Here is a 56,695-nt window from a genome sequence, read left to right as displayed (position 1 = left end):
GCAAACGTCGCGTTCTCCGACAAGAAACCGTAGCCCGGGTGGATCGCCTGGGCGCCCGAGCGCTGGGCGACCTCGATGATCTTCGTGATGTCGAGGTAGGTCTCCGCCGCGGTCGATCCGCCCAGCGCGTAGGCCTCGTCGGCGAGCCGCACGTGAGGGGCATCGCGGTCGGGCTCGGCGTAGACGGCGATCGACGTCAGGCCCGCGTCGGCGCAGGCACGGATGACGCGAACCGCGATCTCGCCTCGGTTAGCGATGAGGACGGAAGAGAAACGTGGCACGCGGTCACGGTATCGCGCGGCCCGCACCCGGCCACGGTCCGCGCTGGGCGCGCGAGGCAAGTTTGGCCTGCCGGGACACGCCGCCCTGCGGCCTTTGTAGGAAAGCGACAACGAACTTGGCGATTCCTTGGGTTACGGGCGCGTAGGTTGTGGTCGTTCCACAAATGGCCGATGCCGTGGTCGGCTTTTCGCGTCGCTCCGGCCCGGGCTTCAGCCCGAGCTTTGGTCGCGGCTATGCCTGGGCGCGCAGTACGTGGATCGGCACCTCGATCTCCGCGAGCAGGTGACGCAGCAGCGGCAGGGAGACGCCGACCACGCCGTGGTAGTCGCCCTCGATGCCCTCGACGTAGGGGCCGCCCAGGCCGTCAACCGTGAAGGCCCCGGCGACTTGCAAAGGCTCGCCCGTCGCCACGTAGGCGTCGATCTCGTCGTCGGTGAGGTTCGCGAAGCGGACGGTCGTCGAGGAGGTGGCGCCCAGTGAGCCGCGCGAGCCGTCCTCGCGGTCGTCGACGATCCAGTGGCCCGTGTGGAGCACGCCGATGCGGCCGCGCATGCGGCGCCAGCGTTCGCGGGCGGCGTCCGGGGTCCCCGGCTTGCCGTGAATCTCCCCATCGAGCTCGAGCATGGAATCGCAGCCCAGCACGATTGCATCCGTCTCGTACTCGCCGGCCACGTTCTCGGCCTTGGCGCGCGCCAGGGCGAGCACGGCATCGGCCGGATCCGGCGCGCCCCAGCCCTCGCGCTCGTGGAGCGCGCGGAGCTCGGCGAGCACCGCGTCCTCGTCCACGCCGCTGACGAGGACCTCCGGTTCGATGCCCGCCGAGCGCAGGGTGGCCAGGCGGGCGGGGGACTGGGAGGCGAGCACGAACGGCACGATCATGCCCGCGAGCCTAACGGCGTCGCCTCCCGGCCCGGTTCAAGACAGGTGCGCCGCCACCGTCGTCGCAAAGGACTCCGCCGTGCGGTGGGCGACCTGTCCGAACGGCGCGTTCCAGATGTCCTGGTTGAAGATCTCCACCTCGATGTCGCCGGTGTACCCCGTGGCCTCGACGGCCGCGGTGAGGGAGGCGAAGTCGATGATGCCGTCGCCCATGTAGCGCCGCCCCAACAGCACGTCGGCTGGCAGCGGGGTGGCCCAGTCACACACCTGGTAGGTCGCGATGCGGCCCTCGCGGCCGGCGCGGGAGATCTGCCCCAGCACGTCCGGGTCCCACCACACGTGGAAGGTGTCCACCGTGACGCCCACCACCGATGGGTCAAACCGCGCCGCGAGGTCGAGCGCCTGACCCAGCGTCGAGACGACGGCGCGGTCAGAGCAGTACATGGGGTGGAGCGGCTCGATCGCCAACGTGACCCCGGCATCGGCCGCGTGGGGCGCCAACTCGGCCAGCGCATCGGCCACCCTCGAGCGGGCGCCCACGATGTCGCGCGAGCCGTCGGGGAGCCCGCCGGCCACCAGCACGAGGACCGGGCGTGAGCCGTCGGCGCCCGCCGCGGCGAGCACCGCCGTCTCCTCGATCGCGCGCCTGTTGTCGTCGAGTGAGGCGGCGCGTTCGGTGCCATCGGGCATGGTGAAGAAGCCCGAGCGGCAGTGCGTCGAAACGCGCAGCCCCGAGTCCGTGATCATGCGCGCGGCGGTGTCGAGACCCACGTCCTGCACGGGCTCGCGCCACGTGCCGATGGCCTGGTATCCGGCCTCCTGGACCGCGGCGATGGCCTCCGCGAGAGTCGCCTTCTTGAGGGTCGCCTGGTTCATCGACAGGCGCGGGTGGGCGCTCATGCGGCCTCGATTCCGTTCAAGCCCAGCAGCGTGTGCCAGCGGGCGGTCGCAAGGTCGGGTCGCTCAAGCGCGCCGCACTCGTTGGCGAGTTCGACGATGCGCGACAGGTGCGGCAGCGAGCGCGCGGAGTGCAGGCCGCCCACCATCTGGAATGCCTCCTGGTGGCCGTTCAGCCACGACATGAATGCGACGCCCGTCTTGTAATAGAAGGTGGGGGCGGCGAAGATCTGCCGGCTGAGCGCCTCGGTGGGCTGAAGGATCTCGCGGTAGCGGGCCACGTCGCCCTCGCCCAGGGCCTGGATCGCGCCCGAGGCATGCGGTCCGAGCGCCGCGAAGGCGCCCAGCAGGGCGTCCGAGCTGCCCTGCTCGTCGCCCTCGATGAGCTCGCAGTAGTGGAAGTCGTCGCCCGTGAACATGCGCGCGCTCGCGGGCAGGCGGCGGCGCACGGCGATCTCGGACTGGGCGTCCAGGAGGCTCATCTTGATGCCCGACACCGTCTGCGGGTTGCCCGCGATGATGTCGACCACCGTGTCTGCCGCCACGCGCCAGTCGTCGGAGCCGAAGTACCCCGCGAGCTGCGGGTCGAACGCGGTGCCGAGCCAGTGCAGGACCACCGGCTGGCTCGCGACGGCGAGCACCTCGTCGTAGACGCGGCGGTAGTCGTCGGCGCTCTGGGCGGCGCGCGCGAGGTGACGGCTGGCCATGAGCACGGCGCCCGCGCCGGCGTCCTCTGCGTGGAACAGCTGCTCCTTGTAGGCGTCGATCACCTGCGGGAGTGTGATGACCTCGTCCTCGACGTGGTCGGTGTTGACGCCCACGACAATGCGCGCGCCGGCCGCGCTCGCCTCCGCCGCCGAGCGCGAGATGAGCTCGCGCACGGCGGCCGGGTCCAGGCCCATGTTGCGCTGGGCGGTGTCCATGGCATCGGCCACGCCCAGGCCCCACGAGAACAGATGGTGGCGATACGCGAGAGTGGCGTCCCAATCGATATCCGCCGGTTGACCAGGGGTGTTATCGGCCGATGCGCGGGGCACCACGTGCGCGGCGGCGTACGCCACGCGGGCGGTCAGGGGCCCGTGGGGCCGGGTGAGGGCGGTGGGCTCGTTGACGTCGACGGCGCTGGTCGCGCCGTCGACGGCGAGCAGGGTGAGGCTGTCGGACATGGTGCGGGTCAGCGCTCCGTGACGGCGCCGGCGGGGGTCTGTACACCCTCGGCCGTGTCGGGGACGCGCTCGGCCGAGATCTCCGGGAGATCGATGCGCGCGCCCGTGTGGTGCGACTCGAGGCCCTTTTCGGCGAGCAGCATGCCCCGGGCGCCGGCGAGGAAGTCGTAGCGGTGCTCGGTATCGGCCACCACGTGGCGGATGAACTCCTCCCACTGCGCACGGAAGCCGTTGACCGACTCTTCGGTGTCGGGCACCTCGACCCAGGTGGAGTCGAAGTCGATCTCGTTGCGCAGGTCCGGGTTCCACACGGGCTTGGGGGTGGCGTTGCGCGGCTGGATCTTGCAGCCGAACAGGCCCACCACCGCCGAGCCGTGCGTGCCGTCTACCTGGAACTCGACGAGCTCGTCGCGGTTGACGCGGGTGGTCCAGGAGGAGTTGATCTGGGCGGTGATGCCGCCGGCGAGCTCGAAGATGCCGTACGCGGCGTCGTCGGCGGTGGCGGAGTAGCGCTCGCCGGACTCGTCGACGCGCTCGGGGATCTCGGTGACGGCGCGGGCATAGACGGACTCGACGCGTCCGAAGAGGTTCTCGAGCACGTAGTTCCAGTGGGGGAACATGTCGACGACGATGCCGCCGCCGTCCTCGGCGCGGTAGTTCCACGAGGGGCGCTGCGAGGGGTGCCAGTCGCCTTCGAAGACCCAGTAGCCGAACTCGCCGCGCACGGACAGGATGCGGCCAAAGAAGCCCGAGTCGATGAGGCGGCGCAGCTTGATGAGGCCGGGTAGGTACAGCTTGTCGTGGACCACGCCGTTCTTGATGCCGGCGGCGGTGGCGAGGCGCGCGAGCTCAAGGGCCTCGTCGAAGGACTCCGCGGTGGGCTTCTCGGTGTAGATGGCCTTGCCGGCCGCGATGGCCTTCTTGATCGCGGCGGCGCGGGCCTTGGTGACGAGGAAGTCGGCGTAGATCTGCCAGCGGTCGTCCGCCAGTGCCTCGTCGAGGTTGGTGGTGTAGTGCTCGATGTCGTGCTTCTTCGCGAGCTCGGCGAGCTTGGCCTCGGAACGGCCCACGAGGAGGGGCTCTACCTGGACCTTCGAGCCGTCGGGCAGTTCCACGCCGCCCGCGTCGCGGATGGCGAGGATGGAGCGCACCAGGTGCTGGCGGTAGCCCATGCGTCCCGAGACGCCGTTCATGATGATGCCAATGGTTTGCGTGGTCACGGTGTGGTCCTCACTGTGTGGGGCGCCGGCGGCCTCGTTGCCGTCGGGCTGATATGTGATCGGTGGCGGGCGGGGCGCGCGGTGTGGCCGCGATGGCCATGCGCCCGCCTTTCCCCATTTGGAAAGCGTTTACCGCATGGTACGCAGGAATGGCGCTGCGACGCAAGTGGGCTGGTAGGCGCGACGTTGGGGGCGGGCGCTGAGTGCCGGGCGGGATGCCGCGACCGGCTCCGGGCCTGTGCATCCTGTGAGGAGGTGGGTGCGAGTTTCTGCGTCGCCACTCGCACCAGCCTCCTCAAGGGAAGCGTGGCCCTCGGCGCGGTGCGGGTGCGGGAGGGGTGCGCGGTAAACGTGCGGAGGGGGCGAGCGGTGCTGGGCTACTGCCCGCCGACCAACGACCTAACGCCCCGGCGTCGACTCGCGGATCGCGACCTCGGCCTCGAGGAGGGCGGGCGAGCCGGGCTCCTCCGCGAGAGCCAGTGCCAGCGCCTCCTCGCCCACGCGCTCGAGCGGCAGGCTTGCGGTGGTCAGGCGCGGGGTGACGTCGCGCAGGGTGGGGATGTCGTCGAAGCCGGCGACGGCGACGTCGCGTCCCGGCACCAGCCCCGCGTCGCGCGCGGCACTCATCGCTCCCACCGCCATGACGTCGTTGACGGCGAACACGAGGTCGATTCCGCCCAGATCGGAGCCGAAGGTGCCGATGAGCTGCTGCATCCCCTCGTAACCCCCGTCGCGCGTGAAGGCGGTGGAAATCACGCGAGATGCCGGGACATCCACGCCGTGGGAAGCGAGCCCCTCGCGGAAACCGGTGAGGCGGTCCTCGGAGGTCCGCAGCGGCATCACCTCGGCGCCGTCGCCGGGGCCCGCGAGGATCGCGACCTCGCGGTAGCCCATGGCGGCCAGCTCAGAACCCAGGGCTTGGGCGCCGCCGGCGTTGTCGACGTGCAGCATCCGGAACGGGGCGTCCACCGTGGAGATGAAGACCACGCGTCCACCGCCGGCCTCGTATTTGGCGAGTTCCTCGGCGAGCGCCGCCGCATGCGGGTCGCCCAGCCGGCGCGATGCCGCCAGGATGATCGCGCGGGGGCGCTGGCCGCGCAGGGCGCGCACCATCTCCACCTCGCGTGCGGTGTCACGCCTGGTCTCGGCCATGGTGACGACCAGGTGGTGGTCCTCCGCGGCGCCCACCACGCCGGCGGCGATCGACGAGAAGTACGGGTCGGCAATGTCGCCGACCAGCAGCGCGACGGTCGTGGTGGTCCCGCGCGCGACCGCCTGGGCCGAGGCGTTGGCGCTATAGCCCAGGCGCTCGGCGGCCTCGAGGACGCGTTCGCGGTTCGCGGCCTTGACGTTGCGCGTGGAGCCGTTGAGTGAGCGCGAGGCCGTCGCGAGCGACACTCCCGCCTCCCGTGCCACGTCGTGAAGCGTGACGGGGGAGGTGCGTGCGGTGTCGGTCACGAGAGGCCTTTCGACGGGTGGGCATGGCCGATGCTCCACCAAGATGAGGAAACACAAGCCCGACGCCGTCGCCATTGACGCCGCCGAACCCGTGGCTTTCCCCTAGCCTGGCACGACGGCGCGCGGATGTCATGGACGCCGCGCGGATCGCCCCCTAGGGTGGAGAGCGCTTTCCGCAACATCGATGCCGGGCGACGGACGCCCCGCAGGAAGAAGGTCGACGTTGACCGACATCGTCCTGGACGACCGCGGTGACCGCGTGGTGCTGACCCACGCCGGCCGCGATCTCGCCCACTACGTGTACCGCCCCACCGACGTGACGCTCGAGTCGCCCCGGCCCTACCTCAGCCCCATCCGTACGCTCGGGGGCGCGGTCGTCACCCTGTTTCGCCCGCACGACCACGTGTGGCACAAGGGCATCGCGTGGTCCCTGCCGGTGGTGGGAGACGAGAACTTCTGGGGCGGCCCCACCTATGTGCGCGGCGAGGGCTACGTGCAGCTGCCGAACAACGGCGAGCAGGTCCACGTGGGCTTCGCGGCGCTCGACTCGGGTCGCAAGGCCCGCATCGTCGAGACCCTCGACTGGGTCACCGAGGCCGGCGAGCTGGTCTTCACGGAGGCTCGCGCGATCGGCGCCTTGGTGCTCGACGACGACGCCTGGTTGCTGACGTTCGAGACCCAGATGCGCAACGCCACAGGGCGCTCCATTTCGATCGGCTCGCCCACCACCCGCGGGCGCGAGAACGCGGGTTACGGAGGCCTGTTCTGGCGCGGCCCGCGCTCGTTCACGGGCGGCACCATCCTGTCGCCGGCGGGCGAGGGTGGCGAGGAGATGCGCGGCACGCGCGCCCCGTGGATGGGCTTCCGCGGCCGCCACGACGAGGTCGACCGCACGTCGACCCTGCTCATGATCGACGACCCCACCAACGCCGCGCACCCGCCCGAGTGGTTCGCCCGCACCGAACAGTTCGCGTGTCTGTGTCCGGCCCCATTCTTCTCGACCGAGCGCGAGGTGGCGCCGGGGGAGACCATCCGCGAACGCTACGGCGTGGTCGTGGCCGACGGCTCTCTGACGGCCGATGCCGCGGCGGGGGTCGCGGCGTCCGTCACCTCTCGCTGGGACGCGGGGTCGTGAGCGACTTTCCCGCGGGCGCCTCGGTGAGCGCCCTCGAGGTATACACCTCGGTGGCTCCCGACGGCCTCGCCGGCGGCACCCCGCACCTGCACACGGTGGCGAGCGAGGCTTATCTGGTGGTCGCCGGGTGCGGCGAGCTCCACACGGTCGATGCGGACGGCGCCGCGAGCACGCCCCTGGCGCCCGGCGACACGGTGTGGTTCACGCCGGGCGTGGTCCACCGCGCCGTCAACCTGGGCGGACTGCACCTGCGCGTCGTGATGTCGCATGCGGGCCTGCCCGAGGCGGGCGACGCGGTGATGACCTTTCCCGACGACATCCTCGCGAACCCCGAGGCCTACGCGGCTGCCGCGACCCTTCCAGGACCCGAGGCAAGCGCAAGCGAGCGCCTCGCCGCGGCCCAACGCCGGCGTGACCTCGCGGTCGAGGGCTACGCGGCCCTCGGCCACGGCGGCCAGGCGGACCCCGCCGCCGTCGCCCTTCTCCACCGCAGGGCGGCCGCGTTGGTGAGCCACCGCATCGGCCGCTGGAAAGACACATGGGAACAGAGCCTCGCCTCCCAGGCGAGCCAGGCGGAAGCCGCCTTTGCGGCTCTCGCCGCGGGCTCGGGTGAGACGCTCGCCGCCGGCCGTGTCACCCGCCCCGCCACCGCGCCGGACTTCGGCATGTGCGGACTTCTCACCACCCTCACCCTCGAAGGAGAATCATGACCGCCACCCTGCGCGCCGCCATTGTGGGCACGGGCGCTATCGCCCACGCCCACGCTCAGGCCCTCGCGGCGCTCGACGGGGTCGAGCTCATGGGCGTGACGGACCGCGATCCGGACTCGGCGCAGCGCTTCGTCGACACCCATGGGGGAGAGAGCTTCCCGGATCTCGACGCGCTGCTGACGACGGCGACGCCCGACGTGGTCCACATCTGTACGCCGCCCGGCGTGCATGCACCCCAGGCGATCGCCGCGATGGAGGCGGGCGCGCATGTGGTGTGTGAGAAGCCCGCCGCACTGTCGCTTGCGGAGCTCGACGCGATGATCGCGGCCTCGGAACGCACCGACCGGCGTCTCGCCATCGTCTTCCAGCAGCGCACCGGCACGGCGGCCGCCCACGTCAAGGGCCTGCTGGAATCCGGCGCGCTGGGCCGTCCGCTCGTCGCCGTGTGCCAGACGCTGTGGTTCCGCGACCAGGCCTACTTCGACGTGCCGTGGCGCGGATCGTGGGCGACCGAGGGGGGAGGTCCCACCCTCGGGCACGCGATTCACCAGATCGACCTTCTCGCCTATCTGCTGGGCGAGTGGGAGTCGGTGCGGGCGGACCTGTGGCGCGTGGGACGCGAGACGGGCACCGAGGACTCGTCGACGGCGACAGTGGCGTTCGCATCGGGCGCCGTCGCCACCGTGGTGACGTCGGCGGTCTCGCCGCGTGAGGTCAGCGCGATCAGGATCGACACGGAAAAGGCGACCGTCTCGCTCGAGCACCTTTACGGCCACGGGCACGACCATTGGCGCATCACCCCTGCTCCGGGCGTGGACGAGGCGGAGGTGGGTGCGTGGGCGTTTCCGAGTGTCGAGGAGCCCAGCGGGCATGTGCCGCTACTGCGCGGTGTCTATGGCGCGCTCGTGACGGGTGAGCCGTTGCCTCCCGAGGCCTCCGAACCGGCCCGCTCCTTCGAGATTGTCACGGCGGTGTACTCGTCGGCCGCTCACGACGGTTCGCGAGTGACGCCGGCGCTGCTGCGCGCGGACGGGGCACGGATGGCGAGCCTTGAGGCGCCGGTGAACGAGCGCAGGCCGGGGCACGTGGGTGACGACGTCTGCTGACCCGGCACGAGCCGTGCGCCGAGCGCTCCCAACTCTGGGACTAAGGTCTCAGAACGGTCACGATTGAAACGTTTCCGGTTTCGGCGTTGACCGCGCACAGTCGATGGGTTACGTTACGGATAGCGCTTTCCAAAGGAGGGGGCGCATCGGCCCGTTTCGACAGGCCGCGCACCACGAGAGAACAACGAAGTTTTCGGGAGGAAATGACATGGTGAACGTTCACAAGCGCCGCCGATTCATGGCGCTCGTCGCGCTGACGGCGGCCAGCGGCATCGCGCTCAGCGCGTGCTCGTCGGATGCCGAGGGCGAGGCGGACCCCACCGGTTCCGCGACCGGCGAAGAGACCAGTGAGGGCGAGACCGCGAGTGGCGAAGACGTCACCCTCGACTTCGCCTTCTGGGGCAACGACGTCCGCGCGGACATGTACGCGCAGTCGATCGACCTGTTCGAGGAGCAGTACCCCAACATCACCGTCAACGAGACGTTCCTGGGCTACCCCGAGTTCTGGGAGAAGCGCCAGACGGAGGCGGCCGGTGGCGGCCTGCCCGACGTGATGCAGTTCGACTACTCGTACATGCGTCAGTACTCGGAGAACGGCCTGCTGCTCGACCTGGGTCCGTACCTGGGCAACGAGATCAACACTGACGGCCTCACGGAGCAGATCCTGGGCATCGGTGTGGTCGACGGCGTGACTACAGGTCTTGCCACCTCGACCAACGCGTGGGGCATGTACACCAACCCCGCCCTGCTCGAGGAGACCGGCGTCGCCGAGTTCGCGGGCGGCTCGTGGGACGACTACAAGGCATGGGTGGCCGAGGTCACCGAGGCCTCCGGCGGCGAGATCTACGGCGGCACGGACTACACCGGCCGCATCCAGAACTTCGAGGTGCAGTTGCGCGCCGAGGGCAAGAACCTCTTCAACGAGGACGGCACCCCCGGCTTCGACGAGGCCCGCCTCGCCGAGTTCTGGGAGTCGGGCGCCGAGATGCGCGGCGACGACGGCACCGGCATCTCGCAGCAGCGTCTCGAGGAGCTCTACCCGGTCTCGGGCTTCGGCTCGGCGCTGACCGCCTCCGAGCTCACCTGGGACAACTTCGGCGCCGGCTACCTTGGCGAGCTGGGCGAGTCCTACACCGAGCTGGGCCTCGTGGAGCCCCCCGTGACCGTCGAGGGCGCGAAGGACCTGTACCAGAAGCCCTCGATGCTGCACGCGATCTCGGCCAACACCGAGCACCCCGCCGAGTCGGCCATGCTGGTCGACTTCCTGATCAACTCGCCCGAGGTGGGCGCGATCTTCGGCACCAACCGCGGCCTGCCGGCCTCGGAGTCCATGCGTGAGGGCATCACGTTCGAGGGCCTCGACGCGCAGATCCTCGAGTACGAAGAGTCCATCGCCGACCGCCTGGGCGACGCCCCGCCCGTGCCGCTCGTCGGCTACGGCACGCTCGAGGAGAAGTTCCGCGTCCTCGGCACCGAGCTGGGCTTCGGCACCGTGACCGTCGAGGACGCTGTGTCGCAGTTCTTCTCCGAGATGGACGTGGTTCTGAACTCCTGATCGCATCTCCGTGGGGCCCGAGCCGTCGCTTGGGCCCCACAGGGTAGCCTCTGACGCGACGGAAGGATCAATGGTGACCAGCACCGTGAACCGTGTCGATGACGCCACGGACCAGCAGACGGGCAGCGCAACGCCGCGCGACCCCAAGGGACTCACCCGCAAGCAGCGCCACTGGCGCGAGAACATCGCCGGCTACGGCTTTCTGACCCCATGGCTCGTGGGCTTCTTTGGGCTCACGTTGGTGCCGATGCTCTACTCGCTCTACCTCAGCTTCACGCGGTACAACCTGTTCTCGCCGCCCGAGTGGATCGGCTTCGACAACTACATCCGCATGTTCACCGAGGATCCCAACTACACGCAGTCGGTGAAGATCACCCTGATCTACGTGCTCGTGGGAACCCCCATTAAGCTTGCCGCGGCGCTCGGCGTCGCGATGCTGCTGAACTACCGCGACCGCGGCGCCGGATTCTTCCGTTCGTCGTTCTACGCCCCGTCGCTGATCGGCGCCTCGGTGTCCGTCGCGATCGTGTGGCGCGCGATGTTCTCGACGGACGGCCCGGTCGACAACTCCCTGAGCTTCTTTGGCCTCGAGATCGGCGGCTGGGTCGGCAACGTCGCCCTCGTCGTGCCGATGATGATCTTGCTAGCCGTGTGGCAGTTCGGTGCCCCGATGGTCATCTTCCTCGCGGGCCTCAAGCAGGTTCCCCGCGAGCTGTACGAGGCCGCCGACATGGACGGCGCCGGTCCCGTGAAAAAGTTCCGCTCGATCACCCTGCCGATGCTCTCGTCCGTGGTGTTCTTCAACCTGCTGCTCGAGCTCATCGGAGCCTTCCAGGTGTTCTCGTCCGCCTACATCATCTCGAACGGCTCGGGTGGACCGGCCGGCATGACGAACTTCTACACCCTGTACCTGTACAAGAGGGCGTTCAGCGACGGCCAGATGGGCTACGCCTCCGCGATGGCCTGGACGCTCGTGATCGTGGTCGCGATCATCGCGTTCGTGCTGTTCCGCACGTCCAAGATGTGGGTGCACTACCAGGGAGACAACCGATGACTCAGCGTGGAGACGTCTGGGTCCGCGACGACGCGGACCAGGAGCGCGTGCCCGCGCCCCGCCCCTACTGGAACCGCAAGCGCATCACGACGGCGATCTGGTTCATCGCCATGGCGGCGCTCACCGCAATCGTGCTGTACCCGCTGGTGTGGCTGATCTTCGCCACCTTCAAGGACAACAGCGAGTTCGGACAGAACCCGGCGCTGCTGCCCGAAGACCCCACCTTCGACAACTATGCCAAGGTGATGGAGGGCATCGCGGGAGTACCGCTGTGGCGCTTCTTCGCCAACTCCGCGGTCATCGCGATCGCCGCTACCGCCGGCACGCTGATCAGCTCCTCGATGGCCGCCTACGCGTTCGCGCGCATCCGGTTCAAGGGCGTCGGGATCTTCTTCACCGCCATGATCGGCACGCTGCTCTTGCCGTTCCACGTCGTGATCATTCCCCAGTACATCCTGTTCAACAACCTGGGCATGATCGACACCTATTGGCCGCTGATCCTGCCCAAGTTCCTCGCGACAGAGGCGTTCTTCGTCTTCCTCATGGTCCAGTTCATGCGCGGCATCCCGCGCGAGATGGACGAGGCCGCGCGCGTGGACGGGGCCGGACACGTCCGCACGTTCGCGTCGATCATGCTGCCGCTCATCCAACCCGCGTTGGTGACGAGCGCGATCTTCTCCTTCATCTGGACCTGGAACGACTTCCTCGCGCCCCTGATGTATGTGACGAGCCCCGAGAAGTACCCGGTGCCCATCGCGCTGAAGCTCTACAACGACCAGACCAGCACCTCGGATTACGGTGCGACGGTCACGGCCTCGCTGCTGGGCATGGTGCCGATCCTGCTGTTCTTCCTGGTCTTCCAGCGCCTGCTCATCGCGGGCGTGGCGACCCAGGGCCTCAAGGGCTGACGAGGTCTGACATGGCGACCAGGAAGCAGCGCCGCGCCGCGGCCCGCGCGGACACCGAGGGCTTTGGCCCCACCCGCGCGGGCTGGGTGCCGCACGCCTGGCCCGGCGCCCACGGCGGCTTCACGCTGTGGGGCGAGGTGCTGCTGACGGGCATCATGGTCACCCTCGCGGCCCTGCCGCTCGTGACCGCCCCGGCCGCCGCGGCCGCGGGGGTGCGCCACCTCACGCACTATCTCCGCGGCGAGGCGTCCCCATGGGCCCATTTCTGGGCCGACGTGAAGACAGGGGCCCTGGGCGGCGCCGCGGTCGCGCTCGTCACCGCCGTCATCGCCACGGTCCTCGTGGTCGACATCGAGCTTGCCGCGACCGGGCTGCTCCCGGGCGCGACCGCCATCGCGGTCATCGGCTGGCTGGGGCTCACGGCCCTCGCGGTCGTCTTCATGGCCGCCGTGGGTCAGTGGGATCCCGAGGCGGGTTGGCGCAACGCCGTCCTGCGCGGCCTTGCCCAACTCCGAGGCGACCTGGGAGGCGCCGCCTACCTCGCGAGCACCGCGGGTTTCGTGGGCGTCGCCACGTGGGCGCTCCCCGCCCTGCTCGTCCCCGCGCTCGGGTGCGCCGCGCTCGCGGTCGTGGCCATCCCCGCTCGCCCGCGCAAGGGCGACGGCGAGTACGTCGCCTAACCACGGCATCGGCCGTCCGCAACGACCGGCCGATGCGACGGCCGGCTCCCACTGGCGTGTCGCCATGGCTTTGGGCCAGGCTGGCACCACCCCACCCGTGAAAGGACACGAGCATGCATTACGGCGGCGACTACAACCCCGAGCAATGGCCCGAGGAGGTGTGGGTCGAGGACGTCCAGCGCATGCGCGAGGCGGGCGTCACCATGGTGAGCCTGGGGATCTTCTCGTGGAGCCGCATCCAGCCGGCCGAGGGCGAATACGACCTCGAGTGGCTCGACCGCGTGATCGACCTGCTGCACGAGGGCGGCATCGCCGTCGACCTCGCCACGGCGACCGCCTCGCCGCCGCCGTGGATGCATGAGAAGTACCCGGAGATCCTTCCCGTCACCGCCGACGGTGTGACGCTCGGTCCTGGCAGCCGCCAGCACTATGCGCCCAGTTCGCCCGTGTATCGCCGCCTGGCCGCGGACCTGGTCCGCACGCTCGCGTCCCGCTATGTCGACCACCCCGCTGTGGTGATGTGGCACGTCAACAACGAGTACGGCTGCCACCTGCACGAGGACCACTCGCCCGCCGCACAAGAGGCGTTCCGCGCGTGGCTCGAGAAGCGCTACGGCTCCGTCGAGACCCTCAACGAGGCGTGGGGCACCGCGTTCTGGTCGCAGCGCTACACCGCGTTTTCCCAGGTACGCACCCCCGCGGCCGCGCCGTATAGCCACAACCCCGGCCAGCTGCTCGACTTCAAGCGCTTCACCTCGGACATGCTGCTTGAGTGCTACCTGATGGAGAAGGAGATCATCCTCGCCGCGGGCGCCACGCAGCCGATCACCACCAACTTCATGGGCCCGTTCAAGCCCGCGAACTACCCCGCGTGGGCTGAGCACATGGACGTCGTGACCGACGACGCCTACCCCGACCCCGACGAGCCCGAGTCCTTCCGCGACGCCGCCTTCCAGCGCGACCTCATCCGCTCCATGAAGCCCGAGGTGCCGTGGCTGCTCATGGAACAGGTCACCGGCGCGCTGAACTGGCGGCCCACCAATGCGCCCAAGGCGCCGCACCAGATGGCGGCCCTGTCGATGCAGTGCGTGGGCCGCGGCGCGGACGGCGTCCTGTTCTTCCAGTGGCGTCAGTCGCGCGCGGGCGCGGAGAAGTTCCACGCCGCGATGCTGCCCCACGCGGGCACCGACACTCGGATCTGGCGCGAGGTCACGTCGCTCGGGGAGCAGCTCGCGTCGCTGCCTGAGCTTCCCGCGGGGACGGCCGATGCGAGGGTCGCCCTGGTCATGGACTGGGAGAGCTGGTGGGCGGTCGAGAGTCCCGACCACCCGTCCAACGTGCTCGACTACGTCGCGGTGCTGCAGCGCTGGTACCGGGCGCTGCACCGCCGTCACGTGATGGTCGACATCGTGCCGCCCGAGCGGGTGACGGCCTCGCAGTACGACCTGGTGCTCGCCCCGGCGCTGTACCTGCTGCGTCCGACCGGAGCCGCCGCCTTGACGACCTTCGTCGCCGACGGCGGCCACCTGCTGGCCGGACCCTTCACCGACGTGGTCGACGAGCGCGACGCCTTCCTCGACGGGGGCTTCCTCACGCGCCTTGGCGAGGCTCTCGGCGTGACGATCGAGGACTTCGGGGCGCTCGCGCAGCCCGGTGGTGCGGGGCAGGCGATCGCGCCGCTCACCGGTCCCTTCGGCACGGTCACGGGCACGTTGCTCGCCGAGGAGGTGGTGCTGCGCGGCGCCGAGCCCGTCGCCGCGTTCAGCGGCGGCCGCCGCGACGGCGACCCCGCGCTGACCGAGCACGCGCATGGCGCGGGCGTGGGCTGGTACCTCGCCACGGTGCCCGACGAGGAGGGGGCCGATGCGTTGGCAGGCTGGGCGCTCGAGCGCGCAGGCGTGGCGCCGGTGCTGGCGGGCCTGCCGGCAAGCGTCGAGGTCGCCCAACGTGGGTCGGTGGTGACGGTCATCAACCACGGCGACGAGCCCGCGGTGGTGCCGGTCGTGGGCCATAGCCTGCTCACCGGCGACGACGTCACCGAGGTGGCCCTGGACACGTTCGGGTACGCGCTGGTGGACACGGGCTCGGCCGGCTAATGCGGGTCGTCGTCGCGCCGGACTCGTTCAAGGGCACGGCCGATGCCGCCACGGTCGCCGCGGCCATCGCCGACGGCTGGCGTACGGTGCGGCCCGCCGACGTGGCGCCCCTGCCCATGGCCGACGGCGGCGAGGGCACGCTCGACGCGCTCGCTGCCGCTCCGGATGCACGTCGACACCTGGTGACGGTGACAGGGCCGGACGGGCGCGAGGTCGAGGCGGCGTGGCTCGAGCTGCCCGGGCCCGACGGGCCGGTCGGCGTGGTCGAGTTGGCGTCGACCTCCGGCATCATCCTCATCGATGAGCTCGCCCCGCTCACGGCTCACACGCGTGGGTTTGGCCAGGCGATCGCGGCCGCGCTCGACGCGGGCGTGCACTCCCTGTTGCTCGCGATCGGGTCCTCGTGCTCCACCGACGGGGGAGCGGGGGCGCTCGCGGCGCTGGGCGCGAGGCTGCTCGACACCGACGGCTCGCCCGTCGCTGATGGCGGCGGGGGGCTCGCCTCGCTGCAGGCTTTGGACCTGTCGGGGCTGCGTTCGCTGCCGCCCGGGGGCGCGCGCGTGCTGTCCGACGTGACGAGCCCGCTCATCGGCCCCGCGGGGGCCGCGGCGGTGTTTGGCCCCCAGAAGGGAGCGGGCCCCGAGGACGTCGTGCGGCTGGACGCTGCGCTGGCGAACCTTGCGCGGGTGGCCGCCGAGGCGGGCCGCGACGCGGATCCCACCGCACCGGGGGCGGGCGCCGCGGGCGGAACCGGGTTTGGCCTCGCGCTGTGGGGAGCGACGCTCGGCTCGGGCGCCGCCGCCGTCGCGGATGCCGTGGGTCTCGATGCGGCGCTCGCGGGCGCCGACCTCATGGTCACCGGCGAGGGTGCCTACGACGGCCAGTCGGACGCCGGCAAGGTGGTCTCCGAGGTGCGCCGCCGCGCAGCGGCGGCCCATGTCCCGGTGGCCCTCGTCGCGGGGCGAGTGGACGCGCCCACGGATGCCTTCGCATCGGCCGTCTCCTTGACGGAGCTCGCCGGTAGCGGCGAGGCCGCGATGGCCCAAACGCTGCGCTGGGCGCGCGAGGCGGGAGCAGAGCTCGCGCGGCGGCTGCCGGCCTAGCGTCTCAGCCCCGCCAGAAACGGCAAAGGGAACCTTGTTCCTGCCCTAGAGCTCTAGAGCGGGAAAAAGGTTCCCTTTGCCGGTTGAGGCCTAGCCTGCGTGCGCCGCCTCGGTCTCCTCGAGCGTGAGGCCCGGCTCCGCCGACAGCGCCTTGTCGCCGCGCGGCAGCGTGAACAGCATCAGCACCGCGGTGGCTGCGGCGATGATCGCGGAGATCAGCATCGCGTGCTGGCTGGCATCCATGAACGCGACCTGGGCGGCGTCGAGGATCTGCGCCGCACCCGCGGCGGCGTCCCCACCCTGGGCGGCCATGGCATCGGTCACCGCCACCGCACCCGCGAGCGAGTCCTGGACGGCGACGCCGGCCTCCTCAGGCAGCTGGGAGGCCGTCTCGGAGATGCCGGACGTGTACTGGTTGGCGATGAGCGAGCCCAGCAGCGCGATGCCGAGCGAGGCGCCCAGCTCACGCGTGGTGTCGTTCATCGCCGAGCCCATGCCCGAGCGGTTGCGCGGCACCGACGACATCAGCATGTTGGTCGCGGGGGTCATGACGAGCGCCATGCCCGCGGTGACGAGCGACATCGCGATGAAGAAGTCCCAGTAGCTGGGCACGGTGGGCCACGTCGTCATGAGCAGGAAGCCGCCGGCGATGATGAGCAGGCCGGGCACCACGGTCCAGCGCGTGCCGACCTTGGCGACGAGGCGCGGCACCAGCGGGCCGAGCACCATCATGGGCAGCATGGGCGGGATCATCGCGACGGCGGTGGTGAGCTCGTCGTAGTCCATGACCAGCTGGAAGATCTGCGTCATCGAGTAGAAGGCGCCGATCATCGCGAAGAACGTCAGCGTCACCGAGATGACGGACAGCGTGAAGCGGCGGCGCTTGAACAGCGTGAGGTCCAGCATGGGGTGCTCGACCCGGTTCTCCCACCAGATGAACAGCGCGAGCGAGACGGCGCCGACGGCGGCGATCGCGACGGTGAGGGACTCCCAGCCGTGCGAGGGCGCCTCCATGATCGTGTAGACGATGCCCGCGAGCGCGAGCGTCACGAACAGGCCGCCCGTCCAGTCCACGGGGGTGGCCTTCTCGTCGACCGACTCGGGCACAATCCGCGCGGTGATCGGGATCGCGATGAGGCCGAACGCGGCCCCCAGCAGGAACGCGGCGTGCCAATCAAAAAAGTGCAGCAGCAGGCCCGTGAGCACGGAGCCGATCATCATGCCCACACCGGCGACGGCGGCCCAGATGGCGATGGCCTTGGGGCGCTCCTTGCTCGGGAACACGACGTTGACGAGCGACAGCGTGGTCGGCATGACCAGCGCGCCGCCGATGCCCATGATGGCGCGCGAGGCGATGAGCTCGCCCGCGGTGGTAGCGAAGAACGGCGCGTAGGCGGACGCGAGCACGAAGATGACGAGGCCCACCATCATGACGCGCTTGCGCCCGTAGCGGTCGGCGATGGCGGCGGCGATGAAGAGCAGTGCCGCGAAGACCAGGGTGAAGGCCTCGACGACCCAGGTGAGCTGGAGCTGCGTCATCGAGAACTCGACGGCAAGCTCGGGCAGGGCCAGGTTGAGGCTCATGTTCGCGATCATGGCGGTCATGAGGCCAAGGCAGAGGGTGGCGAGAATCGCCCAGCGGCGGCGGTACGTTGACTCCGAGATGCCCTCGGCGAGGGCCTCCTCGAGGTTCGCGTGCGTCGCGTCGGTTGACGTAGACACAGTCGTCTCCTGAGAACGGGGGTGGGGATGATCCCGTCGGCGGGATATCGGTTACGATAATTCACGTGAGGCGAACAATCAAGTTCGCTTGACGCGAATTATCGGCCGATGCGACGGCCGGGTCCCGTACCCGGACACACCCGAGGAGCACCATGACTCGCGACGACACGATTGCGGAGATCCTGCGTCTGCAGCACCGCATCATGCGCGACTCGATGCGCCATCACTCGCGCACCATGGTGGACGAGGGGCTCACCCCCGCGCAGTTTCACCTGCTGGTGTTCCTCCACGGCTCCGAGGGCGTGCCCACGGCTGAGGCCGCGGACGCACTCGGCGTGAAGGCCAACATCGCCTCAGGTGTGGTCCAGCGTGTGGTCGACCGCGGATGGGTGTGCCGCCACGCCTCGCCCGAGGACGGCCGTGTGAGGCTGCTGTCGCTGACCGAGGAGGGGATCGCCCTCGTCAACGAGGCGGTAGAAGAGGCCGAGCGTGGCTTCGTCTCGCACCTCGATGTGCTGAGCGACGAGCAGGTGGACCAACTGGCGGCGATCATGGCGACCGTCGTCGCCGCGGGCCGTTCGGGGAAATAGCTCAGCGAACTAGCGCGTGAGGTCGGCGTCGATCGACGCGCATTGCTGGGCCACGGCTCCGGGGAGCATGGCCGTGAAGAGTTCGGTGAGCTCGCCGCGCAGGTGCTCGGGGATGCGGTCCACCAACGCCTCGCGCTTGATGAGGTCGTAGGACTCGCGGGCCTGGTCCACGACGCGCGCACCCTCGTCGGTGAGCACCGCCCAGTTGGCGCGGCGGTCGTGCTCGCACGCCTTGCGTGCCACGAGGCCGTCGGCCTCGAGCTTCGAGATGGTGTGCGACAGGCGCGACAGTGACGAGTCGGCTGCGCGGGCCACCTCGGCGAGCTGCAACGTGCCGTCGGGCTGCGACTGCAGGGTTGACAGGATGGTGAACTGGAAGTGGTTCAGTCCCGTGAGAGCCCGCAGGCGCTCGTCGAGCGCGGCCGGCACGGTCGAGAGCATCGCCGAAAAGCGGCGCCACAGGAGTTCGTCCTGGGTGCTCAGCGTGCTGGGGGACTCGACCGTCATGGGGTGATGATACTCCGCTTGACGCTTCAACGAAAGTCGCAGGACCGCTATCGCGAGAGCGTCGAGGCCGTGACGGCCTGGGCCACCGCCGCGACCTCGCGGACGTGGCCGGTGAGCGTGTGGCGCGTGGGCGTGGGCGGCGGATACACGCCCTGGGCGTCGATGCCCGCATGCTCGCACAGCCACAGGGCACGCGGCTGGTGAAACTGCTGCGTCGTAACGATCACCGAGGCCTCGCCGAACACCTCGCGCGCCCGCGTGCAGGAGGATTCCGTGTCGAGGCCCTCGGGGTCCTCGACGATGGCCTCGGCGGGCACCCCAAGCGACTCGGCGAGGGCGCGCATCACCGCGGTCTCGCCGAACCCCGAGGAGTCGTCGCCGTCGCCGCTCATCAGCAGGTGCTCCACGAGGCCCGCCTGGTACAGGGAGACTCCCACCTCGACCCGGTCCCGCAGGAAGGGCGACGGGGTTCCGTCGGGCCGGACTCCTGCGCCCAGGACGAGCGCGGCGCCGGCCGGCCGGAGCGCGCCGGCGCCCGCGGCACTGACGTCCGCCTCAGGATGGACGCCGCTCGCGGTCGCGGCTGTCACTCCCACCCACGGCAGCACCACGAGGATCGGCAGGGCCACGGCAGCGGCGACCTTCCAGCGGTGGCGCGGGTTGAGGCGTGGCACGTTACGGCTCGGCTGGCCCAGGGACGGCGGTGTCCCGCACGATCTCGAGGGCGGCCTTCCACGTCGCCGGGATCTCGCGGCCGTAACCAAAGTAGGTGTGCGGCCGGTTCAGCACCGGCGGGAACGCACCCTGCACCGTGAGGCCCACGGAGCGGCACAGCCACATGGCTCGCGGCAGGTGGAACTCTTGCGAGCACACGATCACGGAACTGAGCCCCAGGTTGTCGCGCGCGTTGATCGCGGAGGCACGGGTGTCGTGCCCGTGCGGGTCGCGGTCGAGCGCGTGAGCAGGGACGCCCAGCTCCCTGGCCGTGCGCTCCATCGCCTCGGTCTCGTCGAGCCCCTCGCGATTCTCGCCCGCTCCGGTGAGGACCAGCCGCGACACGAGCCCGCGCTCGTACAGCGCCACGCCCGCCTCGACGCGCTGACGTAAAAACAAGCTCGGCCGCCCGTCTTCCCAGACCCGAGCGCCCAAGACCAGTGCGGCATCGGCCGGGCGCAGCGACGCCGAGGGTGCGGCGTGAAGCGACCCGAACGCGGTGAGTCTCGCGTACGCCTGCGGCGCGAGCAGCGCCGCGCCGAGCGCGACCGCGCTGGCCGCGCCCGCCGTGGCGACCCGTACGGGAGTGGAGGCCTCGCTCACGCCTGCCACCGCATCGGCCGCTGAAGATTCATCGCAGGGAGTGGCGCCAGGCGGTGTCGCCGCGGCCCAGGGGAAGGACGCGGTGCGAGCCGCGCAGGGTGCGGGTGCGGTCCATCCACGCGGAGGTGGGGGAGCCGGGTGCCTCGTCCTCCTCGTTGGCGGCGACGACGGCCACCATGCCCGCGACCAGGGCCGCGAGTTCCTCGGCGTCCGGGGTGCCGCGCACCACGCGCAGGCCCGCGGCCGCCTCCGAGATGTCCTCGGTGCTCACAGCGGGATGTTCCCGTGCTTCTTGGGCGGCAGCGCGGCGCGCTTGGTGCGCAGAGCCCTGAGCGCTCGCGTGATCTGCTCGCGGGTCTCGTGGGGCTCGATGACGGCGTCCACGTATCCGCGATCGGCGGCGTCGTAGGGGTTGACGATCTGGTCCTCGTACTCGGCCGTGAGGCGCGCGCGCTCGGCCTCGACGTCGCCGCCCTCGTCTGCCACCTTCGCGAGCGCGCGGCGCTGCAGGATGTTGACCGCGCCGCCTGCGCCCATGACCGCGATCTGCGCGGTGGGCCACGCGAGGTTGACGTCCGCTCCCAGCTGCTTGGAGGCCATCACGATGTACGCGCCGCCGTAGGCCTTGCGGGTGATGACCGTCACGAGCGGCACGGTGGCCTCGGCGTAGGCGTAGATGAGCTTGGCGCCGCGGCGGATGATGCCCTGGTGCTCCTGGTCCACGCCCGGGAGGAATCCCGGCACGTCGACGAAGGTGATGACGGGGATGTTGAACGCGTCGCACGTGCGCACAAAGCGCGCGGCCTTCTCGGATGCGTTGATGTCGAGGGTGCCGGCCATCGACTGCGGCTGGTTCGCCACGATGCCCACACTGTGACCCTCGATGTGGCCGAAGCCGGTGAGGACGTTGGGGGCGAACAGGGGCTGGATCTCGAAGAACTCGCCCTCGTCCAGCACCGTCTCGACGACCGTCTTCATGTCGTACGGCTGGTTCGGCGAGTCGGGCACGAGCGCGTCGAGAGCCTCGTCTTCCTCGGTGAGCGTGAGGTCCGCCTCCGCCTCCCACGTGGGGGAGTCGGTGAGGTTGTTCTGCGGCAGGTACTGGATGAGGTGCTGGACGTACTCGATCGCGTCGTCCTCGTCCTGGGCGAGGTAGTGCGCCACACCGGACTTGGCGTTGTGGGCGTGCCCACCGCCCAGCTCCTCGAACGTGACCTCTTCGCCCGTCACCGACTTGATGACGTCGGGGCCGGTGATGAACATCTGGCTGGTGCCGTCGGCCATGACGATGAAGTCCGTCAAGGCGGGGGAGTAGACGGCGCCGCCGGCGCTCGGGCCGAGGATGAGCGAGATCTGCGGGATCACGCCCGAGGCGGCCACGTTGCGACGGAACATCTCCGCGAACTGCGTCAGCGCCGCGACGCCCTCCTGGATACGCGCGCCGCCGCCGTCCGAGATACCGATCAGGGGCACGCCCGTGCGCAGCGCGAAGTCCTGGACCTTGGTGATCTTCTGGCCGTGCACCTCGCCCAGCGAGCCGCCGAAGACCGTGAAGTCCTGGCTGAACACGGCGACCTGGCGGCCGTCGATGGTCCCGTAGCCGGTGACGACGCCGTCGCCGTAGGGCCGATTCTTGTCGAGGCCGAAGTTGCGGCTGCGGTGGCGGGCGAGGGCGTCGAGCTCAACGAAGCTGCCCTCGTCGAGCAGCTGGTCGATGCGCTCGCGGGCGGTCTTCTTGCCGCGCGGGTGCTGCTTGCTCGCGGCAATCTCTTCATGGGCGGCGACGGCCTCGGTGATCTTGCCGCGCAGGTCTTCCAGCGCACCGGCGGTGGTGGCGGTCGGACGGGGTTCGGACACGGTTCTCCCTTGGGACTTGGCTGACGGATAGCCTAGCCGCGTGGATCCGCTCGCGCCCTCAGCCATCGCCGCCTCGCGCCGTCCCCTGTCGGCAGAAGCCGTAGCGGGCCTGGTGGGCCCCACCCGCCAGCTGGCGCGGCTCGAGGTCGTCGGGGCCTCGCCGTCGACGAACACGGCGCTGCTCGCGGCAGTGGCGGACGACCCCGACGCGTGGCCTGCGATGTCCGCGTACGTGGCGGATCATCAGACCGCGGGCCGGGGCCGTGCGGGCCGCTCGTGGGCGACGCCGCAGGGCGCGGCGCTCACCGTCTCTTTTCTGCTGCGGCCCTCCGTCGAGGCTGCCGCGCTGGGGTGGGCTCCGCTCGTGGTGGGGCTCGCGACCGTGCGGGCGCTGCGTGATGCGGGCGTGGGCGCTTATCTGAAGTGGCCCAATGACGTGGTGGTGGAGGCGGGCGCCAAGGACATCCCCGGCTGGGGACGGTGGCGCAAGGTCGTGGGCATCCTGTGCGAGGTGGTGCCGGGGTCGCCGGGGTCGGCGGCCGGGGTCGCGATCGTCGCGGGCATCGGCATCAACGTGTCGCAGGAGCCCGGCGAGCTGCCGGTGCCCCACGCGGCGTCGCTCGCGTCACTCGGAGCGAGTGCTCTCGATCGCGCGACGTTGATGCGCTCGCTCACGGCCCACCTGACCGATGCCGTGGCGATGTGGGAGCTCGACGACGAGTTCCCGCGGGTGCATGCGGCCGTGAGTGCGGCGTGCGCGTCGATCGGCTGGGACGTGACGGTCGACCAGCCCGGCGGTGTTGCGGTGAGCGGCCGGGTGACGGGGCTGTCCTTGTCCGGGGCATTGCTCTTGTCGACGCGCGAGGGCGAGCGAGAGGTGCTCGCGGGCGACCTGCACGTGCGCCGCGCCTAGCGCCCCCGCCGCTCGCCATGGGACACCCACCGTCGCTCTGAGCAGATCCGCGCGTCCTAGGGGTCGCCCACCGTCGTTCACACAGGCTCGATGTTCTCCGGCGCGTTGTTCCTGGGCGACCCCACGGCCTTGCGCACCGGATGCCACGCGAGATCGGGCGCCGGGGCGGCGATGACATCAAAGAGGGTGCCCTGGTCGGCGTCCCGGTCCAGCCACGCGTCGAGCGCCTCACGCGTCATCATCACCGGCTGACGGTCGTGGATGTCTTGCATGGGGCCGCGTGCGGCGGTGGTCACGATGGTGGTGGTCACGAGCCACGGCGCGTCCTCGCCCAGGGACTTGTCCTTCCAAAACTCGTACAGGCCAGCGAAGGCGAGTGGAGCATCGGCCGCCGGATGAATATAGAACGGCTGCTTGCCGTCCGCTGAGGTCTGCCACTCGAAGTAGCCGCTGGCCGGCACCACACAGCGGCGCTTGGCTAAGGCGGAACGGAAGGACGGCTTCTCTGCGATGGTTTCGGAGCGCGCGTTGATCATCCGCGCGCCCACGGACGGGTCCTTGGCCCAACTGGGCACGAGCCCCCAGTGCGCGGCCTCGAGCCTCCGGCCGGGGTCGTCGGCCTTGCCCGGCACCACGATCGCGACCTGCTGGGTGGGCGCGACGTTCCACGAGGGGTCGAACAGGCGTGGATCGTCGGCCACCGTGGCGATGGCGAAGTGGTCCATCAGTTGCTGCTCGGTGAGGAAGTTTGCGTAGCGCCCGCACATGCGGCCATCGTCCCACCGGAAGCCAGCCGATGCATCGGCCCTGCGCCATGCGCTGCGGGCAGGTACGGTGAATCGCAGGGAGGGGAAGTCCCCAGGGTGCGGTCGCCCGTGGCAGTGGTGTGGCCTCCCTCGCGGTGCGGGCCGCTGGAGTCGTCATGACCTCGGACGCCACGACCACCATCCCTCTGACCGTCAAGGGCGCCTGCCCGCACGACTGCCCCGACACCTGCGCGTGGCAGGTCACCGCCCAGGGCGGTCGCGCCACCGCGATCACGGCCTCGCGCGAGCATCCCATCACTCGCGGGACCCTGTGTGGCAAGGTCAACCACTTCCTCGACCGCGTCTACACGGACGAGCGACTGCTGTATCCCCTGCGAAGAACGGGCCCCAAGGGGTCCGGTGAGTTCGAGCGGGTCACGTGGGAGACGGCACTCAGTGAGATCTCTCAGGGGCTGCGCGAACGAGTCGAGCAGCATGGCGGCGAGACCGTACTGCCCTTCAACTACATGGGGGCCCAGGGGCTGCTGCAGGGACAGGTGTCGGGCTCCCGTTTCTTTCGCGCGCTGGGCGCCACCGAGCTCATCCGTAGCGTGTGTGCGGGCACGGGCAGCGCGGGCGTTGCCCAGGCGATCGGCACGAACACGGGAATCATGCCCGAGGAGATTCGGCACGCGCGATTCATCGTGTTGTGGGGCACCAACACCATCGTGACGAACGTCCACCTGTGGCCGCTGATCCGCGAGGCCAAGGAGCAGGGCGCCACGGTGGTCGTGATCGACCCGGCCACCACACGCACGGCCAAGGCGGCGGACTGGCACGTGCAACCCTTGCCCGGCACGGACACGGTGCTCGCGATGGCGATGATGCACGTCATCATGCGCGACGGCCTCCACGACGCCGACTACCTCGACAACCACGCCTCGGGGGTTACGGATTTTGTGGCCGCGCTCGATGACTACTCGCCGGCGCGTGCGGCGGACGTCTGCGGCGTGAGCGCCGAGGAGATCGAGCGCCTCGCCCATGCCTATGCGGCTGCGGGGCCCGCATGCATTCGGCTCTTGGTGGGCATGGAGCACCGTGCTCTTGGTGCCGAGACGTACCGGACCATCGCTTACTTGCCGGTGGTGACAGGCGCGTGGCGACACCGCGGCGGCGGGCTCCTGTACCTGACGGCCGGGCCCCATTGGGAAGCGATGAACGCCGGGCCACTGTGGGGTGACGACCTTGGCGCCGGGCCCGTGCGCACCGTCAACATGATCCAGATCGGACGCGCGCTCACGGACGCCGCCATGAGCCCACCGGTGACGGCGCTCATGGTCTACGGCGCGAACCCTGCGGTCACGATGCCGAACCAGGCGCTCACGCTCGAAGGTCTCGCTCGTGATGACCTGTTCACCGTTGTCCAGGAACAGTTCATGACGGATACTGCGCGCTACGCGGACTACGTGCTTCCCGCCACGACACAGGTCGAGCACCTCGACCTCCTGTGGTCGTGGGGGCACGACTACATCGCGCTCAACCAGCCGGCGATCGAGCCTGTGGGCGAGGCGGTCAGCACCACCGAGCTCTTGAGAAGTCTCGCGCGTGCCATGGGTATGGGGCATCCCGCGTTGTTCCTGACGGACGACGAGATGCTTGACATCGCGCTCGACAGTGACGTGCTGCGCCGCCAGAGAATTACTCGCGAGCGGCTCGAGAAGGAGGGATGGGCGCGACTGGAAACGGCGGCAGGTTCCACGCCGTTCGCGAGTGGTGGGTTTCCTACCGACGACGGCAGGTGCGCCCTGGTCGCGCCGCAGCCGCAGCATCCGCTGGACCGTACCGATCGCGATGACGCCTGGCCGCTGCACCTGATCACAGCGAAGGGCTCCCTTCACTTCCTCAATTCCAGTTATGCGCACGTGCCCTGGCACCGCCACGCGGAGAAGGACCTGACAGTAGCGATACATCCCGACGATGCGGCCTCGCGCGCCATCGTCGACGGCGCCGCCGTCGAGGTGGTGAACGAGCGCGGGTCGGTCGCGGCCCTCGCATCGCTGGGCGGAGTGCGAAGGGGCGTGGTTGCCTTGCCCTCGGGGTGGCCGCGAGACAGCGGTGGTGCGTCGGTAAACGTCCTCACGCCCGACGGGCTCAGCGACGCTGGAGGGGGCGGTGACTTCCACGACGCGTGGGTCGAGGTGCGGTCGGCGTCATAGAACCGAAGGTGCGCTCGCACGCGTGAGAGGGTGGTCGCTATGACCGCTCCGATCATCGTCAGCGCCGTGGTCCTTCGAGACGCCGGCGGGCGCGTGCTCACGGTCCGCAAGCGCGGCACGGAGCTGTTCATGTTCCCCGGCGGTAAGCACGAGCCGGGAGAGAGTGCCGCCCAGGCCGCGGTTCGCGAAACCCGCGAAGAGGTGGGCGTCGAGCTTGACCCGGCACTCCTTGAACCCCTCGGCACCTTCATCGCCGCCGCCGCGAACGAGGACGGCCACGAGGTCCACGCCGACGTGTTCACACACCCGCCTGTCGATATCGGCGACCCGCTCGCGGAGATCGAGGAGCTGCGCTGGGTCCACCTCAGCGCCCCCGATGTTCCGCTCGCGCCGTTGCTGGGGGACCACGTGTTCCCCGCTCTTGCCGGACGGTAGTACGCCGCCGGTTATCCCCAGGGAAAACGCTTCCGGTGGCAGGCTCGCGCCCGCGCGGCTACGTTCGTGAACCATGACGGCCGAGCCGGTCACTCGCATCGAGTCCGACGTGCGGCGCCGCATTAGGGAGTCCGGCATGGATCCCGCCCGCGACGTCGCCGCCGTCCGCGCGCTCGTGATGGAGGAGCTCGCCGCGTGGGACCGCCGTGCGCTTGCCGGCAGCGAGGTGCCGGTGGCCGATGCCGTGGGCACCGCCAAGGCGGTGCTCGACAATGTCGCGGGGTTGGGTCCGCTGCAGCGCTATCTCGACGATCCGGACGTCGAAGAGATCTGGCTGAACTCTCCAAGCCAGGTCTTCGTCAGCCGCCGCGGCGCCGCCGAGCTCACCACCACGGTGCTCACCCAGGGGCAGGTCGAGGACCTCGTCGAACGCATGCTCGCCACGAGCGGGCGGCGCCTGGATCTGTCCATGCAACAGTTTTGACAGTGTTGCCATTTTTGTAGGTTTCTACAATACTCAATTGCCGATTTACCAGGTGTGATACTTTTCCGTCCTCTGCCATGTCGGTATGTCGGGCTAGCGTTTTCGCATGACCTCCATGACGCCATCGCAAGCGCGAGAGTATTTCCGCGCCCTGCTCACCAATGCCGGCGAGTTGATCCAAGACGCAGACACCTTGCTTGAGCAGCGACCCGCCCGCGCTCGCGCTTTGGTTGTGCTCGCGCAGGAAGAACTCGGCAAGGCCGTCTGGGTCAAGAGCGCTTTCGCGGATGCGTGGACTGAAGGGCTGACTGAGCCACGAACGGTGGATGCCCTCAAGAGCAAAGGCACTGCGCACCTCGCCAAGTACATCGAAGGTAGCGAGTACGGGGCGGACCTCGACATCTTCTGGGGCGACTTCAGCGATATTCCAGGCCCCGATGAGGGCGAGGACTGGCGTGACTACCTCGACCGTCGCAACCGCGAGGTCGGAGAACGCGCGCGAGCGGCAAATGAGGCGAAGAAGCGTGGGCTCTACGTCGATTTCAAGGACGGCGAGACCCTGGCCCCGGACAACTTAGACACGGCGATGGTCGCAGGCGAGCTCCGTGACGTGGCCGGTGCCATCGAAATGATGCTGATCGAAGATCATGTCAGGATGAAGAACGGTGGCGGTGAGTACGACAGCACGCATGAAACACAGCGGCTTTTGCTCCCATATGCGCATCCGGAAATGTGGGCCCGATTTGTGCAGGACGCTACGCCAGACGAGTGAGGTCGAGGTGCGCCCACGGCTCCTTCGAGGGGCTGCGCTTGCCGTCGGGCATGGTCGCCCAGCCACGTAGGCCGCTGATCTGCACCTCATACGGGTTGCGCTCGTACTTCCCCAGCGTGCCCGTAGCCCGCATCACGGCGCGCTCCATCGCGGTGTAGGACGGCTCGGGGCGCCCGCCCCTGTCCTCGGCCACTTCGAGGCAGGCCCGCCAGCACACGGGGCACAGGTGTCCGTGCTCGATCACCCGCATCGACTCCGCCGCCTGGCCGTCCTGCCGTCGCGGCCCACGGCCCACCTGCCCCAGCCCCGCGCGTGTGTAGCGCACGGCTGTCCACGGCTCGGCGTCGTACGGCGCGGGGATGGAGCCCAGCCCGCACATCGCGCACCCCTCGGTCGGGCACGGGTGCTCGCGCGGCCCGCTCATGCGCATCATGTGCGCCCCGAGTGCGGCGCGGAACTGGTCGCGCAGGTCGTCGTCGGCGGGGATGTGGCTCCACGGCGTGCGGGAGCAGGTCTGCGGCTCGCGCTTGCCGCCGTGGGTCTCCTCGTCGGCCTCGGCGCTCATGACAGGCCCGTACCGGCGCGAGAACCGTGCGTGCAGGCCGATGCGTGCTAGGTCCCTCACGAGGGCCGGATGCACCCACTCCTGAGCCATGGCGCCCTTCGTCGGGTCGTACGGCACGGCGGGCACCTCCGCACCCATCATCCGCATGGCTTCGAGGGCGTGCAGGCGGCTGGTGGAGTCGGGGTCCACTGCGCTCACGGCTGCCAGGTGCGCCAGACGCCGGCAGTTCTCGCACCTGCTGAATCCCAAGAACGCGAAGCCGCTGCCGGGCAGACCGCGAGGGGCCTGGCCCTTCTCCTTGTCGAAGGCGTGGACGTTGATGCGTGGGGCCTCGGTGGGTGCCCAGTGCGCGGGCTTCACCTTGCCCCGGTTGTCGGTGCCGTTCACGAGCGTGTCCACCGCCACGGCCACGCCGCACGACTCGCAGGCGCGGTAGTGCTCGGTCGTCTCCTCCCCGTCGCCCTCGATGCCCGGCATGGGCACGAGGTCCACAGTGAGGCTGCGCTCGCGCTCCTCTTCGGCGGCGCTAAGCCGCTCCTCGGCGCTCATGATGCGGTTAATGGTCCCCACGACGGAGGCGCGGTCCTTGGGTGTCATCGCTCGTCCTTCTGCTGGTGTCCGAACGCCCCGCCCGGCGCGCTGTCGCGTCCCGAGTCGCTGGGCTGGTGGCGGTTGGGGTGGCGTCGCTCGAGTTCGCGCATCGAGGCCGCGCCGGGATGCACGAACGGCGGGCCGATCTGTCGCCTGGTTCGAGTGGAGCCGGGACCTGCCTGTGCGGCCTTCTCGCGGTCCTTGCCGCTCCACTTCGGACGGGTCGCGCTCATCGACTTTGCGGACGGGCGCGTGGTGAATCCTGCAGCCTCCATGCGGGCGTTACACACGGCGTCCACGCCGTCGCGCTGAAAGGTCCAGCACGGCTCGCCAGCGGGGGAGGGCCGGGGGCTCACGTGCGGCGCATGGCTGTGGCCGTGAGGGCACGCGGTGGCGAGCACGGTGGCCCACAGGTCTTGGTCGGGAGCCCGCTCGATCAGCAGGGCTTCTTCCTCGGTGGGCGAGCGCTTGTCGGCGTAGCCCTTCTCGCCAGGCTTGGGAGGCGTATCGCGCTGCAACTGGGCGAGGGTGGTGATGCGTGGGGCGAGGCGAGGGGGCATGGCGTGACCAATGCTCAAGCCCGGCCCGTGGTCCAGCGGCAGTGGCGAAATCTGACGCTCGCCACGTACGTCGGGGTGGGGTGGGATCACCTCTCGCCCTTAGGTCGAAGCGTACTACGTTAGCCCTCCTGAAGGGTAAAACGGACAACTGTGAAGATATGCTTAACAGTGAGGTCCGGGTGCGGTCAGGGTGCCAGCCGGTCCACCCGGTCCTCGACCCAGGATCGGCTGAGGAGGCCTCCCATGACCAGCACCCCCACCCCGAACTACGACTCGTACACGGCCACCACGCCGTTCTCGACGCACAGCGCATCCGAGCGTGCCGCCCGCCGTGAGCGCGTCCGCAAGGGCCAGGAGCAGGGCATCAGCGCCGCTCTGGCACGTGCCCGGCAGAAGGGTCCGCGCGGCTTCGCCTCAGCAGCTGCCGCTCAGCGCTGGCGTGCACGGATTGGTGGTGCGCGATGACCTCCGATAGTCCCCGGCCCTCAGCTGATCTGTCCGGCTACGTTCGCGACGGAATTACGGCGTCGGGCAATTCAGGGCCGTGGGATCCCGAGTGGCGGGCAGTGGACCGAGCCATGTGGGAAGGGCGTGGTCTCGTCGCCCCCGGCCAGCCTCTTCCGCGTGAGATGCGCACTCCTTGGTACGACCCTCGGGTGGGCTTCTAGGGTTATCCGTACATCCGTACCGTCCCCTAGAGAATCTATCCGTACGTACGGGGACCCCCCACTTCGTGGTGGGGGTCCCCACGTCGTGCCATTTGCCGTTCAAGCAGCCATCCGTTCACTCCTCGGCGGGCAGACGAACACCCTTCCTCGGCTCCTTGAGAATCACGCCAGCAGCGTGCATGGCGTCGGTCATCTTCGTGAACGTATTGGGGTGAATGTCGAGAGCGCGGCGTGCCTTTTCTATGGTCATCTGACGCCCGGGCTGGACCCTCAATACAGCCACCAGTGCGGATTCCTGATCTGGCCTCCACTCGGGCCTCAACTCGGCGTCTACGTTGCCCTCTCCGTCGTCTTGGACGGTCAGCCGAAGAGCGGGCTCCCGCCGTCGCCCCATCGTGAACGCCAGGGCCTTGGTGCCGCGTGGGACATCAATCCACGAGTGCCTGTCCTTGGTCAGTCGCAGGTGCGATCTGCCTTCTCGGGTGGGGCTGGGGGAGTAATCGAGCACGACGTTCAGGAGCACGTCCATCTCAGAACCGGCCCGTTGTGAGCCGATGGGATCGTCCGTCTCAGGAGAGCCCTTGGGGTTGTGCGAGATGAGTACGGACACCACTGACTTCCAGCGGTCGCGCATGGGCGTCAACGTGCCGTCGAGCCACAGCGTCACGCTCTGGTCGTCGTTGGTGTTGCCGCCGCCCGCACCGATGGCGCGGTCGATGGAGTCCACCACGAGCATGTCGGGTGGTCCTCCCAAGCCTCGCGCGATGCCCTTCATGGCAGCCTCGCTGACGTTCATCGGCGGGTGCTCGATGACGCGCAGGCTGTCGAGGGCCAGGCTGTCCCACGGCACGCCCGCCCACTGGCAGATGTTCCACAGCCGCTCCATGATCGCCTGGTACCCCATCTCGTAGTCGAGCACCAGCACCCGCTTGCCATCCCGCAGCAGTTGAAACGTGAGCCACAGCCACAGCCACGACTTCAAGCACTCGCGGGTGCCAAAGAGCATCGCGCGGGCTCCTGGCGGGAGAAGTCGCCGGTCGAGCCCCTCCACAAAGCCCACCACCGGCTCGGGCTTCGGCTGGAACGGGTCGTACTCCTCTCCTCCCCGCCCGTCCCAACGGTGGGCATCTCGCTCGGACATGCGCCGCGCATGGAGCACCGCCGCCTCAGCGGTGACGCCCATCTCGTCGGCGCGGGCACGAACTTGCTCTGCGTGATGACGTGCCCGCTCATCGTCGTCGGAGTCTTGGGGTCCTTCGCTGTGCATGTCATCTACATTCACGCGAGCTCCTCCTCCTCGATCACGGCCCGCTGAGCCGACAGCACGGTGGTCTCGGCTTCGGATGGCGACAAACCCGCGACACCAGCAGCTGCCACCAGCCGAGTCACAATCTCAGCGGCCTTCTCGCGTTTGCCCGGCGCCCGCCTGAGCCAGCCCCGCCAGGTGTCCTTCGATAGCCCGTAGAGCGTCGTGTTGCGCGTCGTCTCAGGAGCGTTGGCGATCTGGGCGAGTAGGACATCTCGGCGGTGAGCGTCGAAGAACGGCTCCGTGCCCCACGACCGCCGCGCCCGCTGCGAGCGCTCGCGATCACTCTCCACGTCATCCCATCGGATGCCGAGGCGGTGCATGAGGTCCAGTACTGGCCAGGTGTAGACGCTCGGCTCATCGGGCTCGATCAGCCATCGAACACGTGCGGGCGGGTCGTGCTTATAGTTCAGCGTCCCCACGGGGCGCAGAACGTCCTCGTCGGATGCCTTCGAGGAGTCCCACGCTGCGCCGCCGACCAGCCGGCCCAGCCCCACACACAGGGCGTGGTGCATGTGGGCGTCTACTTCGGCGTCCAGCCGCACGTACACATGACCGTGCGGCCCTTCAGCGGTCTTTGTGCCGGACGCGACGGCGAACGCTCCCAGCGCCCTGGTCTGCTCGAGGTCCAGCGGCCCATCGACGTCGGCATGGATGTGCCGTCGCCGGGTGGCCTGCCCCTTCCTCCGTCGGTCTGGGTGGAGGTAAGGACACACGAACACATCCGCGCTCGCTGCTTCGAGAGCCAGGCCATTGGCCACGGCCTCGTGGAACCGGTGGCCGAACTGGCGAGTCGTCGCCTGGTCGGGTCTGATGCCCCTGGGCCACTCCACCCAGCCGTCACCCGGTGACAGGGAGGCGACGCGGATCGCGCCGTCTGCCCAGTCTCCGATGATCGGTGGAGGGAAGAACTCGGCCAGCCAGCGTTCGCCGTCGTCCATGTTGAGGGTCACCGTGCACCGCCCTTCGAGCTCGCGCTGCTCAGCAGGGCCGCCACGCGGGCGACCTGTTCGGGAGTGAGGGGCGGCATGGCTGCAGCAGCCTCGGCGGGGGTCACTCGACCACCTCAGCGTCGATGGTGACGACCTTGCCCTTGGGGCCGAAGGCGGTCGTGCCGGTGCGCATCGCTCCAGAGGTGGCGTGCTCCTTGAGTGCCGCCGAAACTTCGGAGGGCCGCACGAAATAGCCGCGTCGGCCACGGACCTTGTAGGCGTTGAAGTATCCGCGGGTGATCCAGTTGCGGATGGTGCGCTCCGACACGTCGAGGTGGTCGGCCATGCCCTGCAGGGTCATGAGAGAGGCGCTGGAACGGTGGGTGTCCTGGGTGGACATGATTCTCCCTGGGTCGTCCACCGGATGTGTGCCGAAGGCCGGTGGGCCCTGGGGGAGCCTCGTTGTCCGCGCTACCTCATTTGAGGGGTCGTCCCTGTCGCGCGTTGGCCCGTCTGGATTTCTTGGCTCGGGCCATTCCTAGATTCATTTTCTCACATCTGGCCGCGCCGCACCATGGGCACCAACGGCCATGTGCGCCGATCTGCGGCACCTTCTCGCGCTACGCCTAGTCCGAACCGCAAGCGTGGCAAAAGTGGCTCACACGGCGATATGCGCGGTTTCCGTTTCGGCGCCCACCGGCGTGAGCAGCAGTCGCTCGTGCACCGGGCGGCGGGACGCGCCACGTCCCACCGGCAGGATCTCGACGCGGAGGACTGCGGCCAGGACGGCGCGCTGCACATCGATAGGGGCGTCGATGAAGGACTGGCCGGGGTCGGCTGTCGCGAGGATCGTGGACGCTGCGCCTTGCTGAAGCGCCGCCGACAGTCGGGTGTCGATGGCCGTCAGTTCAGAGGTCACCTGAGCGCTCGCCTTGGCGAGTTGAGCACCTGAGGTGACGCCGTTGGCGTAGTCGTTCTCGAAGGCCTCGAGCCGTGCGGAAAGCACCGCTCTGCGGTCGCGGTCGACGGCGATCATGGTGTCCTCGGGCTGCATGGCTGCGGCGACACGAGGGTCGCGAATTCGCTCGGCCACGACGTCGCGCACGTAGTCGTCCACGAGGCTCTGGCGCACCGTCAGGTGGGCCGACGCCTCGCAGCGGTAGTGATATTGGCGCACCTGGTTCTTGCGCGCGGCGGTGCCGCCGATGGCGGTCACGCGGACGTTGCCGCCGCAGATGCCGCACACGTAGATGCCCGAGCCGAGCCAGCGGGTCGCGGTGTTCTGCTGGTTGCGGCGGGAGGTGTCGATGAGCAGCGTGTAGCAAGCCCTCCATGTCTCCTCGTCGATGATCGCGGGCCAGGTGGCCTTGCCCACGATCTGGAGGTCGCCTCGGTCGGCTCGACCGTGTGCGAGCAGTCCGCAGTTCCTGGGCCGCACGAGCACATCGCGAAGCCGGGCATAGGTCCACTCGACCTGTTTCGAGGTCATCCGATACTTGCCTGCGGCGTCCTTGACGCGACCGCCCTTGGCGTCCTTCACGTAGGTTTCGCGCTTGGCTTGCAATCCGCGCTCGTTGAGTTCGCGTGCAATGGCTCGTAGAGAGCGGCCCGCGATGATCGACTCGGTGGCCTCGCGAACCACTGCAGCCTCGTGCTCGCGGATCGTGAGGCCGTCCTTCTCGAACCCATAGGGCCTAGGGCCTCCCCGGTACTTCCCGTCAGCCGCCATCTGGGCCTTGGCGCGCTTCATGCGCTCGCGGGCATGGTCCACCTCGTGCTGTGCGGCGGCGCCGAGCATGCGCGCCACCATGCGGCCCGAGGCCGTCGTGAGGTCGATGGTCCCCGCCGTCACCGTCTGGACCTGTAGGTCGTTGCGCTCGGCCACGGCCACGAACTCCTCGAGTTCCGTCGCCCGTCGGTGCAGGCGGTCGGTGTGCCACGCGACGATGCCGCTGACACGCTTGGCATCGACGGCGGCGAGCATCTCGCGGTACTGGGGTCGGGGAGCGCCGGAGTAGGCGCTGATGTCGTTGTCCACGTACACCGCGACGACCTCCCACCCGAGGCGTTCGGCCAGCGCGCGACAGTCGGCCTCTTGCCTCTCGACGCCCAGCCCGCCGCCAGCGCGGTCCCTAGATATGCGGCAGTAGATCGCCGCCCTGACGCTGCCCGATTCCTCGTTTCCCATGTATGTATTTTCTCATGTTTCGACCTCAGCAGCCCCTTCGTCGATGCGACGCTTCCCGGCGGCGAACGCCTCCACGTCGTCATCCCGGACGTGACCCACCGCCACTGGGCCGTCAACATTCGCAAGTTCATCGTGCGCGCGAGCCACGTCGACGACATGGTGGGTCTCGGCTCCCTCACCCGTCAGGCGGCGGCGTTCCTGTCCGCGGCGGTGGAGGCGGGGCTCAACATTGTGGTCTCGGGCGCGACGCAGGCGGGCAAGACGACCATGGTCAATGCCCTCGCTGGCGCCATCCCGCCGCGGGAACGCGTGGTGTCGTGCGAGGAGGTGTTCGAGCTGCGCCTGCCTGGGCGCGACTGGGTGGCGCTGCAATGCCGCCAACCGTCGCTCGAGGGCACGGGCGAGATTCCGCTCAGGCGCCTGGTGAAGGAGGCGCTGCGCATGCGCCCCAGCCGCATCATCGTGGGAGAGGTGCGCGAGGCCGAGGCGCTCGACATGCTCGTCGCCTTGAATGCGGGATTACCAGGCATGTCGACCATCCACGCGAACTCGGCGCGTGACGCCATCGTCAAGATGTGCACCCTACCGCTGCTCGCCGGCGAGAACGTGTCGGACCGGTTCGTGGTGCCGACTGTGGCATCGGCCCTCGACCTCGTGGTGCACCTCGACATCGACTCGCGCGGCGCGCGGCGCGTGCGCGAGATCGTCGGGGTGACGGGCCGGGTCGAGAACGGGGTCGTCGAAACCTCGGACGTGTTCCGTCACGACGGCGAGCGGCTGGTGCGTGCGGGTGGGTTCCCGCCGGGCGAGGAGCGCTTCACCCGTGCCGGTTTCCGGGTCGAGGACCTCCTGGGGATCTGACATGGGCGCACTATGGGGACTCGTCGCCGGGCTGGGAGTCTTCTTGGTGTGGTGGTCCTTCTGGGCTCCGCCGGTGGAGCCTCGCCGCGCGTCGACCTGGCACGCATCGCTGAGTGACCGGCTCGTGCAGGCCGGCGCCGGTGCCGTCACCCCCGGTGCGCTCGTGGCGACGGCCACGGGACTGGGGTTGGTGGTCGCGATGCTCATCGGAGGACTCTCTGGCTCCGCGGTCGTGGGCGTGGGGTTCGGCATTCTCGCGGCGCGCGGTCCTTTCGCCCTGGTCAATGCCCGTGCGCGCAGGCGAGCCGACGAGTCTCGCCGGCTGTGGCCCGATGTCGTCGACTCGCTGGCCTCGGGCGTGCGCGCGGGGCTGACGCTGCCCGAGGCGGTCGCCCAGGTCGGCACCCGCGGCCCCGACCCGCTGCGCGAGCCGTTCGTGCTGTTCGGTGAGGATTACCGCGCCTCGGGCCGCTTCCACGACAGCCTCGACCTCCTCAAGGCGCGGCTCGCGGATCCGGTCGCCGACCGCATCGTCGAGACCCTGCGCCTCACACGCGAGGTGGGTGGCACCGACTTGGGGCAGACTCTCAGGACGCTCGCGGATTTTCTGAGGGCCGATGCGCGGGTCAGGGGAGAGATCGAGGCTCGCCAGAGCTGGACGGTCAATGCCGCGCGGCTCGCGGCGGCAGCGCCGTGGGTGGTGCTCGCCATGCTCGCCTTTCGCGGCCAGAGCCTGGTCGCGTATAACTCGGCGGTGGGCGTGACGGTGCTGGTGGCGGGCGCCGCGGCGACGGTGGTGGCGTATCGCCTCATGATCCGGGCCGGGCGCCTGACCACGGAAGAGCGGGTGCTGCGATGATGTGGCAGGCGATAGTAGTGGGGCTGACGTTCGGCGCGGGTGTCGCGCTGATCGCCGCGTGGGCGAGGGCCCGACGGCCCAGCCTCGCGGTGCGGATCGCGCCGTATGTGCGGGCGTCCACGGCCGACGAGATCAGGCGGCGCTCCGTCACCGTCACGCCGCTTCCCACGCTCGAGCGGATCCTCGCCCCCGTCGTGCGCGACGGCGTACGGCTGCTGGAGCGCTACGGCTCGCCCACGGACCAGTTGCGGCGGAGACTGCGCCGGGCGGGCACCACGACGACCGTCGAGCAGTTCCGCGCGCAGCAGGTGATCTGGGGCATCGCGGGCCTGCTCGTGGGGCTCGCGGTGGCACTGCTGCTGGCGGCGACCCGAGGAACATCAGTGGTCTCACTCGCGGTACTCGTTGTCGTCGCTACGGCAGGCGCGATGCTCGCTCGTGATGCCTGGCTCACTCGGGCGGTGAAGGCCCGCGAGCGCCGCCTGCTCGCCGAGCTCCCTACGGTGGCCGAGATGCTCGCGCTCGCGGTGGGTGCCGGGGAGAGCGCCGTTGCAGCGTTGGACCGCGTCGCGCGCCTGACCCACGGCGCGATGTCGGAAGAGCTGACTCTAGCCCTCGGCGAGGTGCGCGCAGGTGCGCGACTGCCCGCAGCGCTCACGGCGATGGCCGAGGCCACGGAACTGCCCGCGATGACACGCTTCGCCGAGGGAATCGCGACGGCTGTCGAGAGGGGCACGCCGCTGTCCCAGGTGCTCCGAGCCCAGGCCGCCGACGTGCGCTCGCGCGGCCACGAGGCGCTGATGGAGGAGGGCGGCAAGCGCGAGATTGCGATGCTCGTGCCCGTCGTGTTCATCGTCCTTCCCGTGACCGTATTGTTCGCAGTTTTTCCGGGCTTGATGTCCATCAGGTGGGGCTTCTAACCGGACGCCGCACATCCACAGGAGAAAAGGGGAGGCACATGAAGAAGCGATGGAAGGACGCCCTCGCGGCACGCATGGTCGACATGCACGACGACCGCGGGGACGTCCCTGGATGGGTGCTGATTACCTTGATGACGGCGGGGCTTGTCGCCGTGATTTGGGCGATCGCGGAGCCCACGTTTGCCGGGCTGTTCGATGATGCGATCGACGGCGTCACGGGCGGCTGAGCTCCGCGACGACCGTGGCAGTGCGCCTGCCGAGTTCGTGATGATCGGCACCCTGGTCGTGCTGATCGCGCTCGCGCTGCTCCAGCTGGTGCTGGCGTTGCACGTGCGCAACACCTTGATCTCGAGCGCGCACGAGGGCGCTCGTCATGCCGCCGCCGCGGACCGGGAGCCGGCCGACGGCGCCCAGCGCGCGCTCGAGGTCGCCAGCCAGTCTCTGCCGGGGGTCGATGCGAGCGCCCAGGCGGCCGCGGTGCGGATCGATGGCGCCGACGGCGTGCGGGTGACGCTTACAGCTCCGATCCCCGTGGTGGGCACCTGGGGCGCCGGCAACATGACCGTGGAGGCACGGGCGATCGAGGAGGGCCAGTGAACAGGCGAGCCCATGCCGCTTCTGACGAGGGCTCGGCGCTCGTCGAGTTCCTGGGCGTCACGGTGCTCGTGATGATCCCGCTCGTCTACCTCATCATCACGCTCGCGCACCTGCAGGCGGGCATGTACGCGACCGAGGCCGCCGCGCGCACCGCGGCCCGTGCGGCCGCCACGAGCGGAGTCGACGCGCTCATCGACGGCGACGGTCGCGACCGAGCCTGGCGCGAGGCGAGCGCGCATGCGGAGGCCTCAGTCGCACTGGTGGCGGAGGACTTCGGCGTAGGAGCGCTGGACCTCACCCTCGCGTGTGAGGGCGAATGCCTCAGCCCGGGCTCGGCGATCGTCGCCGATGTGACGGGCGAGATCGGCCTCCCGGGCGTTCCGGCAGGCGTGCTCGACGTCGCGCCGCTCACGGTGACCCTCACGGCGCGCGGCGCCTCGCCGATCGATGGGACCGCGCCGTGACGAGGACGCCCGGCGGCACGACGACGTCACGCGGGACCGGCGCGCGCTGGCGCGACGACGACGGCTCGATGTCGGTGTGGGCGCTCGGCTGGATCGTGGTGATCGCGCTCGCGGCCCTCGTGGTGGCGAGCGCCACCCAGGTGCACCTCGAGCGGCTGCGCCTGGTCGCCCTCGCCGACGAGGTCGCCCTGTCCGCGGCCGATGCTGTGGACGGCGGTGCGTATTACGGCACCGGGGGAGCGGTGCTCGCCCTCGACGACGACGCCGTCCGTGTCCACGCCGCCACCCGCCTCGCGGCGGACCCCGCGCGCCCGTGGATTGGCGAGGTGGGCCTGCTCGAGGCAGGCAGCGACGACGGGCAGTCCGCCCGCATCGTCCTGGGGCGCACCGTCCATCTCCCATGGCGCATCGACGCGCTCGCCCCGTGGAGTGACGGCATTCGGATCTCTGCAACGGCCACGGCCCGGACGAGTTAGCGCAGGGCAACCGAAGGCCACGGCGAGATGAGGGCAACGGGCACCCAAGCGCCTCATCGCGGTGGCGAGACGCCATCGAAACCCCGCCACGGCATCGGCCGCCCGGAACGGGACCTTTGGCCCGCGAAAACGGACATCAGGGCTCGTACTTTCGAAGTGTGGCTCAACGGATGCACCGCGGAGACACCGCCCGCGCCGTTGGGCAGAGGGAGAAAACCGACATGACCGCCACCGACCCCCGGACCGCCGAAGACACGATCGCCTACTCCACCGAGTGGCGCGGATTCGAGCGGGGACCCTGGTCAGAGGGCATCGACGTGCGAGGCTTCCTGCAGGCGAACTACACGCCCTACGAGGGCGACGCCAGCTTCCTCGCCGGTCCCACCGAGCGCACCGCCCGCGCCTGGGACTCCATCACGGCGATGTTCCCGCAAGAGCGTGAGAAGGGCGTCTACGACGTCGACGCTCACACCCCGTCCACCATCACCTCCCACGCCCCGGGCTACATCCGCGAGGGCGAGGACGTGATCGTCGGCCTGCAGACCGACGCTCCGCTGAAGCGCGCTATCATGCCCAACGGCGGATGGCGCATGGTGGTCAAGTCCCTCGAGACCTACGGCTACCCCGTGGACCCCGAGCTCGAAACGATCTTCTCGACCTACCGCAAGACCCACAACGACGGCGTGTTCGACGTCTACCCCCCGAACGTGCGCGCCGCCCGCTCCTCCCACATCGTCACCGGCCTTCCCGACGCCTACGGCCGCGGCCGCATCATCGGCGACTACCGCCGCGTGGCCCTGTACGGCGTGGACGCCCTCATCGCCGGCAAGAAGCAAGAGCGTGCCCTGCTGGACATGGACCGTTCCACCGAGGACGTCATCCGTGACCGCGAGGAGAACTCGGAGCAGATCAAGGCGCTGAACGAGCTCAAGGCCATGGCCAAGAGTTACGGCTACGACATCTCGGGCCCCGCCAAGGACTTCCGCGAGGCCGTCCAGTGGCTCTACTTCGGCTACCTCGCCGCCGTGAAGGAGCAGAACGGCGCCGCGATGTCGCTGGGCCGCACCTCGACCTTCCTCGACGTCTACGCCCAGCGCGACCTGACCGAGGGCACGCTGACCGAGACTGACGTCCAGGAGATCGTCGACGACTTCGTCATCAAGCTGCGCATCGTCCGGTTCCTGCGCACCCCCGAGTACGACAACCTGTTCTCGGGCGACCCGACCTGGGTGACGGAGTCCATCGGCGGCATGGGCGACGACGGCCGCACCCTCGTCACCAAGACCTCGTTCCGCTTCCTCCAGACCCTGTACAACCTGGGCCCGGCCCCCGAGCCCAACCTCACGGTGTTCTGGAACGTCGCGCTGCCGCAGGGCTTCAAGGACTTCTGCGCGCAGGTGTCGATCGACACCTCGTCCATCCAGTACGAGTCGGACGACCTGATCCGCTCGCAGTGCGGTGACGACGCGGCGATCGCCTGCTGCGTGTCGGCCATGGAGGTCGGCAAGCAGATGCAGTTCTTCGGCGCTCGTGTGAACCTCGCCAAGGCGCTGCTCTACGCGATCAACGGCGGCCGCGACGAGGTCTCCGGCAAGCAGGTGTCGCCCGCGGCGGCCCCGATGGCCGGCGAGGTCCTCGACTACGACCAGGTGGTCAACGCCTTCGACAAGACCATGGACTGGCTGGCCGAGACCTACGTCGACGCGCTCAACTGCATCCACTACATGCACGACAAGTACGCGTACGAGCGCATCGAGATGGCGCTGCACGACAAGGAGATCCTGCGCACCATGGCCTGCGGCATCGCCGGCCTGTCGGTCGCGGCCGACTCCCTGTCCGCCATCAAGTTCGCCCAGGTGCGCCCCGTGCGCGACGAGACCGGCCTCATCACCGACTACGAGATCACCGGCGAGTTCCCGACCTACGGCAACGACGACGACCGTGTCGACGCCATCGCCGTCGAGCTGGTGCACCGCTTCATGGACAAGGTCCGCCAGCAGCAGACCTACCGTGGCGCGAAGCACACGCAATCGGTGCTCACCATCACCTCGAACGTCGTCTACGGCAAGGCCACCGGCAACACCCCCGACGGCCGCCGCGCCGGGGAGCCCTTCGCCCCTGGTGCCAACCCGATGAACGGCCGCGACACCCACGGCATCGTCGCCTCCGCCCTGTCGGTCGCGAAGCTGCCTTACGACGACGCCCAGGACGGCATCTCGCTCACCACCACGGTGGTGCCCGCGGGACTCGGCCGCGACAAGCCCGAGCAGGTCAAGAACCTGGTCGGCGTGCTGGACGCCTACGCCATCGAGCACGGCTTCCACATGAACGTCAACGTGCTGAACCGCGACACCCTCGAGGACGCCATGGAGCACCCCGAGAAGTACCCGCAGCTGACCATCCGCGTCTCGGGCTACGCCGTGAACTTCGTGCGGCTCACCCGCGAGCAGCAGCTCGACGTCCTGTCCCGCACGTTCCACGGTTCGCTCTAGGAGGCGACTGACATGACCGCCACCGTCCCCGCCCGGGTGGCTCAAGCTCAGGCCGCTGAGGCCACGGAGCCGCAGGCCTCGGCCGCCGAGCCCGCGGCCGTCACCGAGCCCATCACCATCGCCGGCCCGTCGCTCCCCATCGTGGGCGCGGCGGGGCCGAGCGCCGGCTCCATGCGCGACGCCGACGAGGAGATGCGCCACGGCGTGCGCCACACCAAGGGTGAAGAGGGCACTATCCACTCGTGGGAGCTCGTCACCGCGGTGGACGGCCCCGGCACCCGGCTGACGTACTTCCTGGCCGGCTGCGCCCTGCGCTGCCTGTACTGCCACAACCCCGACACCTGGATGATGCGCAACGGCACGCGCGCGACCGCCGACGAGGTCCTCACCCGCGTGCGTCGCTACTCGCACGTCCTCAAGGCCTCCGACGGCGGCCTCACCATCTCCGGCGGCGAGCCGCTGCTGCAGCCCGACTTCGTGGCCCGCATCTTTCGCGGCGCCAAGGAGATGGGCATCCACACGGCGCTCGACACGTCCGGGTTCCTGGGCGCTCGCGCCTCGAACGAGCTGCTTGCCGACACCGACCTGGTGCTGCTCGACGTGAAGTCGGGCGACCCGGCCACGTACAAGGAGGTCACGGGCCGCGCCCTCCAGCCCACGCTCGACTTCGGCCGGCGCCTGTCGGCCCAGGGTGTGAAGATCTGGGTGCGCTACGTGCTGGTGCCTGGACTGACCGACGACGCCCACAACGTGGACCTGGTCGCCGACTACCTCGCCGAGCTCGACACCGTCGAGCGCGTGGAGGTGTTGCCCTTCCACCAGATGGGCCGCGAGAAGTGGCATGCGCTCAATGAGCCCTACGCGCTCGAGGACACCCAGGCGCCGTCGCCGGCGCTCGTCGCCCGCGTGCGTCGCCAGTTCGCCGAGCGGGGGCTCACGGTCTACTGACCGCCGCCGGCCTTCCAGGCGGCCGATGCCGTGGTCGGCCCGAGCCCTCGTGCCGCCTTTCGTAGGGCTCGCGGGGCCCGTAGGCTCTGCCCATGCTCGACCTCGACACGCTGCGCTTTGTCCAGGCGTGCGTGGGCGTGCTCACGTTCGTCTTGGTGTTCTTCGGCACCTACCTACCCTCGCGCGCCCCGTATGCAGGGTGGTGGAGCCTGGTCGTGGTCGCCTCCTCCGTGAGCACCGCGTTCTATGGGCTGACGGGCACCTCGTGGGGGTGGCTGACCGATGCCGTAGGGCACGCGCTCGCGGTGCTCGCCGCTGCCTTTGCGTGGGTCGCGGCGCGGTCGCTGCGCCACCTTGCCACGCGGCCCCTCGCGGTGGCCGCCGCGCCTGTCGCGGTCCTGGTGGCCGCCGCGGTGCTGCCCCGCCACGAGGGTGTCCTCGCTGGCACGCTCGCGCTGCTGATCGGCATGGCCATCATGTTCGGCCTCGCGGCCTACCAACTGTGGACGCTCGCGACCGATCACGGGCGCGCCCCTGGTGGCGGCGCGGGGGTGGGCACCCATCACGCCGTGGTGTCGGTCGCGCTCGCGGCGAGCGCGATGGCGCTGCTGTACGCGATCCGTGCGGTCGTCTTCGTGCTGCTGGGCCCGCTCGATCCCTGGTACGTCACGTGGACCGGCCCGGCGATTACGACGATTGTTGTCACGCTCGCGATGGTGGTCGTGACCTACTCGGTCACCGAGTTGTCGCGGTTCGAAATCTCGGAGCGCTGGCGCCGGCGTGCCATGCGTGACGACCTCACCGACCTGCTGCACCGCACGCCGTTCATGGACCAGGGCCGTGCGATTCTCGCCTCGCCGGCTCGCGGCGCCGCGCCCTACGTCGTCGCCGCCGACTTCGACCATTTCAAGGAACTCAACGACGCTCACGGCCACGCCGAGGGGGACCGCGTGCTGCGCGCCTTTGGTCACGCGTGCCGGGCGCTGCTGGCGGACCGCGACCTCGCCTGCCGCCTGGGTGGTGAGGAATTCGCGCTGCTGCTGGCCGCTACGGACGCTGATGCGGTGGTGGCGCTGACGAGTGAGATCTCGGCGGCGGTACGGCGCGACTCGGGGCCCGATCAGCAGGCGGCGACCATCAGCTTTGGCATCGCGGCCGCGCACCCGGGCGAGCGTCTCGAGGACGCCATGGAGCGCGCCGATCGTGCCCTTTACGAGGCCAAAGCCGCCGGACGGGACCGCGCCGTGGTGCACGCCGACGACCTCCCCCAAGCGGGCGCGTAGGTCGGCCGACTGGCCAAGCCGGCCACGACATCGGCCGCCCGCAAGCCGGCCCGCAAGCCCGCCTGCCTAGGACAAAAGCCCTGGTAGGACGAATGTCCTACGGGACAAAGGCCTCATGTGATGTGCCTCACGCGCCCCTATCGTCGAAGTATCAGGGCGCCGCTAGGAGCCCCCGGCAAGGGAGAAATCACATGACCGCCACCCAGGAGTCTGCCGTCCAGGAGACCCCGTCCGTCGCCTCCGAGATCGACCGCCTGGTCGCCAACGGCCAGCGCGCGCTGCAGGCCTACTCGGCCTTCACCCAGGCAGACGTCGACCTCCTCGTGAAGAAGGCCTCCGTGGCGGCGCTCAGCCAGCACGGAGACCTCGCCATGCAGGCCGTCCAAGAGACCGGCCGCGGCGTCTTCGAGGACAAGGCCGTGAAGAACATCTTCGCGTGCGAGCACGTCACCCACTCGATGGGCCCCATGAAGACTGTGGGCGTCATCCACGAGGACGAGCTGCTAGGCATCACCGAGATCGCCGAGCCCGTCGGCGTGATCGCGGGCATCACCCCCGTGACCAACCCCACCTCGACCGCGATCTTCAAGTCCCTCATCGCGCTGAAGACCCGCAACCCCATCGTGTTCGCGTTCCACCCGAGCGCACAGCAGTCGTCCGTCGCCGCCGCCAAGGCCGTGCGTGACGCCGCGATCGCCGCGGGTGCCCCCGAGCACTGCATCCAGTGGGTCGAGAACCCCTCGCTCGAGGCGACCGGCGCGCTCATGAATCACGACGGCATCGCGCTGATCCTCGCCACCGGCGGCAACGCGATGGTGAAGGCCGCGTACTCGTGCGGCAAGCCCGCCCTGGGTGTGGGTGCAGGCAACGTGCCCGCCTACGTGCACTCCTCGGCCAACCTCAAGCGTTCCATCAACGACATCGTCATCTCGAAGGCGTTCGACAACGGCATGGTGTGCGCCTCGGAGCAGGCCGTCATCCTCGACGGCTCGCTGTACGAGGAGGCGCTGAGCGAGTTCGACCGCCTCCACGCCTACCGCGTCACCGCCGAGGAGAAGGCGCTGCTCGAGGAGTTCATCTTCGGCGTCACCGCCTCCGGCGAGAACTGCGCCGGCGCCAAGCTCAACCCCAACGTGGTCGGCAAGCACCCCACCTGGATCGCCGAGCAGGCCGGCTTCTCCGTTCCCGCCGACACCTCGATCATCCTCGCCGAGGTCTCCACCGTGGGCGAGTCGGAGCCGCTGACCCGCGAGAAGCTGTGCCCCGTCCTTGCGGTGCTGCGCGCCGAGACCACCGAGCAGGGCCTCGACTACGCCGAGCGTATGGTCGAGTTCCACGGCCTGGGCCACTCCGCCGCGATCCACGCGACCGACCAGGCGGTGATCCAGGAGTTCGGCCAGCGCGTCAAGGCCGTCCGCATCATCTGCAACTCCCCGTCCTCGCAGGGCGGCATCGGCGACATCTACAACGCCTTCCTGCCGTCCCTGACCCTGGGCTGCGGCTCCTACGGCCATAACTCGGTGTCCAACAACGTCTCGGCGATCAACCTGATCAACGTCAAGCGCATTGGCCGGAGGAACAACAACATGCAGTGGTTCAAGGTCCCGGCGAAGACCTACTTCGAGCCCAACTCGATCCGCTACCTCAAGTCGATGCCCGACGTGGAGCGCGTGACGATCATCACGGACGCGACCATGACCCGCATCGGCATCGTGGACCGCATCCTCGACGTGCTGAACCGCCGCAACAACAACGTGTCGGTCCAGATCATCGACAACGTCGAGCCCGAGCCCTCCATCAAGACCGTGACGGCCGGAGCCGAGGTGCTGCGCGCCTTCAAGCCCGACACCCTCATCGCGGTCGGCGGCGGCTCGCCCATGGACGCCGCGAAGGTCATGTGGCTCATGTACGAGCACCCGGACGTGGTCTTCAGCGACCTCAAGGAGAAGTTCTTCGACGTCCGCAAGCGCGCCTTCACCTTCCCGCAGCTGGGCGAGCTCGCGCAGCTGGTGTGCATCCCGACCACGTCGGGCACCGGCGCCGAGGTCACCCCCTTCGCGGTGATCACCGACACCGAGACGGGCCGCAAGTACCCGCTCGCGGACTACGCGCTGACCCCGTCCGTCGCGATCGTCGACCCCGTGCTCACGCGCATGCTGCCCTCGCGTGTGGCGGCCGATTCCGGCATGGACGCCCTCACCCACGCCACCGAGGCGTTCGTCTCGGTCTACGCGAACGACTTCACCGACGGCCTCGCGCTCCAGGCGATCCGCCTGGTGTTCGAGAACATCGCGAAGTCCGTCGAGGGTGGCCCCGAGGCGGAGAAGGCGCGCGAGAAGATGCACAACGCCGCGACCATCGCGGGTATGGCCTTCGGCAACGCGTTCCTGGGTCTGGTGCACGCCATGAGTCACGTCACCGGCTCGACCTTCCACGTCGCCCACGGCCGCACCAACGCCGTCTACCTGCCGCACGTGATCCGTTACAACGGCAAGGTTCCCACCAAGCCGACCTCGTGGCCCAAGCAGGAGTCCTACGTGGCTCCCGAGCGGTTCCAGGAGATCGCGAAGGTGCTGGGGCTCGCCCACTCGACCCCGGACGAGGCCGTCGAGGCCTACGCCACCGCGGTCGAGGAGCTGCGCGCCGCGGTGGGCATCGAGGGTTCGTTCCGCGAGATCGGCATCGACGAGGCCGAGTTCATGGCCTCGCTCGACACGCTCGCCATGAACGCCTACGAGGACCAGTGTGCGCCCGCCAACCCGCGCCTGCCGATGCTGGCCGACATGAAGGTCATGATGCAGGCCGCCTACTACGGCATCCGCTACGAGGACGTCGCCGCCCGCGAGGCTGCCGGCGCCGCCGCGGAGGAGGCCGCCGCTGCCAAGGCGCCGCGCAAGACCGCCAAGAAGGCTGCCAAGTAGCGCACATCAGCCACACACGGCACGGCCCCGGCTTCCTGGAGGAGTCGGGGCCGTGCCGTATGTGTTTCGGATGACGGCGGCCTGAGCCGCGTCGGGGTTGTCGTGCCGGTGACAGTGAGGCGAGGATCGCGGCGGCCGGGTGGGACCGGTCGACGCCCGTCACTCAGGCGGCTGATGCCCCGCGTTCGCAGGCACCTTCGCGCCGTGCACCAGCATCTCGGGGCCGCTCGTGACGATGAGCCACACCGGCAGCACGATCACGCACAGCGAGGGCAGCACCGCGACGTCGCCCACCATCGCGACGCCCATGAACAGCGCGAGCCAGCCGTCGCGGCCGATCGCCAGAATCGACCCGGCCGCGCCCGCCGCCAGCGCCAGGGCGAGCGAACTGTCGGGTGCGAGCGAGTGTCCCGCGAGCCCAAACGCGACGCCGATGAACACCGCGGGGAAGATGCGCCCGCCGCGGAACCCGGCCGCGGCGGACACCGTCAGCGCTGCGACCTTGATGACGGCGAGGAACAGCAGCCCCCAGAACGAGTACTCGGCGGCCGTAGCCACCAGCTCGCCGCTCTCGGCCGCGCCCTTGAACAGCGTGAGCGGGCCGCCGATCGCGCCCAGGAGGCCCACCAATAGACCGCCGATCGTCGTGAACACGATGGGATTCGGGAAGCGCCGCAGCAGGTGCCACAGCGGCGGCATCAGGCGGGCTCCGACCAACGACGCGAAGGCGGCGGCGAGCGCGATGGGGATGCCCACGTACAGATCCGCCCATCCCGGCCCCGCATAGTCGGACAGGTTGCCCGGGATGAAGGCCACACCGAGCCACATCGCGACGACGGCGCCGGACGCGGCGGCCGCCACTGGCGCGAACAGCCGGTCCCACAGCAGGCCCTGGCGTCCGGCGCCGGACACCATCTCGGTGAGAAGCAGCGCCGCGGCGACGGGGGAGCCGAACATCGCGCCGATCATGCCGGCGCCCGCCACCAACAGGATCTGGCCGGCGGTCGCGTTCGGCACGATCCGCGCCAGTCCCCAGACCGACAGGCCCACGGCGATCGAGATGATGGGGCTCTCAGGGCCCAACGAGACGCCGGCGCCCAGGGACACGATGAGCGCCGCCGCAATGCCGGGCAGCGCCTTCAGCGGCAGGGGAGGCGCGACCAGCTCGGTCGTGGCCGAGTCGTACCCACCGTGGCCGGGCGCGTAGCGAATGATGGTGCCCACGGCCGCTCCCGCGAGGGTCAGCACGATGATGGGCCACCACCAGGACTCGGCGTCGAAGCCGCCCACCTCGGGGATCCAGTCCCACAGCACATGGGTGACGCCCTCGGCGGCCTCGTCGATCACCCACAGCAGCACCGCGCACATCGCGCCGATGACCACCGCGGGGATCGTCAGGCGCAGCAGGGTGCGCGCGGTGGCGTGCCGGCGCTCGTGGTGGGTGAGGGTTGCGTCGCTCATGGCCACGAGCATAGGACCGGCCCGCGCGACTAGACTGGACCGTCGTGGCCACCGACTTTCCTGTAGAGATCTCCGCGCTGAACGCGACCTTCCACCAGATCGAGGCCGTGAGCGACCCCGAGAAGCTCGCGGCGCGCATCGCCGAGCTGGAAAACCAGGCGGCGGCGCCGGATCTGTGGGACGACCAGGAGAACGCGCAGGCCGTCACGAGCGCCCTGTCCGCGGCCAACGCCGAGAAGGACCGCCTGGACCGCATTCGCCAGCGCATCGAGGACCTCGAGGTGCTCGTCGAGCTCGGCACGGAGGGCGAGGACGAGGATACCCTCGCCGAGGCCGACAGCGAGCTCGCGGTCCTCAAGAAGGACCTGTCCGCGATGGAGGTACGCACCCTCATGTCGGGCGAGTGGGACGAGCGCAACGCGGTCGTGACCATCCGCTCGGGCGCGGGCGGGGACGACGCCACCGACTTCGCCGAGATGCTGCTGCGCATGTATCTGCGCTGGGCCGAGCGTCACGGCTACGGCACCAAGGTCCTCGACACCTCCTATGCGGAGGGCGCGGGCATCAAGTCGGCCACCTTCGAGGTCAACGCGCCGTACGCGTTCGGCACGCTCTCGGTCGAGGCCGGCACGCATCGCCTGGCTCGCATCAGCCCCTTCGGCTCGGCGGACAAGCGCCAGACCTCCTTCGCGGCGGTCGAGGTCATCCCGCAGATCGAATCGACCGACCACATCGAGGTCGCGGAGGCCGACATCAAGGTCGACGTGTTCCGCTCCTCCGGTCCCGGCGGCCAGTCGGTCAACACCACCGACTCCGCCGTCCGCCTGACCCACTTGCCCACCGGCATCGTCGTCTCCATGCAGGACGAGAAGAGCCAGATCCAGAACCGCGCCGCCGCCATGCGCGTCCTCCAGTCGCGCCTGCTGCTGCTGAAGAAGGAAGAGGAAGCCGCGCAGAAGAAGGAGCTCGCGGGCGACATCAAGGCCAGTTGGGGCGACCAGATGCGCTCCTACTTCCTGTACGGCCAGCAGCTCGTCAAGGATCTGCGCACCGGCTACGAGGTGGGCAACCCGCAGGTCGTCTTCGACGGCGACCTCGACGGCCTGATCGACGCCGGCATTCGCTGGCGCAAGCAGCAGCAGACGCAGCAGGACTGATTTTCCAGGGCCGATGCGCCACGTACGTTCCGTACCGCGCCCGGCCACGGCATCGGCCGTCGGGAAGCGCCCGCGAGCGCGTGACCAACGCGACACCACGAGAGCGGCGCGCCTCCCGGCAAGCCGCTTGACGCGTTCTTACGATGCTGGCGGAAGCGCGTGACTACCCCTCGCGCACACGTACACATGATTCGACTCGACAACGTCTCCAAGGTCTACACGCGCGGCGCGCGTCCGGCGCTTGACGCCATCGACGTGGAGATCGAGCGCGGCGACTTCGTCTTCCTGGTGGGATCGTCCGGCTCCGGAAAGTCCACCTTCCTCAAGCTGGTACTGCGCGAGGAGCGCCCGACGAACGGCGACATCTGGGTCGCGGGCCGCCATCTCAACAGGCTGTCGAGCTGGCGGGTGCCGCACTTGCGTCGCGAAATCGGCGCCGTGTTCCAGGACTTCCGCCTGCTGCCCAACAAGACCGTGTACCAAAACGTGGCGTTCGCGCTGCAGGTCATCGGCAAGTCCAAGCGCGACATCAAGCAGAACGTGCCGGAGATGCTCGAACTCGTGGGGCTTGCGGGCAAGGAGCGGCGCATGCCGCACGAGCTCTCGGGTGGCGAGCAGCAGCGCGTCGCGATCGCGCGCGCCTTCGTCAACCACCCACCCATCCTGCTGTGCGACGAGCCCACGGGAAACCTCGACCCGGGCACGTCGGTGGGCATCATGCGCCTGCTGGACCGCATCAACCGCACCGGCACCACGGTGCTGATGGCCACCCACGACGACGAGATCGTCGACCAGATGCGCAAGCGCGTCATCGAGCTCAAGGGCGGGCACCTGGTGCGTGACCAGGACCGTGGCGTCTACGGGTTGGAGACCGTCTGATGCGGCTCCAGTTTGTCTTCGGCGAGGTCTGGAACGGGCTGCGCCGCAACTCGACGATGGCGCTGTCGGTCGCGCTCGTCACCTTCGTGTCGCTGACCTTCGTGGGCGCGGCGGCGCTGACCCAGATGCAGGTGCAGCAGCTGAAAGACGCCTGGTACGGCAAGGTCGAGGTGTCGATCTTCCTGTGCCCGCCGGACTCCTACGAGGAGAACTGCGCGGCCGGCCCGGTGACCGAGGCGCAGACCGACGACATCGTCGCGGTGCTCGAGGAGGGCAACGTCTCCGACCTCGTCGAGTCCGTCTACGTCGAGACGCGCGAGGAGGTTTACGACTCGATCGTGGCCGCCGACGACTCGGGCGTGTACTCGCAGCTGGAGCCCGAGGACCTCGCCCCGGTCATGCGCGTGAAGCTCACCGACCCGGAAGAATTCCAAGTGGTGGCCGATGCCACGGCTGGGCTCCCCGGCGTCGAATCCGTCTACGACCAGCGCGAGGTCTTCGACGACCTGTTCGACTTCCTCAACGCAGCCACCATCGTGGCCGCCGCGCTCGCGATCGTCATGATGGTGACCGCGATGCTGCTCATCACGACCACGATCAGGCTGTCCGCGCTGTCTCGCAGACGCGAGACCACGATCATGCGCATGGTCGGGTCGTCACGCTCGCTCATCCAGCTGCCGTTCATGCTCGAGGGCGCGGTGGCGGCCACGGGCGGCGCGGTGCTCGCGATCGCGGGGCTGTTCTTCGGCACGCAGTACTTGGTCGAAGGCTGGCTGACGGGGTCAATCTCCTGGGTCGACTACATCGGCCGCGAGGACGTGTGGTCGGTGGCCCCGTGGCTGGTGCTGATCGCCGTGGGCCTCGCCGGCGCCGCCTCGCTGCTCACGCTGAACAGGTACACGCGCGCATGACCGACACGAACCGGCGCCCGCTCATCCTCATCGTCGCCGTGATGCTCACGGCGATCCTGGGGGGACTCGCGATCGGCCTGGGCGGGTCCGCCTTTGCCGCCGACGACTACGACGACCAGATCGACAAGTATCAGGACCAGATCGACGAGGCCGAGGACGGACTGTCGGACGCGAACGCGGATCAGGACGCGGCGCAAAAGCGTGCCGACGAGCTGTCGAGCGCGCTCGAAGACACCGACGCGAAGATCATCGAGGCGTCCGAGAAGCTCGACGCGCTCGAGGCGCAGATCGAGCCGCTCGAGGCCGCCGTCGCCGCGGCCAAGGAGGCCGTCGAGGCCGCCATCGTCGAGCAGGGCATCGTCGCCGACAAGCTGGCGGCAGCGGAGGCCCAGGACGCCGCCATCACCGCCCAGATCGCTGAGGACGAGGAGCGCGTGCAGGAGCTGCAGTCGCGCGTCGCGGCGATTGCGCGCGAGTCCTACAAGGGTGGCTCCGCTGAGGCGAGCCTGGGCATCGTGTTCGGGGCGGCCGACGAGGACGAGTTTGTCGACGAGTTCACGGCGCAGCAGTCGGCCGCGCGCGTGCAGGCCTCGACGCTGGCCGAATTGGACGAGATTGCGGCCGTCAACCGCAACCGCGGCGCCCGCCAGGAGGCCGTGCGTGACTACATCACGGAGCTGAAGGCGCAGGCGGATGCGCTGGTCATCGAGCGCCAGGAGAAGGAGCAGGCCGCCGAGGACGCGAAGGCCGCGCTCGACGTGAAACTCGCCGAGGCGCAAGAGGTGAAGGACTACCTCGAATCGCAGCGCCAGACCTACCTCGCCCAGCAGGCCGAGAACGAGGCGCTCCAGGCGCAGCTTCGCGACCAGGTTGCAGCACTGTTCGCCGCGAAGAAGGCCGCCCAGGAGGGCAAGTCCGACGCCGAGGACGCGAAGGCCGAGGCTGAGGCCGAGGCGGCCCGCAAGGCCGCCGAGGAGGCTGCCAAGAGCAACGGCGGTGCGGCATCGGCCTCCGGGTATTTCGCCTACCCCACGAAGAACGTCTACATCACGTCCTCGTACGGGATGCGCTATCACCCGATCTATCACTACTGGCGCCTGCACGCGGGCACGGACTTCCGTGCGTACTGCGGGACGCCGATCTACGCCTCGGCGCCCGGCACCGTGGAGTGGGCGAAGACCGTGCCCGGCTTCGGCAACCAGGTCATGCTGGACCACGGCACCGTGGGCGGCGACTACGTGATGTCTAGCTACAACCACCTCACGCGCTTCGCGGTCTCGAGTGGTCAGAAGGTCTCGCGCGGCCAGCTGCTCGGCTATTCGGGTAACACGGGGTCGTCGACGGCGTGCCACCTGCACTTCGAGATGTACGTCAACGGCTCGACCGTGAACCCCATGTCGATGCTGTAGCGGGTTGTCGCCTAGACTCGTACATCGCCCTGGCTGCTGTGTCCCCGGGCGAACACGATCGAGGAGGTGAGTCATGGCGGAGAAGTCCGACGAGAAGAAGGTCGTAGCGACCAATCGCGCGGCGCGTCACGACTACTTCATCGACGACACGTTTGAGGCGGGCCTGGTGCTGCGTGGCACCGAGGTCAAGGCGCTGCGCGCGGGCCGCGCCTCGATCGTCGACGGCTACGTGCACGTCGAGGGCACCGAGGCGTGGCTCGAGAACGTCCACATCCCCGAGTACTCGCAGGGCACCTGGACCAACCACGCCCCACGCCGGCGCCGCAAGCTGCTGCTGCACCACGCCGAGATTGACCAGCTGCTCATCAAGACCCGCGAAAAGGGCTTCACGATTGTGCCGCTCAGGCTGTACTTCGTGAAGGGTCGCGCGAAGCTCGAGATCGGCATCGGCCGCGGTAAGAAGCACTACGACAAGCGCCAGACGCTGCGCGAGAAGCAGGACAACCGTGAGGCCGAGCGGGCGATGAGCCTGCGCCGGCACGACTAGCGCAGGGTTTCCACCGCGCTCGGTTGGTCGCCTGGCAGGAGTCGGCCCACCGGCTCCGAGTCATCGTCCCTGGTCATGGCCTCCCTTCTTCGCCAAGATGGAGACATGCCATTGCTCCGGCCTGCCCTGACCGTTGCCCTCGCGGGCCTGACCACCCTGGCGACGCTTGCTGGTGTGTCGTCGTTGGCGGTGCCTGCGGCGGCCGCCCCATCCGCGGCGATCGCGGCCTCGACCGCCGACGACTATCCCGGGCGAGAGGTGACGCGTTGGGACGCCACCTACGTGCTGGATCCCGATGGCTCGGTGGCAGTGACGACCGAGATTGATTTCGACTTCGGCAACGACCCGGGTCACGGCGTCATCTTCACCCTCCCGACTACCCAGGGCATCGAGGATTCGGACCTCGAGCGGGTGTGGGACATCGGCAACATCGACGTCTCGAGCCCCACGGGCGCGCCCGACGACGTCACCACGGAGTCGGAGGGGGACACCCTGTACATCCGGGTGGGTGACGAGGACATCTCGGATGTCTCGGGCGTCCAGACCTATGTCCTGAGCTACACGGTCGCGCACGTCATGAACGAGACGACGACTTCGGAGACCGACGACGACCTCGCCGGCGACGAGTTCTATTGGAACGCGATCGGCTCGGGCTGGGAGACTCCGGTCTCGGACATCACGGTCACTGTTGCGTCGCCCGTCGCCGCCACAGCGGTGCGGTGTTTTTCGGGGCCCGAGGGATCGACGGGTGGCTGCACGGCGGGGGAGCCCGGAACCTCGGTGACGTACACGGCCGATGCCGTGGCCGCCTACGAGCCGCTCACCGTCGCGGCGCTGTATCCCGCGGGAACGTTCGATACGACCCCGAAGACGCAGGTCGCGAACGACGTGGCGCGGGCCTTCGCGGTCAATGTCTGGACCGTGGGGGCGGCACTCGTCATCCTGGCGGGCGGCCTGTGGCTCGTGATTCGGCGGCTACGGCGCGTCGGAACCGACATGGTCTACGCGGGCGTGGCGCCGGGGCTCGAGCCGCTCTCGGATGCCCAGGCCGCGGTCATGCGACGCGATCCGAAGGCGCCCATCGCCGTGCAATTTGAGCCACCTCGGGGGCTCCGGCCGGGGCAGCTCGGCACGCTGCTCGACGAGAAGGCCGACGTGCGTGACGTGACGGCGACCATCATCGATCAGGCGGTGCGCGGCTACCTGCGGATCGACCCGGTGGGGGAGCAGCAGCCGCCTGCCGACTACCGCCTGGTCAAGCTACGCGAGGCCGATGCCGAGATGCCCACGTACGGGCGCATGCTCTTCGAGGCGATCTTCGAGGGCCGCGAGCAGGTGGCGTTCGAGGACCTCAAGACGACCTTCGCCGCCGATCTCGCGAAGGTGCAGGAGGAGATGTACCGCGACGTCACGGACCGTGGGTGGTTCAAGCGCAATCCCAAGTCGGCACGAGGGTCGTGGGCAGCGCTCGCGATCGTGCTGGTGTTCGTGGGTGTGGCCGCGACCTTCGTGTTGGCGGCGCTGTGGGGCGCCGGGCTGGTGGGCGTCGCGATTGCGGTGGTCGGGCTGGTCATGCTGGTGCTCACGAACAAGGCCGCAGCGCGCACGCCCGAGGGCTCGCGGGTGCTCGCCCAGACCGAAGGCTTCAAGCTCTATCTCGAGACCGCCGATGCCGCCCAGCTTAAGTTCGAAGAAGGCCAGGACATCTTCAGCCGGTACCTGCCCTACGCCATCGCGTTCGGCGTCGCCGAGCGGTGGTCGGATCTGTTCGCCCGGCTCGCACGGGAAGGTCACGACGTGCCTGCTCCGAATTGGTATGGCGGAGCCTCGTACGCGGGATCGTTCTGGCTCTATCACGCTGCCTTTGGACGCCAGATGACAGACCTCACTTCACTCGCGGACGCGGCCATCAGTACGCCAACGCCTGGCTCGTCCGGCGGCTCCGGTTTCTCAAGCGGGGGCGGCTTCTCGGGTGGCGGAAGCTTCGGCGGCGGTGGCGGCGGCTGGTAAGCCCTCCCTTGCGGGCTTCCCGGCTCCTCTCTCCTACTCGCGCCTGGGTGGCGGATGAGTGAAGACGGACTCGCCGAGTACGAGGCCCGCGGGAACCTCGTGGCGTCGCCATCGCCGGTGGTCTCGCGGTGTCCGATGGGGCGGCAAGTTCACATGGTCGGCGCGCGCCCTGGTGTTTGCAGCGATGCGCCTGGCCACCCACGATTCTCGGTCGTGTGGAGAGCTGCCGCTGCTTGCCGCGTCCGGTAGCGGCTCGACGAGTGTGCTGATGCTGGAATCCGGTGCCATGGCGCAGGCGGAGGTGCCGGAGGGTCGAGGCGTGGGAGGCTCGTCGTGCCGATCAGCCGATGTGGGCTGCTCGGGCGGTATCGATCGAGGCCGCTCGGCGGGCGGCGGCTGTTGTCGTCGTCGGTGGTCGCCGGCTTTGGCGGCGGCGATGGGGGTGCGGGCGATGACGTCGGCGGGGTCGGGTAGGTGGTCGCCGTACACGGCGGTCGCGTCGAACAGTTTCCTGCCCCCGGGTTGGGGTGTGCGTTCCGGGTCCAAATGTGCCGGCGGGATGAACCACACCTCGGTTTCGGTGGCCACGATGATCCAGCCTTCACGGTGCACGTCGTGGTGGCACTTCACACACAAGGTGACACCGTTGGTCGTTTCGGTTTTTCCGCCGAACTCGAGCGGAGTGATGTGGTGGCAGTCATCCCAGGCGGCCGGCAGCGAGCACTTCGCACATCCTCCGTCACGCTTCAGGATCGCGATGCGTTGAGCGGGGTTGAAGGGCCGGCCGGTGTAGCCCACATCGAGTTTGCGTGAGCCCTTACCTAGGACGGACGGGATGAGGCCGGCGCGGGCCATCATGCGGCGCAGCTCACCCGCGTCCGGGGTGGTCGAGAGACCCTCGATCGTGGCACCGAGCGTGCTGTCACCCTTGGCAGCAGCGAGCATGGTGTCGTAGTCCATAGTCACGACCACCTTGGCGCTGGTATGAGGCAGCACTTCAACGTCACAGCCCTGCAAATGCCTAGCGAATGCGCCCATGGCGTCCGCACACACTTGTCCGGGAGTACGGTCGTCGACGGTCGCGACGAGACCTTTCTTGATCGCGTCACGGGCGCTCTTGTTGGACCGGAACTGCTGGTTGACCATCGCGCCCATGAGTGCCACCCATGGTGCGCCGTTTTCGGGATCGAGTTGCCCGTTGATGCGGATCATCCCGTCAGCGTTTTCACCCACGTTGAGGAAGCGACGGTCACGACGCTCCTGAGCGAGTTCTTCTAGATGGTCGGCATCGAGACGGTCCCGCCACCGATTAATCACCTGCCCAAGCCGGTACAGCGACATGAAACGGGCCTTGGACACCAGATCCTTTTCCGCCTCGACCATCAGCTCTGCATCAGCACGGTCGGCCACGCCACGCAGCATCCTGGTGATCGCGGTCGCGCCCTCCGCACCCAACTGTCCTGCACGCGACGCCGCCGCGACATGCGCAAACACGGGACCAGCCGGCTGAACTTCCGGCGGCATGGCCGGCGTCTTACATGCGTCGCGCGGCGCCTCGCCAGCGTTCTGACTGTTCTGGTCCACCGCGGCGGCGCGTTCCGCATCGGCGAGCGTCTCGCCCAACTCGATCAGACGCTTTGCTTCCGGGCCCGAAACCCCGGTCTGCTTCTCCACCATCCCCGGTGCATTGCGGTGGCCGTGTCCGCGCGCGAATCCCACCCCACGTGTGGATTTCTCCGACCGCTTCTGCGTCTCCGCAGCCACCACCGCCATCATCCGATCGGCGTCCTGACGCACGGCCCCCACGGCGAAGCCCAAGTCCGCCAACGCCTCATCCGACATTGCGGCGACCTGAGCAAACGTCAGAACGTCGCCACGGACC

At 69.2% G+C, this 56,695-nt stretch carries 53 protein-coding genes and 1 pseudogene (1 of these 54 cut by a window edge); 33 read left to right on the top strand and 21 right to left on the bottom strand.

The genetic code is table 11. The features are described from left to right. From B7K20_RS04055 to B7K20_RS04030, 6 genes are all read right to left on the bottom strand, one after another. Positions 1–281, bottom strand: the 5' portion of a protein-coding gene (locus B7K20_RS04055; RefSeq protein ID WP_084101065.1) for a biotin carboxylase N-terminal domain-containing protein. It extends 1,510 nt beyond the left edge of the window; 281 of the gene's 1,791 nt are visible here — the first part of the coding sequence; it begins with the start codon at positions 279–281; its stop codon lies beyond the left edge, outside the window. Positions 282–513: 232 nt separating this feature from the next. Beyond that, entirely contained in the window at positions 514–1,161 is a 648-nt protein-coding gene (locus B7K20_RS04050) for a nucleoside triphosphate pyrophosphatase (RefSeq protein ID WP_084100767.1), read from the bottom strand. A gap of 36 nt (positions 1,162–1,197) precedes the next feature. Further along, a complete protein-coding gene (locus tag B7K20_RS04045; protein ID WP_084100764.1) occupies positions 1,198–2,061 on the bottom strand; it encodes a sugar phosphate isomerase/epimerase in 864 nt (287 codons plus the stop codon). Beyond that, a complete protein-coding gene (locus B7K20_RS04040) occupies positions 2,058–3,224 on the bottom strand; it encodes a dihydrodipicolinate synthase family protein (protein WP_084100761.1) in 1,167 nt (388 codons plus the stop codon). The genes B7K20_RS04045 and B7K20_RS04040 overlap by 4 nt, the downstream gene beginning before the upstream one ends. An 8-nt stretch (positions 3,225–3,232) precedes the next feature. Continuing rightward, complete coding sequence (locus tag B7K20_RS04035) at positions 3,233–4,417, bottom strand: Gfo/Idh/MocA family protein (RefSeq protein WP_084101063.1); 1,185 nt, start codon at positions 4,415–4,417, stop codon at positions 3,233–3,235. A 426-nt stretch (positions 4,418–4,843) separates the two neighbouring features. After that, positions 4,844–5,902 carry a LacI family DNA-binding transcriptional regulator gene (locus B7K20_RS04030; RefSeq protein WP_234985708.1) on the bottom strand — a complete coding sequence of 353 codons (1,059 nt, stop codon included), beginning with the start codon at positions 5,900–5,902 and terminating at the stop codon, positions 4,844–4,846. 223 nt (positions 5,903–6,125) lie between these two features. Here B7K20_RS04030 and B7K20_RS04025 point away from each other — a divergent pair, with 223 nt between their 5' ends. The 9 genes from B7K20_RS04025 to B7K20_RS03985 all read left to right on the top strand — a co-directional run bounded on the left by B7K20_RS04025 (position 6,126) and on the right by B7K20_RS03985 (position 16,249). Further along, positions 6,126–7,037, top strand: a complete 912-nt coding sequence (locus tag B7K20_RS04025) for a PmoA family protein (RefSeq protein WP_234985707.1) — start codon at positions 6,126–6,128, stop codon at positions 7,035–7,037. Beyond that, entirely contained in the window at positions 7,034–7,747 is a 714-nt protein-coding gene (locus B7K20_RS04020; RefSeq protein ID WP_084100752.1) for a cupin domain-containing protein, read from the top strand. The genes B7K20_RS04025 and B7K20_RS04020 overlap by 4 nt, the downstream gene beginning before the upstream one ends. Continuing rightward, positions 7,744–8,853 carry a Gfo/Idh/MocA family protein gene (locus B7K20_RS04015; protein ID WP_084100749.1) on the top strand — a complete coding sequence of 370 codons (1,110 nt, stop codon included), beginning with the start codon at positions 7,744–7,746 and terminating at the stop codon, positions 8,851–8,853. The genes B7K20_RS04020 and B7K20_RS04015 overlap by 4 nt, the downstream gene beginning before the upstream one ends. A 208-nt stretch (positions 8,854–9,061) precedes the next feature. Then, positions 9,062–10,408: an ABC transporter substrate-binding protein gene (locus tag B7K20_RS04010; protein WP_084100746.1), complete on the top strand. Its 1,347-nt coding sequence runs from the start codon at positions 9,062–9,064 to the stop codon at positions 10,406–10,408. A gap of 70 nt (positions 10,409–10,478) precedes the next feature. Then, the gene (locus tag B7K20_RS04005) at positions 10,479–11,462 is read left to right on the top strand and encodes a carbohydrate ABC transporter permease (protein WP_084100744.1); all 984 of its coding nucleotides are present in this window, start codon (positions 10,479–10,481) and stop codon (positions 11,460–11,462) included. After that, complete coding sequence (locus B7K20_RS04000) at positions 11,459–12,370, top strand: carbohydrate ABC transporter permease (RefSeq protein ID WP_084100741.1); 912 nt, start codon at positions 11,459–11,461, stop codon at positions 12,368–12,370. Before B7K20_RS04005 ends, B7K20_RS04000 begins: the two co-directional genes overlap by 4 nt. An 11-nt stretch (positions 12,371–12,381) precedes the next feature. Next, positions 12,382–13,050 carry a hypothetical protein gene (locus B7K20_RS03995; RefSeq protein ID WP_084100739.1) on the top strand — a complete coding sequence of 223 codons (669 nt, stop codon included), beginning with the start codon at positions 12,382–12,384 and terminating at the stop codon, positions 13,048–13,050. 113 nt (positions 13,051–13,163) lie between these two features. Continuing rightward, positions 13,164–15,146, top strand: a complete 1,983-nt coding sequence (locus tag B7K20_RS03990; protein ID WP_084100736.1) for a beta-galactosidase — start codon at positions 13,164–13,166, stop codon at positions 15,144–15,146. Next, entirely contained in the window at positions 15,146–16,249 is a 1,104-nt protein-coding gene (locus B7K20_RS03985; protein WP_084100734.1) for a glycerate kinase, read from the top strand. The genes B7K20_RS03990 and B7K20_RS03985 overlap by 1 nt, the downstream gene beginning before the upstream one ends. Before the next feature lie 90 nt (positions 16,250–16,339). Here the strand turns inward: B7K20_RS03985 and B7K20_RS03980 are convergent, their stop codons facing one another. After that, complete coding sequence (locus tag B7K20_RS03980; RefSeq protein ID WP_084100731.1) at positions 16,340–17,971, bottom strand: MFS transporter; 1,632 nt, start codon at positions 17,969–17,971, stop codon at positions 16,340–16,342. Positions 17,972–18,123: 152 nt separating this feature from the next. Here B7K20_RS03980 and B7K20_RS03975 point away from each other — a divergent pair, with 152 nt between their 5' ends. After that, positions 18,124–18,561 carry a MarR family winged helix-turn-helix transcriptional regulator gene (locus tag B7K20_RS03975; RefSeq protein WP_084100728.1) on the top strand — a complete coding sequence of 146 codons (438 nt, stop codon included), beginning with the start codon at positions 18,124–18,126 and terminating at the stop codon, positions 18,559–18,561. A gap of 9 nt (positions 18,562–18,570) precedes the next feature. Here B7K20_RS03975 and B7K20_RS03970 read toward each other — a convergent pair whose 3' ends face one another. From B7K20_RS03970 to B7K20_RS03950, 5 genes are read right to left on the bottom strand one after another with little or no spacing between them, the layout of a single operon-like run. Continuing rightward, the gene (locus tag B7K20_RS03970) at positions 18,571–19,068 is read right to left on the bottom strand and encodes a MarR family winged helix-turn-helix transcriptional regulator (protein ID WP_084100725.1); all 498 of its coding nucleotides are present in this window, start codon (positions 19,066–19,068) and stop codon (positions 18,571–18,573) included. Positions 19,069–19,115: 47 nt separating this feature from the next. Then, positions 19,116–19,742: a vancomycin high temperature exclusion protein gene (locus B7K20_RS03965; RefSeq protein WP_159449314.1), complete on the bottom strand. Its 627-nt coding sequence runs from the start codon at positions 19,740–19,742 to the stop codon at positions 19,116–19,118. A 1-nt stretch (position 19,743) separates the two neighbouring features. Then, on the bottom strand, positions 19,744–20,385 hold the full coding sequence (locus B7K20_RS03960) for a vancomycin high temperature exclusion protein (protein ID WP_159449313.1): 642 nt from the start codon (positions 20,383–20,385) through the stop codon (positions 19,744–19,746). A gap of 28 nt (positions 20,386–20,413) precedes the next feature. After that, the gene (locus tag B7K20_RS03955) at positions 20,414–20,656 is read right to left on the bottom strand and encodes an acyl-CoA carboxylase subunit epsilon (protein WP_234985706.1); all 243 of its coding nucleotides are present in this window, start codon (positions 20,654–20,656) and stop codon (positions 20,414–20,416) included. After that, the gene (locus B7K20_RS03950; protein ID WP_084100716.1) at positions 20,653–22,308 is read right to left on the bottom strand and encodes an acyl-CoA carboxylase subunit beta; all 1,656 of its coding nucleotides are present in this window, start codon (positions 22,306–22,308) and stop codon (positions 20,653–20,655) included. Before B7K20_RS03950 ends, B7K20_RS03955 begins: the two co-directional genes overlap by 4 nt. Between B7K20_RS03950 and B7K20_RS03945 the strand changes: the two genes are divergently transcribed. Beyond that, positions 22,283–23,155, top strand: a complete 873-nt coding sequence (locus tag B7K20_RS03945; protein ID WP_234985705.1) for a biotin--[acetyl-CoA-carboxylase] ligase — start codon at positions 22,283–22,285, stop codon at positions 23,153–23,155. The two genes, B7K20_RS03950 and B7K20_RS03945, sit on opposite strands and share 26 nt — an antisense overlap. A 77-nt stretch (positions 23,156–23,232) precedes the next feature. Here the strand turns inward: B7K20_RS03945 and B7K20_RS03940 are convergent, their stop codons facing one another. Beyond that, on the bottom strand, positions 23,233–23,922 hold the full coding sequence (locus B7K20_RS03940) for an SOS response-associated peptidase (protein WP_084100713.1): 690 nt from the start codon (positions 23,920–23,922) through the stop codon (positions 23,233–23,235). A 155-nt stretch (positions 23,923–24,077) separates the two neighbouring features. Here B7K20_RS03940 and B7K20_RS03935 point away from each other — a divergent pair, with 155 nt between their 5' ends. The 4 genes from B7K20_RS03935 (at position 24,078) to B7K20_RS03920 (ending at position 27,808) form a co-directional block, all read left to right on the top strand. Then, complete coding sequence (locus tag B7K20_RS03935; RefSeq protein WP_084100710.1) at positions 24,078–26,117, top strand: molybdopterin-dependent oxidoreductase; 2,040 nt, start codon at positions 24,078–24,080, stop codon at positions 26,115–26,117. A 39-nt stretch (positions 26,118–26,156) separates the two neighbouring features. Continuing rightward, a complete protein-coding gene (locus B7K20_RS03930; RefSeq protein WP_084100707.1) occupies positions 26,157–26,552 on the top strand; it encodes an NUDIX domain-containing protein in 396 nt (131 codons plus the stop codon). Positions 26,553–26,625: 73 nt separating this feature from the next. Then, a complete protein-coding gene (locus tag B7K20_RS03925; protein ID WP_084100705.1) occupies positions 26,626–27,036 on the top strand; it encodes a hypothetical protein in 411 nt (136 codons plus the stop codon). 106 nt (positions 27,037–27,142) lie between these two features. After that, on the top strand, positions 27,143–27,808 hold the full coding sequence (locus B7K20_RS03920; RefSeq protein WP_084100702.1) for an AbiV family abortive infection protein: 666 nt from the start codon (positions 27,143–27,145) through the stop codon (positions 27,806–27,808). On the opposite strand, the gene B7K20_RS03915 is transcribed toward B7K20_RS03920, so the two are convergent. Further along, positions 27,792–28,970, bottom strand: coding sequence for a hypothetical protein (locus B7K20_RS03915; protein WP_084100699.1), 1,179 nt, complete (start codon positions 28,968–28,970; stop codon positions 27,792–27,794). The genes B7K20_RS03920 and B7K20_RS03915 overlap by 17 nt on opposite strands. Next, complete coding sequence (locus B7K20_RS03910) at positions 28,967–29,524, bottom strand: hypothetical protein (RefSeq protein WP_084100697.1); 558 nt, start codon at positions 29,522–29,524, stop codon at positions 28,967–28,969. Before B7K20_RS03910 ends, B7K20_RS03915 begins: the two co-directional genes overlap by 4 nt. Before the next feature lie 243 nt (positions 29,525–29,767). Between B7K20_RS03910 and B7K20_RS03905 the strand changes: the two genes are divergently transcribed. Continuing rightward, the gene (locus B7K20_RS03905; RefSeq protein ID WP_084100694.1) at positions 29,768–29,989 is read left to right on the top strand and encodes a hypothetical protein; all 222 of its coding nucleotides are present in this window, start codon (positions 29,768–29,770) and stop codon (positions 29,987–29,989) included. 318 nt (positions 29,990–30,307) lie between these two features. On the opposite strand, the gene B7K20_RS03900 is transcribed toward B7K20_RS03905, so the two are convergent. The 4 genes from B7K20_RS03900 to B7K20_RS03885 all read right to left on the bottom strand — a co-directional run bounded on the left by B7K20_RS03900 (position 30,308) and on the right by B7K20_RS03885 (position 34,618). After that, positions 30,308–31,459: an AAA family ATPase gene (locus tag B7K20_RS03900; protein WP_144018523.1), complete on the bottom strand. Its 1,152-nt coding sequence runs from the start codon at positions 31,457–31,459 to the stop codon at positions 30,308–30,310. Positions 31,460–31,470: 11 nt separating this feature from the next. After that, on the bottom strand, positions 31,471–32,451 hold the full coding sequence (locus B7K20_RS03895) for a hypothetical protein (RefSeq protein ID WP_084100688.1): 981 nt from the start codon (positions 32,449–32,451) through the stop codon (positions 31,471–31,473). Between the two features lie 100 nt (positions 32,452–32,551). Further along, positions 32,552–32,830: a helix-turn-helix domain-containing protein gene (locus B7K20_RS03890; protein WP_084100684.1), complete on the bottom strand. Its 279-nt coding sequence runs from the start codon at positions 32,828–32,830 to the stop codon at positions 32,552–32,554. A gap of 258 nt (positions 32,831–33,088) precedes the next feature. After that, complete coding sequence (locus tag B7K20_RS03885; protein ID WP_084100680.1) at positions 33,089–34,618, bottom strand: recombinase family protein; 1,530 nt, start codon at positions 34,616–34,618, stop codon at positions 33,089–33,091. A gap of 21 nt (positions 34,619–34,639) precedes the next feature. Here B7K20_RS03885 and B7K20_RS03880 point away from each other — a divergent pair. The 11 genes and pseudogenes from B7K20_RS03880 to adhE form a co-directional block, all read left to right on the top strand. Further along, positions 34,640–35,479 (top strand): annotated as a pseudogene (locus B7K20_RS03880) (CpaF family protein); the annotation flags it as partial. A gap of 1 nt (position 35,480) precedes the next feature. After that, on the top strand, positions 35,481–36,338 hold the full coding sequence (locus tag B7K20_RS03875) for a type II secretion system F family protein (protein WP_084100677.1): 858 nt from the start codon (positions 35,481–35,483) through the stop codon (positions 36,336–36,338). Continuing rightward, positions 36,335–37,258 carry a type II secretion system F family protein gene (locus B7K20_RS03870; RefSeq protein WP_371327861.1) on the top strand — a complete coding sequence of 308 codons (924 nt, stop codon included), beginning with the start codon at positions 36,335–36,337 and terminating at the stop codon, positions 37,256–37,258. Before B7K20_RS03875 ends, B7K20_RS03870 begins: the two co-directional genes overlap by 4 nt. A gap of 38 nt (positions 37,259–37,296) precedes the next feature. Then, entirely contained in the window at positions 37,297–37,485 is a 189-nt protein-coding gene (locus B7K20_RS03865; RefSeq protein ID WP_084100674.1) for a hypothetical protein, read from the top strand. Beyond that, positions 37,454–37,855: a TadE/TadG family type IV pilus assembly protein gene (locus B7K20_RS03860; protein WP_371327860.1), complete on the top strand. Its 402-nt coding sequence runs from the start codon at positions 37,454–37,456 to the stop codon at positions 37,853–37,855. The genes B7K20_RS03865 and B7K20_RS03860 overlap by 32 nt, the downstream gene beginning before the upstream one ends. Then, positions 37,852–38,319 (top strand): pilus assembly protein, encoded by a 468-nt coding sequence (locus B7K20_RS13040; protein WP_159449312.1) that lies wholly within the window; start codon positions 37,852–37,854, stop codon positions 38,317–38,319. Before B7K20_RS03860 ends, B7K20_RS13040 begins: the two co-directional genes overlap by 4 nt. Next, positions 38,316–38,795: a pilus assembly protein TadG-related protein gene (locus B7K20_RS03855; RefSeq protein ID WP_159449311.1), complete on the top strand. Its 480-nt coding sequence runs from the start codon at positions 38,316–38,318 to the stop codon at positions 38,793–38,795. Before B7K20_RS13040 ends, B7K20_RS03855 begins: the two co-directional genes overlap by 4 nt. A 221-nt stretch (positions 38,796–39,016) precedes the next feature. After that, on the top strand, positions 39,017–41,287 hold the full coding sequence (gene pflB, locus B7K20_RS03850; protein ID WP_084100665.1) for a formate C-acetyltransferase: 2,271 nt from the start codon (positions 39,017–39,019) through the stop codon (positions 41,285–41,287). Between the two features lie 171 nt (positions 41,288–41,458). After that, a complete protein-coding gene (pflA, locus tag B7K20_RS03845) occupies positions 41,459–42,235 on the top strand; it encodes a pyruvate formate-lyase-activating protein (protein ID WP_084101052.1) in 777 nt (258 codons plus the stop codon). Positions 42,236–42,327: 92 nt separating this feature from the next. Further along, a complete protein-coding gene (locus tag B7K20_RS03840; RefSeq protein ID WP_084100663.1) occupies positions 42,328–43,518 on the top strand; it encodes a GGDEF domain-containing protein in 1,191 nt (396 codons plus the stop codon). A 191-nt stretch (positions 43,519–43,709) separates the two neighbouring features. After that, positions 43,710–46,439, top strand: coding sequence for a bifunctional acetaldehyde-CoA/alcohol dehydrogenase (gene adhE, locus B7K20_RS03835; RefSeq protein WP_084100660.1), 2,730 nt, complete (start codon positions 43,710–43,712; stop codon positions 46,437–46,439). A 159-nt stretch (positions 46,440–46,598) separates the two neighbouring features. On the opposite strand, the gene B7K20_RS03830 is transcribed toward adhE, so the two are convergent. Then, positions 46,599–47,900 (bottom strand): ion channel protein, encoded by a 1,302-nt coding sequence (locus tag B7K20_RS03830; protein ID WP_144018522.1) that lies wholly within the window; start codon positions 47,898–47,900, stop codon positions 46,599–46,601. Between the two features lie 44 nt (positions 47,901–47,944). Between B7K20_RS03830 and prfB the strand changes: the two genes are divergently transcribed. From prfB to B7K20_RS03800, 6 genes are all read left to right on the top strand, one after another. Then, a complete protein-coding gene (gene prfB, locus B7K20_RS03825; protein WP_084100653.1) occupies positions 47,945–49,057 on the top strand; it encodes a peptide chain release factor 2 in 1,113 nt (370 codons plus the stop codon). Between the two features lie 186 nt (positions 49,058–49,243). Further along, complete coding sequence (gene ftsE, locus B7K20_RS03820; RefSeq protein WP_084100651.1) at positions 49,244–49,936, top strand: cell division ATP-binding protein FtsE; 693 nt, start codon at positions 49,244–49,246, stop codon at positions 49,934–49,936. Continuing rightward, positions 49,936–50,847, top strand: a complete 912-nt coding sequence (gene ftsX / locus B7K20_RS03815; protein ID WP_084100648.1) for a permease-like cell division protein FtsX — start codon at positions 49,936–49,938, stop codon at positions 50,845–50,847. The genes ftsE and ftsX overlap by 1 nt, the downstream gene beginning before the upstream one ends. Continuing rightward, positions 50,844–52,256, top strand: a complete 1,413-nt coding sequence (locus B7K20_RS03810; RefSeq protein ID WP_084100645.1) for a M23 family metallopeptidase — start codon at positions 50,844–50,846, stop codon at positions 52,254–52,256. Before ftsX ends, B7K20_RS03810 begins: the two co-directional genes overlap by 4 nt. 73 nt (positions 52,257–52,329) lie before the next feature. Then, positions 52,330–52,803 carry an SsrA-binding protein SmpB gene (gene smpB, locus B7K20_RS03805; protein ID WP_084100642.1) on the top strand — a complete coding sequence of 158 codons (474 nt, stop codon included), beginning with the start codon at positions 52,330–52,332 and terminating at the stop codon, positions 52,801–52,803. 105 nt (positions 52,804–52,908) lie between these two features. Further along, complete coding sequence (locus B7K20_RS03800; protein WP_159449310.1) at positions 52,909–54,813, top strand: DUF2207 domain-containing protein; 1,905 nt, start codon at positions 52,909–52,911, stop codon at positions 54,811–54,813. Between the two features lie 33 nt (positions 54,814–54,846). On the opposite strand, the gene B7K20_RS03795 is transcribed toward B7K20_RS03800, so the two are convergent. Beyond that, positions 54,847–56,610 carry an HNH endonuclease signature motif containing protein gene (locus B7K20_RS03795; protein WP_159449309.1) on the bottom strand — a complete coding sequence of 588 codons (1,764 nt, stop codon included), beginning with the start codon at positions 56,608–56,610 and terminating at the stop codon, positions 54,847–54,849. Positions 56,611–56,695: the final 85 nt, after the last annotated feature.

The sequence above is a fragment of the Demequina sp. NBRC 110051 genome (assembly GCF_002090055.1).
In the GTDB taxonomy this organism is placed as follows: domain Bacteria; phylum Actinomycetota; class Actinomycetes; order Actinomycetales; family Demequinaceae; genus Demequina.
This window is presented reverse-complemented; position numbering and strand designations above follow the sequence as displayed.

Bases quoted from the DNA above. Each gene is read 5' to 3' on its own strand.
- ftsX (WP_084100648.1), top strand. From the start codon at position 49,936: ATGCGGCTCCAGTTTGTCTTCGGCGAGGTCTGGAACGGGCTGCGCCGC.
- B7K20_RS03915 (WP_084100699.1), bottom strand. From the start codon at position 28,970: ATGACACCCAAGGACCGCGCCTCCGTCGTGGGGACCATTAACCGCATC.
- B7K20_RS03810 (WP_084100645.1), top strand. From the start codon at position 50,844: ATGACCGACACGAACCGGCGCCCGCTCATCCTCATCGTCGCCGTGATG.
- B7K20_RS03860 (WP_371327860.1), top strand. From the start codon at position 37,454: ATGATGCGATCGACGGCGTCACGGGCGGCTGAGCTCCGCGACGACCGT.
- B7K20_RS03975 (WP_084100728.1), top strand. From the start codon at position 18,124: ATGACTCGCGACGACACGATTGCGGAGATCCTGCGTCTGCAGCACCGC.
- B7K20_RS04050 (WP_084100767.1), bottom strand. From the start codon at position 1,161: ATGATCGTGCCGTTCGTGCTCGCCTCCCAGTCCCCCGCCCGCCTGGCC.
- B7K20_RS04035 (WP_084101063.1), bottom strand. From the start codon at position 4,417: ATGAACGGCGTCTCGGGACGCATGGGCTACCGCCAGCACCTGGTGCGC.
- B7K20_RS03900 (WP_144018523.1), bottom strand. From the start codon at position 31,459: ATGCACAGCGAAGGACCCCAAGACTCCGACGACGATGAGCGGGCACGT.
- ftsE (WP_084100651.1), top strand. From the start codon at position 49,244: ATGATTCGACTCGACAACGTCTCCAAGGTCTACACGCGCGGCGCGCGT.
- B7K20_RS03950 (WP_084100716.1), bottom strand. From the start codon at position 22,308: ATGGCTGAGGGCGCGAGCGGATCCACGCGGCTAGGCTATCCGTCAGCC.
- B7K20_RS03905 (WP_084100694.1), top strand. From the start codon at position 29,768: ATGACCAGCACCCCCACCCCGAACTACGACTCGTACACGGCCACCACG.
- B7K20_RS03925 (WP_084100705.1), top strand. From the start codon at position 26,626: ATGACGGCCGAGCCGGTCACTCGCATCGAGTCCGACGTGCGGCGCCGC.
- B7K20_RS03830 (WP_144018522.1), bottom strand. From the start codon at position 47,900: ATGAGCGACGCAACCCTCACCCACCACGAGCGCCGGCACGCCACCGCG.
- B7K20_RS03840 (WP_084100663.1), top strand. From the start codon at position 42,328: ATGCTCGACCTCGACACGCTGCGCTTTGTCCAGGCGTGCGTGGGCGTG.
- B7K20_RS03970 (WP_084100725.1), bottom strand. From the start codon at position 19,068: ATGACGGTCGAGTCCCCCAGCACGCTGAGCACCCAGGACGAACTCCTG.
- B7K20_RS04010 (WP_084100746.1), top strand. From the start codon at position 9,062: ATGGTGAACGTTCACAAGCGCCGCCGATTCATGGCGCTCGTCGCGCTG.
- B7K20_RS03910 (WP_084100697.1), bottom strand. From the start codon at position 29,524: ATGCCCCCTCGCCTCGCCCCACGCATCACCACCCTCGCCCAGTTGCAG.
- B7K20_RS03920 (WP_084100702.1), top strand. From the start codon at position 27,143: ATGACCTCCATGACGCCATCGCAAGCGCGAGAGTATTTCCGCGCCCTG.
- B7K20_RS03935 (WP_084100710.1), top strand. From the start codon at position 24,078: ATGACCTCGGACGCCACGACCACCATCCCTCTGACCGTCAAGGGCGCC.
- B7K20_RS04040 (WP_084100761.1), bottom strand. From the start codon at position 3,224: ATGTCCGACAGCCTCACCCTGCTCGCCGTCGACGGCGCGACCAGCGCC.
- adhE (WP_084100660.1), top strand. From the start codon at position 43,710: ATGACCGCCACCCAGGAGTCTGCCGTCCAGGAGACCCCGTCCGTCGCC.
- B7K20_RS04045 (WP_084100764.1), bottom strand. From the start codon at position 2,061: ATGAGCGCCCACCCGCGCCTGTCGATGAACCAGGCGACCCTCAAGAAG.
- B7K20_RS03870 (WP_371327861.1), top strand. From the start codon at position 36,335: ATGATGTGGCAGGCGATAGTAGTGGGGCTGACGTTCGGCGCGGGTGTC.
- B7K20_RS03885 (WP_084100680.1), bottom strand. From the start codon at position 34,618: ATGGGAAACGAGGAATCGGGCAGCGTCAGGGCGGCGATCTACTGCCGC.
- B7K20_RS03875 (WP_084100677.1), top strand. From the start codon at position 35,481: ATGGGCGCACTATGGGGACTCGTCGCCGGGCTGGGAGTCTTCTTGGTG.
- B7K20_RS04000 (WP_084100741.1), top strand. From the start codon at position 11,459: ATGACTCAGCGTGGAGACGTCTGGGTCCGCGACGACGCGGACCAGGAG.
- B7K20_RS03985 (WP_084100734.1), top strand. From the start codon at position 15,146: ATGCGGGTCGTCGTCGCGCCGGACTCGTTCAAGGGCACGGCCGATGCC.
- B7K20_RS04005 (WP_084100744.1), top strand. From the start codon at position 10,479: ATGGTGACCAGCACCGTGAACCGTGTCGATGACGCCACGGACCAGCAG.
- B7K20_RS03800 (WP_159449310.1), top strand. From the start codon at position 52,909: ATGCCATTGCTCCGGCCTGCCCTGACCGTTGCCCTCGCGGGCCTGACC.
- B7K20_RS03890 (WP_084100684.1), bottom strand. From the start codon at position 32,830: ATGTCCACCCAGGACACCCACCGTTCCAGCGCCTCTCTCATGACCCTG.
- B7K20_RS03990 (WP_084100736.1), top strand. From the start codon at position 13,164: ATGCATTACGGCGGCGACTACAACCCCGAGCAATGGCCCGAGGAGGTG.
- pflA (WP_084101052.1), top strand. From the start codon at position 41,459: ATGCGCGACGCCGACGAGGAGATGCGCCACGGCGTGCGCCACACCAAG.
- B7K20_RS03940 (WP_084100713.1), bottom strand. From the start codon at position 23,922: ATGTGCGGGCGCTACGCAAACTTCCTCACCGAGCAGCAACTGATGGAC.
- B7K20_RS03995 (WP_084100739.1), top strand. From the start codon at position 12,382: ATGGCGACCAGGAAGCAGCGCCGCGCCGCGGCCCGCGCGGACACCGAG.
- B7K20_RS03930 (WP_084100707.1), top strand. From the start codon at position 26,157: ATGACCGCTCCGATCATCGTCAGCGCCGTGGTCCTTCGAGACGCCGGC.
- B7K20_RS03865 (WP_084100674.1), top strand. From the start codon at position 37,297: ATGAAGAAGCGATGGAAGGACGCCCTCGCGGCACGCATGGTCGACATG.
- smpB (WP_084100642.1), top strand. From the start codon at position 52,330: ATGGCGGAGAAGTCCGACGAGAAGAAGGTCGTAGCGACCAATCGCGCG.
- pflB (WP_084100665.1), top strand. From the start codon at position 39,017: ATGACCGCCACCGACCCCCGGACCGCCGAAGACACGATCGCCTACTCC.
- B7K20_RS04015 (WP_084100749.1), top strand. From the start codon at position 7,744: ATGACCGCCACCCTGCGCGCCGCCATTGTGGGCACGGGCGCTATCGCC.